The sequence below is a fragment of the Brevibacillus invocatus genome, assembly GCF_003710915.1.
GTDB lineage: Bacteria > Bacillota > Bacilli > Brevibacillales > Brevibacillaceae > Brevibacillus > Brevibacillus invocatus.
On record NZ_RHHR01000006.1, the window covers coordinates 1 to 57,671 of the forward strand.

The following is a 57,671-nucleotide window of genomic DNA, read 5'->3' on the forward strand; positions in this document are numbered from 1 at the left end:
CGCATGTTGTCGACTGCATGCGGTACTATGGCGTCTGCTGACTTCTCATGATAAATCTTGTTTCAACCGTGATTCGAAGTGCATCTCCTCACGTCCATGAGACCTCCCACGGTAAGACGATTCACTTTCCTTCCATATACCCACATCATTTACATTGGTACGTCCGTGTAGTTAATTGGACTTCGTCTTGTTTGGCAGACTCATCCCGTATCCTATGCCTGATGATGTTCGTGTTCCTTGGGCCGGAAGTTTGCCTCCAGCTTCCTTTGGATTCCACCTCGCGGTGGACACCCTTGCTCTTGGCTAGTGGTTGGTAACTACAAACCCCCACAGTGGACTTTCACCACCTAGTTAATCGCCATGCGTGGCACACCAAAAAAGGCACTGCCCGCTTGCAGTACCTTCTCTCATCTGGCTTACTCTGATTCAGAAACAACGGTAAATCGTTCATTCTTATGTTGCGGGCTCTCGATTTCATCCAGAACGGCAACCGCATAATCCGCATAGCTGACGTAGCTTTGCCCTTTTTCGTTAGTGATCAGATGGTCTTTTCCTTTTTTGTAGGAGCCGGTTTGTTTTCCTTGGGGGTCAAAGAATGCTGCTGGACTGATGAAGGTCCATTGAACATCGGCAGATTGCTGAAGGTCCTGCAGGTTTTGACCCTGATTCGACGCTGTTGCATAGTACTCCTTAGGAAATTCGGCGGTATCCATCAAACGAACAGTCTTTGCTTCATCGACAAACAGGCTGCCAGCACCACCTACGACGATCAACCGTGTTCTGGCTAAACCTTTTAATGCCTGAATCAATACGCGTCCTGCTTCTACATGCAAATGCTCTTGCCCTGGCGCAGCACCGAAAGCATTGACGACCACGTCGTAGGCTTGCAAATCTTCCGCGTTCAGATCGAAAAGGGGTACCGCCAACAAAGTGCGGATTTTGTACGCTAAGCCCCGTTTGATCGAAAAAAGGCCGATATCCTGTACGCTAAGGATTACCGGCTTATTGGGGTAGTACCAGCGTCGCTGACACCACCCACAAACTAGATAAAAACTAGACTGGATATTGATTATTAACCTCGTTATATTCGTATTGAGCATCAGTAATTGTCAGCTTTGAATACACTTTTAGAGATTGAGCCAATGTTTTTTAATGTTTAGCATAAACAGAAGCAGCACTCCCTACTACATATAAGAGTGCTGCTTTTTATTACTGCTCATTATTTTATTTTACAACCATAACAGGGCACTGTACTCTCTTAACGACTTTATGACTGACACTACCCAAAACGAATTCCTGTAAAGAATTTAGCCCACGGCTTCCTATAATGACCAAGTCCACTTTCTCATTGTTTGCATACTCTACAATAGCTGGGCCAGGATCTCCGATAATAATCTTTGTTTTATGATTGATATTTTGGGTGGAAAGTTGCTCTGTTACGGGCATCAACTTTTGTTGACGTTTCAACTCTAATTCTTCATGATCTTGTGAATGCAGCACTTCGTTCTTAATTTTGGACATATCTGCCACGAACAAGATTTCTACTGAGGAATCCGGAACCAAAGATGCAATTTTAGCAGCTTCCTGTGCCGCACGAATTGAGTATTTTGATCCGTCAGCAGCTAGTAAAATACGTTTATACATCATCATATCTCCCTTTCGTTAGTGAGCTTTTAATTGCGCATTTGTGTCGTGATACAGTGCTAGTTTGTCTATAATTTTTTTGCTAGAAGAGTTGAGTCCGACGACTGTTACATGATTATTATTTTCACGAAACTTGATGACAACTTTATCTACCGCGCCTACAGCAGAATCGTCCCAAATATGTGCATTTGTAAAATCAATAACGATATCTTTTTTTGCTATCGTAAAGTCGAACGAGTTAACAAAGCCCTCTACAGAAGCAAAAAACAATTGCCCGGTAACATCATATTTGATCTTGTCGCTAGTCTGTTGCCTCTTAACCTCAAGTTTAGAAATCTTGGCAACAAAAAAGATCGCACTAAGAATAACTCCGGCAATAACCCCTTTTGATAGGTCATGTGTTGCAACAACAATAATCACGGTAGTTAACATGACAACAGCATCTGATTTGGGAGCTTTACGCAAATAGGAGAAAGATGACCAATCAAATGTGCCGATCGATACCATAATCATAATTCCAACTAGTACAGGCATTGGTATTTGTACTACTAATTCACCCAATACAAGAATGAGGAATAATAAGAATAGTCCTGCAATCAAGGTTGATAGTCTACCTCGACCTCCTGATTTGACATTAATCACAGACTGGCCAATCATGGCACATCCAGCCATGCCGCCAAAGAATCCGGTTACGATATTTGCAATACCCTGTCCTCTGGATTCTCGATGTTTATTACTTTCTGTACCTGTCATATCATCAACAATAGAGGCTGTTAGCAATGATTCCAATAATCCAACAATGGCTAAAGCGATTGAATACGGAAAGATAATTTGTAGCGTTTCCAAGGTAAACGGAATGTCAGGAATAAAGAAGGTTGGCAGCGATTGCGTAATTTTACCTAGATCGCCAACCGTTCTTAAATCAAATTGTCCCCAAATGGAAGCAGCTGTTAAGACAATAATAGCGATCAATGGGGCTGGTATCGCTTTGAAAAATCTAGGTACTACATATACAATAAGTAAAGTAATAGCGACAAATAGATAAGTCAAAGTCGATATTCCAACGAAATGAGGAACCTGCGCCATAAATATTAAAATGGCCAGCGCATTTACAAATCCAATCATGACGGCTCTAGGGATAAATTTCATTAGTTTTGCAACCTTACAAACACCAAATATGAGTTGGATAATCCCTGTGAGTATAGTGGCAGCCAATAAATATTGTAAACCATGTTCTTTTACGAGTGGCACCATGAGAAGGGCCATTGCACCTGTTGCAGCAGAAATCATACCTGAACGACCGCCTACAAATGCGATAATGACTGAAATACAAAAAGATGCATACAAACCAACCATAGGATCGACTCCAGCAATAATCGAAAAGGCAATTGCTTCGGGAATGAGGGCTAAAGCGACAACAATTCCTGCAAGCACATCACCCCTAATATTGGAAAACCAATCTCGTTTCATCTTTTCAAGCACGTTTACTCTCACTCCTTATCTTTATTATTTTTAGACTTATATAAGTCTTTTTCCGTGTTGAGCAGATTCATTGTATCATCGAACGACCCAAAAAGGAACCTTTTTGGAACTATTTTTGTGGTATGCTTCTACTAAGGCTTGGGCAGTTAGGAGTGAAAGTCATGTTAATTGGTTACATGAGGCCAAATGCAGATGATATTCAGTGTCACATTCAGTATCAGATTTTGACAAGTTTAAACTGTGATCATCTATTTACTGAGGAACATTCGTCCCCCAAAAAAAGAGTCGTACTAAAAAAAATGATGAGTGAACTGCAACCAGGTGATACGATTATAGTTTCTAAATTATTCTCATTGGCTGATTCTACTCGACATCTTGCAGATTTGTTACATCAGATAAGTGATAAGCAAGCTTATCTTTTATCTGTCGGAGAAGGGATTGACACTCGAAATTCTACTGGCTATTCGTTTCATGATAGCGTAAATCACTTGTTGAGCTTTCAAAGAGATGTTATTAGTGAGAATACCAAAAAAGGATTATATGAGGCGAAGCAAAACGGAATAACGGCTGGCCGTCCACGTAAACCTGACGAGAATGTAAAACGGGCAATTAGTATGTACGAAAGTAAAAAATACAGTCTTGCACAAATCAAAGAAGAAACGGGAATAAGCAAAACTACACTCTATCGCTATTTGGAGAGTTGATCGTGACCGTTCTTGTTCATCACAGACACTAGAAGCAAGACATAAAATAGTAAAAGCCGATAGTTCCTGCTTGAGGAAAAATCGGCTTTTTAACATATCATTTGTGGATAAACACATTCTACTTTGCGGGTGGTGTCAGCGACGATGGTACTACCCCTAATTCTCGCTTGCTGATGGCCAGGAAAACTCTCCTCCGAGAAATGTCCGCTAATTAATATTAGTGGACATGATTGATATTTAAAGCCAACCATTGATGTCCGCTAATGTTCTCGTTAAGATAAGATTATCATGTCCGCTAATGTAAGACAAGAATTTGGGGGTTCTCAAGATGACAGGAAACGGGATTTCAGAACAAGGAGAAAAAGTCATTGCTGACTTTATACATATGCTCGAAACGGAGGAAGATTTGAAACCAAAAACAGTTAAAGAGTATGGTGGGGATCTGAAACATTTCATCGGATGGTTTGAATGCGAACAAGTATCTGAAGAAATTATACCATTTCGTATGGAAGATGTAGCAACACCCACCATCACAAGATACCGCGATGTGATGCAAAAGGAAATGAAGCTAAAACCGGCCACGATTAACCGTAGGTTAATTACGTTGAAACGATTTTTTGAGTGGGCTTCAGTTCAAGGTTTAATTCGCCGCGATCCGTCCAAGCCGGTCAAGTTGGTACCAGAAGAAAAGGCAAGCCCACGGCAGATGACCGAAAGAGAAGAAGCAGCTCTCATTGCTGCGGTGGAGCATAGTGGATCGATTCGAGATCAAACGATCATTACTTTAATGCTGCATACGGGACTACGAACGATGGAAATCTGTGATCTTGCTCCTGGTGATGTAATCATTGGAAAACGAAGTGGTCAGGTTACAGTTCGATCAGGAAAACGAAACAAGCAACGAGAAGTACCGCTAAATGCAACTTGCCGGGCCATCTTGGAAAAACATATGGTGGACTTGTCTCCAGATAGTCCGTATCTATTCCCTTCAGAAAAAACAGGTGATCGTTTAACTGAACGGGCTTTACGACATCTCATTCAAAAATACATGAAATTAGCTCGCTTAGAAGGATTAAGTGCTCACGATTTGCGCCATCGATTCGGCTATGTCATGGCCGACAATACCCCATTACATCGGTTAGCGCAAATTATGGGGCATGACAGCTTAGACACAACAATGATCTACGTCAAAGCAACACGAGCTGATTTGCAATCCGAAGTAGAAAAAATAGCTTGGCAATAATCTGAAAGGATGAGCAGTTTATGCCGGTTAGAGGAAGAGAATTACTAACACTAGACGAAAGAAATGAACTCATGAGGATTCGTCCAGACATGAGTGAATGGGAACTCGCTACTTGCTATACCTTTTCACAACATGACATAGAAATCATCAACAGGCACCGAAGAGATCATAATCGTTTGGGCTTCGCTGTTCAATTATGTACTCTTAGATACCCTGGTTGGTCATTGTCTGATGTGAAAGATATTCCTGAGACTGTCTTACGTTACATAGCCAAGCAAATTGATGTTGATCCGGAAGTCTATCCTTTGTATGCTCAACGGGACCCGACCAGACGTGAACATCTTGAAGAGATCCGTCAGGAATATGGGTATCGTAATTTCTCTTCGCGTGAATACCGTAGTTCATCCCAATTTTTATTACATTATGCAATGGAGAATGGAAATCCGACACATTTGATTCGCACCGTCCTGGACGAACTACGAAAGAGAAAAATTATTCTCCCGGCTATGACGACAATTGAAAGGCTGGTCTGGGAAACCCGCCATCGAGCAGAGGAAAGGATTTTTAAACAGCTAACAAATTCCCTGTCTATTTGGCAAAAGCTGAGATTAGACAAGCTGATCGATCCATTTATAGAAAACGGAAAAACACTTCTAGCATGGCTTCGGGAGGTACCTGGCCAATCCTCGCCAGAGGCATTTCTAAAAGTGATTGAGCGTCTGGAGTATATTCGGGGAATTGAATTATCGATAAACACGGGTGAGATCCACCCTAACCGATTCATACAATTGGCCCGTTTGGGAGCAAGATACGAGCCACATTCATTCCGACGATTTAACGAGACAAAAAGATACGCCATTCTAGTCGCCTATCTTTTGAATGTAAGTCAAAATTTAATCGACCAAGCGATTGAAATCCATGACCGGCAGATTATGATATTGCAATCAAAGGGACGTAAAGCACAAGAAGAAATACAAAAACAAAATGGAAAGTCCGTCAATGAAAAGGTTATACATTATGCGGATTTAGGTGCAGCTCTGATCCGAGCTAGAAACGAGGGTCTTGATCCATTTGCAACCTTAGAGGCGGTTATGCCGTGGGAAAAGATAGTCGCTTCGGTTGAAGAAGCAAAGAAATTGGCGCGGCCAATGGATTATGATTATTTGGATTTATTGGAGAATCGATTCTTTTATCTCCGAAAATATACACCTACTCTTCTACGAGCACTAGAATTTCGTTCTACTCAGTCAACCGAACCGTTATTACGCGCATTAGATACCATTCGTGAAATGAATAATTCAGGGAAACGTAAGGTTCCAGATGGAGCACCATTAGACTTTATCCCGAATCGTTGGCAAAAACATGTGTATGACGAGGATGGCTTAATCAATCGACATTATTATGAGATGGCTGCTCTTACAGAGCTGCGTAATCATATTCGTTCTGGAGATATTTCCGTTGTAGGAAGTAAGCAGCATAAAGATTTTGATGAATACCTGGTATCTAAACAAGAATGGGATACTGCCCGTACCTCCGGTACCAGACTTGCTGTTAGCTTGTCGTCAGAAGAATATCTTCAGGAGAGATACGAAGCGTTATATAAGCGTCTGCAATGGGTATCGGATCATCTGCATGAGCTTGAAGGCGTAAGTATAGATAAAGAAAAACTTCGTGTTGATCGGTTGGAGAAAGACGTACCGGATGAAGCCAGATCGTTCAGTTTATCTCTTTATGACATGCTGCCCCGTATCAAATTAACTGATTTGCTTATGGATGTGGCCAACTGGACTGGATTTGATGAAATGTTTATTCATGCTTCTACTGGTCGTCCACCTAAAGCCGAAGAAAGAACGATTGTGATGGCCACTCTAATGGCAATGGGAACGAACATAGGGCTGACAAAAATGGCTGAGGCCACTCCAGGTATTTCGTATCATCAAATGGCAAACGTAGCTCAATGGAGAATGTATGAGGATGCCATGAATCGGGCACAGGCCACTCTGGTAAACTTTCATCACAAGCTGGCTTTAGCTTCTTATTGGGGAGACGGCAGCACATCTTCATCAGATGGTATGCGTGTTCAGGTAGGTGTTTCGGCACTACATGCTGATGCGAACCCGCATTATGGCTCAGGAAAAGGAACAACAATTTATCGATTCGTCAGCGATCAATTTTCTTCGTTCTATACGAAAGTCATCAATACGAATGCTCGTGACGCGGTGCATGTCATCGATGGCCTTTTGCATCATGAATCTGAGTTGTCTATTGAAGAACATTATACGGATACGGCCGGCTACACTGATCAAGTCTTTGGTTTAAGTCATTTGCTCGGATTCCGGTTTGCTCCACGGCTTCGGGATTTGTCTGATTCCAGGTTATATTCTTTTGATAAGGTAGGTGAGTTTCCAAAGATAGAAAACCTACTCCGCGGTCGTATCAATACGAAGATCATTCGGGAGAACTATGATGACGTTTTACGTTTAGCCCACTCTATTCGAGAAGGGAAAGTTTCTGGATCTCTTATCATGGGGAAACTTGGATCTTATGCTAGACAAAATAGTCTAGCTACAGCTCTACGGGAAATGGGACGGATCGAAAAGACAATCTTTATTTTGGATTACATCTCTAGCGAATCGATGCGTCGTCGCATCCAACGTGGTCTAAATAAAGGCGAGGCAATGAACGCTCTTGCCAGAGCACTCTTCTTTGGAAAACGCGGAGAATTACGTGAACGTGCCTTACAAGATCAGCTACAACGGGCCAGCGCATTGAATATTCTGATCAACGCAATAAGTGTCTGGAATACAGTTTATCTTACAGAAGCAACGAAACTCTTGAATCAAAAAGGATCGCTTCAGGCAAATCTATTAAGCCACATTTCGCCTTTAGGATGGGAACATATCAACTTTCTTGGCGAGTACACATTCGATCAAAAGCGAAATGCCAGCCTAAACGCATTGTTACCACTTATTCAATGAAGAATCGAAGCCGGTAATCCTTAGCGTACAGGATACCGGCCTTTTTTCGATCAAACGGGGCTTAGCGTACAAAATCCGCACTTTGTTGGCGGTACCCCGAAAACGTCTTTTTCCTGTATCTGTACCTGAGGGTTTTGTACCTTCAAGGCGTTTCTGACGATTGCAGCCACCTCATGACCTCTGGCAACGGCTTCCTCCATGATCAGACGACCGGCTTTACCGCTTGCTCCAATTACGGCTATTTTCATCCTGTTTTCCTCCTTATGTGAACCACTTCTGATTTGTAACTATATAAATTACATGTAATAATATAAGTTACAGGTTGCAGCTTTGTCAACTGAAGCGTTCACTCTTTGTCAAAAGTAGTTTATCCGATATAATGAACAGGAAATCCCGGCAGAAAGAAGGTTAACTCAATGTCCATCAGCAGTCGATTTGCTGTAGGAATCCATATACTTTCTCTACTTGAAATCAACAAAGACCAGGTCAATACCTCCGAGTGGATTGCGAGCAGCGTGAACACCAATCCCGTCGTCATCAGAAAAATTACAGGCTATCTAAAGAACGCTGGGTTGGTCCATGTTCGCCCCGGTATCGCAGGCGCTTGCCTTGCCCGTGACATCAAGGAGATTTCACTGCTTGATGTCTATAAAGCGGTGAATGTGGTACAAGAAAATGAACTGTTTGGCGTACACGAACAGCCCAATCCCGCCTGTCTGGTAGGTAAAAATATTCAGCAAGCCATCGAGCCGCTGTTTGCTTCTGCCCAGCTGGCTCTGGAAAAAGCATTGGAGAATGTGACAATCGCAGATGTGGTGAGCGATATTATTAAAAGAGATCAGTCGGGCATGGTCGAAAACAAAAAACCAGGAGATCTGTAAGGATCATTTCCTGGTTTATTTGTTCTTCCCAGCTATTCTGGATCACACAGTCTTTTTCCGAGTGGTGTCGTGATCCCATCCATGCTCACTACATTTTTCTGCTTCCAGTATTTTTCCAAGCCATCTGTTCCCTTGTCTTGAGCCCATTTGACCAAGGTACTTCTTTCGCCTTCATAGGTGTAATAAGGAATGCTAAATCCGCAGGAAGTCTTGACTGATTCAATATCGGCAGCGATGATTTGTCTCGCTCCAGGAATGAGTTCAAAATGTGGAGCATATTCCTCCCAATCGGGAGAATCAGGCAAAATCACTTTGCCCTTGCCGTATAGTCGCAAAATAAGTGGCTTTTTCTGGAATGACACAAACATGAAGGTAATTCGGCTACTTTTGCAAAGATGTGCACTCGTCTCATTTCCGCTTCCAGTCAAATCCAGGTACGCTACTCGATGTGGAGAGAGGATACGAAACACATCATATCCTTTTGGAGACAGATTTACATGCCCGTCTGGTGCAGCAGTCCCTACAAAAAACATATGCTGTTCATTCATAAAGGCTTCATGCTCCGCTGATATGCTCTCAAATACACTTCCCACCCAGATCTCTCCCTTATCCCTGTTTTCATATCTCAAGCATTATTCCATATGCTCCCATTATAGGTGGAAAACATGCTAACCAAAAGAAAAAACGCCATTCTGCACAAGAATGACGTTCTAGGTATCCATCTCTTACTGGTGTTGGCCTTCCGTGTAGATTTGGAAGGTAACTCCGAATTTGTCTGTTACGTCCCCAAATGCGGGACTAAAAAACGTTTCCTGCAATGGCATGTTCACTTTTCCGCCTTGTTGCAGGGCTTCAAAAATTTGCTTTGATTGTTCTACGTCACTGGAGCCGATACAGATCGTGACCTGATTTCCCTTTTGTACAGGTTGTCCTGGAAATGTATCCGAAAACATGAGATCCGATTCACCGATTCTGATCATCGCATGTCCGATACGATTTTTTGCTTCCTCCGGCATTGGATATTCAGGGTTTTCCGGCATCTCGCCAAAGGTTTGTTTCACTATAGATTTCTTCTCTATTGCTATCTTCATAAAACAGGATTACATGCTCTGCTTTTGAAAATAGCTGCGAAGCTTGGCGATGATAAAAATCACCAGAATACAAGCCAAACCGATCGCGATATACTTCAAATATCGTTCTACCAACATAAATATGTATTGCCATTGTTCACCGAAATAATAACCAATGGTAAAAAAGGCCGCTACCCAGATCGCCAAACCAGTGTACGCGTACAACATCACTCTGCGAAATGGCACCCGAATAATTCCCATGAAGTAGCCAATAAATTGTCGAATTCCAGGTAAGAAAAAGCCGACAAACAGCACCTGTTCTCCATACTTTTCATAGTAACGACGTGTCTTTTCCACATGTGCGGGCTTCAAAAAGATCCACTTACCATACCGTTCAATCAAAGGTTGTCCCAATTGAAATCCGATCAGATACGTGATCGTAAAACCGAGAATTGCACCGAAATAGGCAAGAACAACAGCTATGCCGCCATGAAGCAACCCTTTGTAGGACAGATAACCCGTATAGGTCAATGTACTATTACCGGGCGGGATCGGCAGCGCGATAAAATCCAGCGGCAGACCTAACAAGAGTACCAAGTAACCGTATTGGGCGAATAACTGTTCGACGATTTCAATCAAGCGCATGTTCAAGCTCCTTGTGAGGTCCAAAATGCAATGGGTATCATTTCGAGAATCGTCCCGAATACTCCTCCATCGCCAAAAACAAGCCCCATTCCTTCTACGAATGGCGCTTGCTTTTGTTACAGGTTATACGATTATTTTTCCTCATCTGAATCCACAAGTTTGGGTACAAAAGGTTGGGACTTATCCGAAACCGGATTCTCAACATAATGCGCAAGAGCAGAAAGCTTGTTATCCCAAAAGCGCTCGTAAAAAGAAAGCCACTGCTTTAATTCCTGAAGAGGCTCAGGCTGCAATCGATATCGAGTTTCACGGCCCACCTTCCGCTCATGCACCAACCCTGCCTCTGCTAGAATCCGTAAATGCTTGGATACTGCTGTACGACTCATGGGAAAGTGACCGCTGATGCTCGTGACGGCCATCTCCTGATCTACCAGCAATCTGAGCAAACTGCGGCGAGTTGGATCAGCGATTGCCTGGAAGACATCAACCTTGGGTGAGGGAGCGACCATTTTAGGCCTCCACGTACTTGCCAAGCGTCTGGACAAGCTTTTCCCAGCCTTGATTCATGTTGTCCCGAATCGGAGCATGAGGCGCACCAAATTCGGTAACTTTATCTGCAGACCAGCCATCGTGCGTCAGTGTGAATTCGGTTTGGTCTCCTTGTTCCTTCAACTCAAAAGTAATCGTCCAATCTTTTCCCCAATTGAACGATACGCGATTAGGCGGGTCTACCTCCGTTACTTTACAGGGAGACATGCCAAACTGTCCAGCATTCAGATGAAACTCATGCCCTTCTACAGGCAAAAAATCATTGGGCATGAACCAGGCGGCAATGCCTTCAGAAGTAGCAACAGCTTCCCACACTTTTTGAATAGGAGCTTGGAAAACCATCGTACGTTTAATGGGTGGCAGTGTGCCCTGCATGTCATGTGTCATTAACGAATTATCCTCCATTACGAAACCATTTGGTTGCATAAAAAGAATACGACACCAAAAGGTTGCGTGTCAAGATGCCAGTTTTTACTCGACGATTTGCGCATCTCTCTTAGTATTTCAAAAAACCTCCATTTATATGTTCCGAGTAAATAAGTTTTAGACTCTCCGCTGCTTATTGTGTTATCGAACCGTTAGCGTAATGCTTCCAGCCTTTTTGCTCGTTCAAACGCTTTATGTAAAAACTCTTTAGCCGATAATTTCTCATAATCCCAATTCATGGCTTCTATTGCGGTCGCTCCTGAATAATTCGTTTCCGCAATTTTTTTCATAGTTGTAGACCAATCAATCGTGCCGTCAAAGGGTAACCCGTGTTGGGCATAGCTCCCGTTATTATCATGTAAATGTAGTGCCATCACCCTGGAACCGAACATGGATAATAAATCATCGTTTGGATAGTAGCGGTAGTGATGCCCGCAGTCATAACAGAATCCGATACGCAGGGAATCCACTTGCTCCAGCACATATGCCAAATTAGCAAGGTTTCGTAAATTCTCCAGTGCAACATTGACACCAAGCTGTTCAGCTTTTTCAGTGATTCTTTTGATTCTGTCCAGTCCCCGTGCATTATTGGGTTTGGAATCGTTAGGCAGTTGCACCACCATTGTCGGAATCTCAAACTCGGCGCAATCAGCAACAGATTGCAAGTAACAATCGGTTAAGGCCTCACCGTCCAGATTATCAAGCCAGAGGTGGTTTTGATTTTTGATAGGAGTGTGGATATTTTCAATAAAAAGACCCACTTCTCGCGCAATTTGCGGCCCGTTGCGGTAACCGTCGTTCCGATTAAAGTTTTAATCCGGCTTCTTTTATTAGCTGATAACGTTCCTTAATCGGCAATTCATAGCCAAACCAATCATATATGGTAATCATATGCCGACTCCCTGGTAAACTCATAATAAAGAGCCCTCCTCTTTTCCCAATAATTGGTCCTTGTGAAGCTATGTTATTATACTATTTATTAAGTGGCAACCTTAAAAACTCTTGGTTGCTTTCTGAATAGAAACGTATATTCGCCCTGCGATGCCTGATTATGGGATTTTCTTTATATACTTCATATATTTGAAGTGTGAGTCTCCTTAACGGAATTTACAACATTTGCACCAACCTGCCTGCTCGGCAAGTACTAGAAGAAGCGTCGATAAAGTTCACGCCGCCACTCTCCACGTCCTGTATTTCTTTTCAATGCCCATCTGATCGTTGGAATCACCATCCGGCGAGTAGGAATAGCATCTGTTACCAACTTGGCTTTACAGGAGAACACTATACACAGGTAAAAACACGAAAAACCATCACTCCCTCAGTAATATGCTTCTGAAGGAAGATGGTTTGATCCAATCTTTTTAAGAATCGGACATGGTTACGGGTTTTACATACCTCGCCAATAGGCCATGCTTGGGAGAGCACAGGAAGCTGATCAAAAAGACGATACCCGTTGCAAACGCCATCGATCCAGATATGGACGTATCTAGCCAAACCGCAATGTAATAGCCGACCACTGCGGAAACTACACCAAAAGAGCTGCTTAGCACCAGCATGACAGACAGCCGATCTGTCCATAGGTAGGCGGATGCAGCCGGCGTAATCAGCATGGCGACTACCATAATAGCCCCCACAGCATCAAATGCGGCAACGGTGGTAACCGAAACCAGCGACATGAAGAGATAATGCATGAATACAACCGGGATCCCGATACTTGCGGCCAATCCGGGATCAAAGGATGTAATTTTCCACTCCTTGTAAAACGCCAGGATCACAATCAACACGACACTCAGCACCAAAAGTAGAATGAATGTGGCCTCTGGTATTTCCCCGATCCCAGGTAGTTCAATCACATTCCACGGGACAAAGGTGATCTCTCCCATCAGCGCATGCTTGACATCGAGGTGTGCATTACCTACCTGCGTAGCGATCAGAATGACCCCGATGGCAAACAGAGTGGTAAATACAACTCCGATGGCAGCCTCTTGCTGGACACCACGTGCATGGAACCACTGTACTAAGACTGCTGTTAGTGAGCCTGCTATAATGGCCCCGATCAGCATATGCCCTCCACTCAGCTCTCTCGTGATGAGAAAAGCCGTCACAATTCCCAAGAGTACAGTATGACTAATCGCGTCAGCCATCATGGCCATGCGGCGCAAGATCAGAAAAACTCCCACAAGTCCGCAGGACAGTCCAACCAGGGAAGCGGTTAATAGTATCCAGCCTGTATAGCTCACCCCATCCCCCCTCCTCTTTCTGCACTGCTGCGCTCCATAACTGCATAGACATGCTGTCTTTTTTGCGCCCTTAACTGCAGAGCCTTGATCAAAAGCCCTTTTTCTGAGCCAAACACGATCGAAATCACGAACAAAGCAGATGAGGCTACGACAATAAAGGGACCTGTTGGCCAGCCTACCCCCATCGTACTGATCAGAGTACCTGTCATTCCTGCTCCTCCTCCAAAGATCGCGGATAGAATGACCATCCATTTGAATGAATGGGTCCAATACCGAGCGCTAACGGAAGGAATAATCAACAGGGCAGCCATCAGAATCACACCCACAGCCTGAATTCCTATTACGATGACAAGAACGAGGACTGCCAGGTACACGCTGTTCATCAAACGGTTGTTTAATCCCAATCCTCGGGCAAATTCGGGATCAAACAAGAATAGCTTCCATTCTTTAAACGCTATACATACTACCAAAATGACCACCGCAGCCAAGAAAAGCATGATTGTCACGTCTTTACGGACCATCGAAGCAGCCTGACCGAAAATAAAGCTGTCCAGACCACTTTGATTTCCTCCTGCTGTCCGGTTCACAATCGTCAGCAGCATGATGCCGAGTCCAAAGAATACGGAGAGAATCATGCCCATTGCCGTGTCTTCCTTGATGCGGCTCGAGGTTCGAATCCATTGGATCAGCAAGGCTCCGAGCAGCGCGCTCACTGCTGCACCTGCAATCATCACTGGCAGGTTTTTCGAGCCGATCAGGGCAAAACCAATGACAACGCCAGGCAGCGCTGCATGTGACAATGCATCACTCATCAGGCTCTGCCGCTTCCAATAGGCAAGACATCCGATCATACCGGATGCCATCCCCAGAATCAGTGTGCTAAGCAGTACCCACTGTGCATTTGCGGAAAACAGCATGCTCATCATTATGCCTCCCTCATCCAGCGAAGCGTCCCACCATAAGCTCGATACACATTGTCCTTCGTAAACACATCTTGTGTCTTGCCATGTGCCACTACCGTGCGATTCAGCAGCAGGACATGATCAAAGTAATCTTCAACGGTTTGCAAATCATGATGAACAACCATGACCGTCTTGCCTTTCTCTTTCAATTCCTTCAATGTCGTCATGATTGCACGTTCTGTAGCGGCATCCACACCTGCGAGCGGTTCATCCATGAAATACAGGTCGGCATCCTGCACCAAGGCACGAGCCAGGAATACTCGCTGCTGCTGACCTCCAGATAGCTGACTGATTTGTCGCTCTGCAAAATCGGCCATTCCCATCTGTTCCAGTGATGCAAGAGCCTTTTCTTTGTGGCTTCGGTTCGGCCATTTGAGCCAGCCCACCTGACCGTATAACCCCATCATCACGACATCCAGAGCATTTGTTGGAAAATCCCAATCGACAGAGCCGCGTTGTGGAACATAGCCGATTCGCTTCTTCATCTTGCTGTGTGTGGATCCGAAGAAGGAAACGGTTCCTGACAGCTTTGGATGCAGCTCGAGCATGACTTTTAGCAAGGTTGATTTTCCGGCGCCATTCGGCCCTACGATGCTGGTCAGTGAACCGGGCTCTACGTTGAAGGTCACATCATGCAATACTTTATTTTTACGATAAGAGGCAGATAATCCATGTACCGCTAGAACTGTCATGATCCTCGTCCTTTCCTGCTCGCCTTTTGCTCCAATACGCGGGTATTTGTATTGCGAACACTCATTCTGAATCCATGTTATGGCTTCAATGCTTGGTAGATCGTCTCGACGTTGTGGCGGTACATACCCAGGTAGGTTCCCTCTGGGGTTCCTGCATCTCCCATGGCGTCTGAGAATAGCTCTCCTCCAAGTTTTATGTCTAAACCAGCGCTTGCCGCTCCCTCGATTACGGCCTTGATGGAATTTTGATTGATACTGCTTTCCACAAAGACTGCCGGAATCTGGTGTTCGAGAAGCAGATTGATCGTCGTCTGAATGTCGGAAATCCCTATCTCATCCTCCGTACTCAATCCTTGCAGCCCAACCACCTTCATTTCCTGAATTCTTCCGAAGTAACCAAAAGCATCGTGCGCAGTGACAAGTACACGTTTTTCTTGCGGAATCTGTCTCAACTTTTCCAGCGACTCTTGCTTGAGTGTATCCAGCTCCGCGAAATACTTCGTTTTATTTGCCTCAAATAGATCGGCATGCTGCGGGGCAGCTTTTTTCAATTCCTCTGTCGCTGAACCCAACGCGATTTTCCAAAGATCGATATCAAACCACACATGCGGATCTAGTTGGCCCGTTTCATCCTTCAACAATTTATCCTGGGGAATGGATTCAGCAATAGCTGTGACCGGTTTCTTCTTTCCGATTTGCTTGAAGATTTCTACCATATTCCCTTCGAGGTGGATGCCGTTATAGAAGATGATATCTCCGCTCTCCAGTTTTTTTATGTCGCCCTGCGTGGCATTGTACAAGTGCGGGTCAACGCCTGGTCCCATCAAGCTTTCCACTTGCACCTTGTCTCCACCGATGACTGAGATCGGCTCCGCTATTTGCGCGATGGTGGTAACAACCCGTATCGTATCTTTTCGTTCATTTGAGTCTGATGTTGCATTTTCTGACGCCGCACCACATCCCGCTAAAAACAAGGACAACGCCAAAACACCTGCCCCCCAATTTTTCCACAACCCTGTCACTCGTCGGTTACTCACACTACTCTCCTCCTGTTCCCAATCTCTTTTGCATATCTTTAACAAATATGCTCGTTTACAAAAATGTTTCCTTAAAGCAACTTTTATTGTTATATACAAAATTAATGACCACCACGTCATTTGTCAAGGTTTTTCCCAAAAAAAGTGTAAAGCGATCATGTTAAAAAAGCCGTAAATCTAATAATAAAGGCTATTTATCCACGTTTTTACCATAGGCAACATATTTTCTGCTAGCCAAGAATTTTTTCTTTCATAACGTCACGCGTACGATATGTAAAAAAAGAAGCGCCATTTCCTCGTTGGAAATGACGCTTCATCATGCACTCGAACCTGCACGTTTTGTTGGTTGATTGTTTTGTTGGACTCAGCCGTTGCTGCGATCCGCTTCTGCTTTTTTCGATTTTTTACGTTTGTAATAAATGAACGCAGCGATTAGAGGGATTGCACACAAGCCCACATAAAGCGATACGTCTTTGGCCATTCCTTCAGCTGCCCGACCATACAAATAAAACAGTACACCCACTACGTAAAACTTAACCGCTCTACCAATTGCTGCGTAGGCGATAAGGCGCCACAGTGGAAAATGTAAGAAACCGGACAAGATCGTAAATACCTTAAACGGAATCGGTGTAAATGAACCAATGAGAATGGCCATTTCTCCATTTTTCTGAAACATGTGGGTAGCGGAGTCGATCCACGACTTCTTAAGGATTTTATTTAATATCTTGTCTCCTGCCAATTTTCCGATCAGATAGCCAAACGGCGTTCCCAAAATACACGCAATGTATCCAATGGTAGCCAACCACAGTGCTGAGGATGGATCCAAAATACTTAAGGATACTTGCAGTACAAATGCAGGAACGGGAAAAATAATCGCATCTGCGAACGAATGGATAAACATCCCTAGAGGACCCATATCGTGCAGCCAATCAAGTATGTTTTGAAGCATTGCACAACTCCTATCCACAGCAAACCCTGGGTCCACAATGCCTGCTTATCTTGATTTTGTTAGGGTCAATTCGACTCGATAACCCCCATCTACTCCAGTGCAATCTTGCAAACAATTGGCCCAGTGAGACAAGCAATACAGTTGGAGAGATGAACCCATCTTTGCTGACATTCACAATAGGATTTTCTACTCATTTTTCTATTGAGTGGCGAGATCATCAAGTACGAAATACCCCGATATCAATATTATAGAAAAGTTAAAGCGAGAAATCTATCCTACAATAAATTTAATTCAAATTTTTAGTTAAGATCTCCCGATAGATCTATGTTCAAGCTTTGTTTAAAGCCACTTCAATTTCTTGATTTTCCCAGATTCATTCATTATTTGATGCGTTGTGGAATGAAAAAGCTTTCCTCCACCTGCAGTGCTGGTAGCGGTTTGCTAAAATAATAGCCTTGAATTTCCTGGCAGGCATTTTGGGTCAAAAACTCTAATTGATCCTTTGTTTCGATACCCTCGGCAATCACATCCATGTTCAAATGCTTAGCCATTGAGATAATGGTCGCCACAATCGCCTGATCACTTGTATTATCCGTAATATCTGTGATGAAAGATCGATCAATTTTAAGCCTGTGAATCGGAAACTGTTTGAGGTAGCTAAGCGAGCTATAACCAGTTCCGAAATCGTCCAAGCTGATTTTCACGCCGAACTCATTTAATTGCTGCAGGATTTCTGTTGATACGGTAGCGTCCATCATCATGCTCTCGGTGATCTCCAGCTCCAGATACTCCGGCTCAAGTCCCGTCTCTTCTAAAATACCGCGAATATACTCAATCAAATTCGGTTGATGGAACTGATGTGAAGAAAGATTGACCGAAACAGGTATCAGAGGTCCTCCAGCCAGATGCCATTTACGCATTTGACTGCACGCTTCCCGCAGCGTCCAAGTGCCGATCTCATGGATCAGCCCGGTCTCTTCCGCGATCGGTATAAAAATGCCTGGAGACAAGGTGCCCTTTGTTGGATGATTCCATCTGACCAGCGCTTCGACGCCAACCATATCATTGTTTCCTGTACGAATCTGAGGTTGGTAGTACAATTCTAATTCATGGCGCTGGACGGCCTTTCGCAAATCTCTTTCAAGCTCGATTTTCACCAGCAAATTTTCATCCAGCTCATTTGAAAAATAGCAGAAACCGTTTTTGCCATTCTTTTTTACCTCGTACATGGCTTTGTCTGCATTTTTCAGCAGCTGTTCCTCATTCTCGCCGTGTTCCGGATACAGCGCAATGCCGATACTTGCAGAGACGTAGTAATCATTGTGTTGAAGGTGATAAGGGACCTCAATCGCCTTAACCAAACTCTCCGCGAGCTGGGTGATCGATCCACTGTCTGGGCATTCCTCGCATATCAGTGTAAATTCATCTCCGCCCATCCGAGCTACCATGACCTGGTAGCCATCTGTGCATTCCAATATTCTCCTGCTCATTTCCTGCAAGAATTGGTCTCCATAAGTATGGCCCAAAGAATCGTTTATCATTTTGAATCGATCAATATCCAGCATCATGACAGCGAATCGCGCTTTTTCATGACCACGGCGCGCAATCGTTTCCTGAAGCACTTTGTGAAACATACGGCGGTTTGGCAACCCGGTCAATTCATCATGCATCGCCTGATGCTCGATAATTGCTTTGGCCTCCAACTCAACCATACGATTTTTTTCATCATAAGCTTCCAGAACAAGCTGTTGCTCAAAGCTCAGCAGCTTGGTGATCGCCTGAATGATTTCTTCATGCTCCGGAAGCTCATTTCTCATCTCGTTTGCAATGCGCAACAACGTATTCTGCAAATTTTGAAAAGAACCCATATACCATTTCGGAGGCAGGCCAATTTTTTGATGGACGAGGGCGATTTTCATCCGTTTTTGGATAAAGGCATCGTCAATTTGACCAGAAAACATCTCTACCAGATGGTTGGACAACGTCTGGCGCAGACGATCCACTGTCGTGTGCTTAGTAATAATCTCATTAAGCTTGCCAACCTGTAAGATAGACTCATAGAAGGAAGCTGTAATCTGTTCAATGCGCGATGCAACTACCGGCCTGAACAAGGAGATTAAACGCATGTCTTCGTCGGTTAAATTAATCATACGCATCTGCAATTGGAGCTCGGAATTTTCCCATGCAGATTGCCTTTCTATTCCTGCTGATTTGTTGTTATGGATAGCATCTGTTGTATGATTAAAGTGTTCCATTCCTTCCATTCCCTTCTACACTAGCCGTCTCTATAAAGTGGTGCTCGCCCAATGAGGTCAAATTTAGCATGAAGGTAGCATCTCTTTTGTCGATATAATTCAACGTAGTTCGACATAATCCTTCATAATTTTGGCATAATTCTTCTATATCCTCTGGTTTGCGTCAAAATGATGTCAAAAGAAAACCCGGCACATGGATCAACGACGTGTTGAACATGACCAGGCTTTCTGAAAATTTCCCTCTATTTTCACTCGAACTTAACCTTACCAGGATGATTGGATTGCTTGCCGAACGGATTGTATCCGATGAGCGCAATCCTGTCGTCCTCGGTTACAAGCACGTGATAGTGGGATCCGGGACCTTCAATCCAGTAGTGATAGGTCGAGGATAGCAAGCGAACAGATTGGGGAATTGTTTTGGGTTCTGCACTCCAGTCCTTTTCAAAAATGTGACCCTCTTTGGTGATGCGAAGCCGGCCACTGACTGAGGCCATGTTCTCCTCCTGTGACAATAGGAGTTTTGACTGTATGACTCTGTCGTTTGATCCTTCTCCATCCAGTGATTCCATCAGGATTTCGTGAACGACCCCCTGCCGATCCAATGCAAAGACGGAAGCAGGATCTAAAGTGGCCCCAACGTAATACGCTGCAGATAGCTCCTGAATAGCGGGCAATCCTTTGACTTCTGTGAAGGCTGTCGGCAGTTTATTCTGCAAGGGAAGGTAAAACACTCGACCGTCATGTGTCAACGCGAGAAAGGCATAATGATTCACATGAAAGCTCTTGAGCTGTGATACCCGGTCACTCTCCTCTTCCAGAACGTGTATGTTGCTGATTCCCATCTCACGGATCCATTCGGGCTTTTCGGGATGATCATAGATCGGCTCCAACTGTACCACTGCCAATTGGTCCTCGGTGGTTTGGACAAACAGGCGTCCCTCTCCGCCAAGTATTTTCTTCACGTGAAATGGCAATTCCAGGCCCCGGCAGCTGGTAAAGCCGTCTGTCCAGATGCAGATCTTTCCTTCTTCACTCAGGGTAATCGGCACTCGATACACGGAAGTAAGGGTTCGTATGGCGGACATGCCCTTCTTTTCTACCATAGAGTAATCGTCTCCAAACTCCCATAGAGATCCGTCACTTTTGAGAAAGTACGGGCGATCCAGCTCCGTTATCACCTGTTCTATTCCGTCCAACTGCCCGATCTCTTTCCATTCCTTGAACATGACAGGGATGCGCCCAAGCTGTCCTGTCATATTTTTTCCCCAGGAAAACACTTGGCCGTTCTTGTCGAGTGCGAGTGCGTGATGATTACCCAGCTGCAGATCCACTATATCCATTAGTCCCGGAACCTGAACAGGGGACTCCACTTGCTCGGGATGATTGGCCCCTAACAAGCCACTCCCATTCGAGCCCCATCCCCAGATGGTACCGTCTGGTCGGACGAAGAGAAAAAGACCCTTATCCCCAACAGCCAGTCGCTTGGCTCCATCAGCAGATGGCGTACGAACGACACGGTGATCATCAGGGAAAAAGGTAAACACCTCATCGTTTACCGTTTGTATTAATGCCAGGTCATCCACATTCGCACTTACCCGTGCTACTTTCCCAGGAATGGAGATGTTCTCGGCAACCGTGTTATCCCATATGCCCCCTTTGCCATTCAGATAGGAAAGACGCCCCTCCTCGTCAACAAGGTAGAGTGAAAAGCTCGTTCCATGAATCACATTGATCTTACTAAATTGTGACATCTGTGTTGGAACTGGCCCCTCTCTTTCCACCTTCCATACCGTGCCGTCCCGCTTCAAGGCAAATAGAGTCCCGTGCATTTCAATTTGTTGGATAGCGATCACATCGCTTAAAGCCTTCTCCTTGTGCCAATTCTTCTCCTGATCGGATCGCCATACGTGCCCGTCATCTGAAAGAACGAAATCTCCTGAAATTTGACGGATTGTAAAAGAAGTCTCGATTCTTTTTGGATGGTCTAACAATGGGTTATCATATCCCCATTTCCAGACGCCACCATCCGCGCTAAACGCATAGGAAATACCGGGCTTCCACCCGTACCCTGCTGCATCCGTGATTCGATCTGTCGAGATTGCTGTGATTCTAGTGCTGCTCAGATCAGAACCGGATTCCTGCTCCTGCACGACCTCCTGAACCTTTGCCGGATCGATCAGTCTGATCCCCAACACGATCACTGCGAGAGTCAGCAACCCCAAAAAGATCATCCAGAACCTTCCTCTGTTCATGAATCATGCTCCTTTAATCTGGTTTTATTTCCCAATGAGTAAGACGCTTCGTTTTCCAAATTGTTTCCTGCTATTCAAGACGATAACACCCTCTTAGATCAAACAAAAAAAGAGTGGAAAGGTTTCCCTTCCGCTCTTGGATGCACGCTAATGCCATTAGTACGGTTCAGCCTCATGCCCTTTTTGCTCCGCTTCCCGCACGGCTTCCCCAGCATGTGCAGCACCCATCGGACCGCCGATCTCATTCGCGTGGGACGTCCCAGCTTTCTCTACGCCCTCTCTAACACGTCGTCCGTAATCTTCATCGCTTTGCGTGAAATAATCGAACATCTTCTCTTGAATCCGAGGATCACATTTACTGAGTGCATTGACGAGATTGGATATCAGATCGTCTTTCTCCCAATCCTCCATCTGTCTGTAACGCTCTCCGGCCTGTTTGAAATCGTTGGTGCGATCTATTTTTTGCCGGACGATGTTTCCTTCCACATAAGGTTGATGATCCTGTGCCTCTTGGTGAGCCTCATGCAGTCCCCCAAGTGTAGAAGGCTCGTAGTTGATGTGCGGCTGATTGCGGTCAACCCGATACAGCATTTGACCCCCTTCCTGATTCGTGGCTACATGCTTTTTCGGAGCATTGATGGGCAATTGGAGATAATTTGCTCCGACGCGATAACGCTGTGTATCTGAATAGGAGAAGGTTCTGCCCTGCAGCATTTTGTCGTCCGAAAAATCGAGCCCGTCTACGAGAACGCCAGTACCAAAAGCAGCCTGCTCAACCTCGGCAAAATAGTTTTCTGGATTTTTGTTCAATACCATTTTTCCGACCGGCAAAAAGGGAAACTGATCCTCCGGCCAGATCTTCGTATCGTCGAGAGGGTCAAAATCCAGCTCAGGGTGTTCGTCATCACTCATGATCTGTACACATAACTCCCATTCCGGATAATCTCCCCGTTCGATGGCTTCATACAGATCCTGTGTAGCATGGTTGAAGTTCTTCCCCTGGATTTCTTCAGCTTCTTTTTGGGTCAGATTCTTTATGCCTTGTGCCAAAGGCTGCCAGTGATATTTGACCAACACCGATTTGCCTGCATGATTTACCCATTTATACGTGTTGACGCCGGAGCCTTGCATTTGTCTGTAGTTGGCCGGAATGCCCCAAGGAGAAAAAAGAAACGTGATCATGTGGGTGGCTTCAGGTGTATTGGAGATGAAGTCAAAAATCCGCTCCACATCCTGAATATTGGTCACGGGGTCAGGCTTGAAAGCATGGATCAGATCGGGGAATTTCATCGCATCCCGTATGAAAAAAACCTTCAGGTTGTTCCCTACTAGATCCCAGTTCCCGTCTTCCGTGTAAAATTTGGTTGCGAAGCCCCTGGGATCCCGCAAGGTTTCAGGAGAGTGTGTTCCATGAATAACAGTAGAAAAACGCACAAAAACAGGCGTTCGTTTTCCAGGCTCCTGAAACAGCTTCGCTCTCGTATACTTGGATACCGGCTCATCTCCAGCTTTCCCGTATGCTTCAAAATACCCGTGCGCACCCGCTCCTCTTCCGTGAACGACTCGCTCAGGTACTCTTTCTCGATCGAAATGCGTGATCTTTTCAAGAAAATCATAATTTTCCAAGACTGTCGGACCACGTCTGCCAACCGTCCGGACATTCTGATTATCCGTGATGGGATGACCCTGCCGATTGGTTAGCGTATCGTTGCCCTCTCCTCCACTGTTCCTTTCATCTGACCCGTTGGATGTCACGTCCTTCATCTGCTTCCCCTGCCTTTTCCTGAATAATGGTGTCTAGAGAATTTTTACCAGAAGCAGGAGACTTTATGCAGTTTGCCGGTGGACCTATCATCCGTAAGCAATCGCGTTTTCAAAAGCATATGGTGATTGAGAAGGGGGAGGTTCTGGCTAACGTTCAGCATTGCAGCTAGATGTACATCATCCGGGTAACCCCTCACGATTAACTCTTGCCCTGAAACAGAATGTTCCAATAAGCTCTCCAGCTTGTATTGACTAGCTGAAAAGGTCGCTACAGCAGCTTCAGCTTCTGGCGAAAGATCATAATTCGACAATTCACTCAATATGGCACCTGCAGCTACCAAATCCTCCAGCGCAGGCCGCAGGCTGCCGTCGGGCCACCGCTCCCCGCAAGCGATCACGGAGACGCTCCCTTTATGCTGCTGAATAAATCGGGCTATAGCCTTCGCGTTGCGTAAACAGCCTGCTAGCACAATAGCGCCGCAATCTTTCGCCAGCACAGAGCAGGTAGATCCATTCGGAGATGGTAAAACAATTCGGCTCCCCCATTTGATCGAGTGGAGGGATGCTGGTGACAAGGAGATGGGCTCTCCTCTTTTTCCTGCCAGTATGGCATCTTGCTTACGGGCAAATGCTAGGGCACTGTCGCCCTTTGTTCGATAAGGATAGACGATTCCCCCCTGACCAAGAACCACATCCACGCATGTAGTGAAGGAAAGAACATCAATAATGACTAGAATATCCGATACTTGTCCGTGTGTCTTTATCCCGTCGTACCCCCATTCAAAACGCGCCCTATATGACATTTGCTTATAAAATTCGGCATAATTCATCAATTTCCACTCCAATCTCGCAGAAATGGTTTTTCGTTCCCATATGTTAGCCGTTACCGAAGAAGACAAGACGCAATACAGTATATTGTCCCACTAGTCATAACAAGAATGGAGTGAGCATGAATGTCAGATTTTGAACAAGATGGTTTTGAAGAACGCAGAGAAAATCGTGAAGGCAGAAGACGCAGAAGAAGTTTGGTAAGAACCACAGGTATTCTCCAAAACAACCAAGCAGTCGCACTGAATGTCCACGTCGAGCTTGTCAACCTCAACCTGGATGAAGTAGAGGTCCGCGTACAAGTTTTGAACTGGGGTACAGCTGTAACCCAAACAAACCCAGTATCCACTGCTTTGGACGTTACACAATTCCTCCTGGGTAATACCCGCACAGCCTTCAATGCCACTATCCCCGCTTCCAACCACTATGAAGTTCGCTTGACCGTAGCTGGCAACGATGAAAACGTCCTGATCAACACTTATGGCCGTACAGCTGTTGGCGGAGGTATCCCGAATGGATATGTTGTTCTCAACAGTGAATTCACTACCGTCGAGATCGAGAACTGCATCTTCTAAAAACACCATAACAAGAAAAAAAGAATTATGGTTTTAGACCATAATTCTTTTTTCTGTTTTCATGAAAAAAAACTGCCCGCGAACGGACAGTTTTTCGGTAGGAGACTTACAGTTTTATTACGTTCTCAGCTTGAGGACCACGGTTGCCTTGAACGATGTTGAATTGAACGCGTTGGCCTTCGTCCAAAGTTTTGAAGCCATCACCTTGGATTGCGCTGAAGTGAACGAATACATCGTCTCCGCCTTCTACTTGAATGAATCCGAAACCTTTTTCTGCATTAAACCATTTTACTGTTCCGTTCGTTTGCATGAAGAAAACCTCCAAAAGTCAATTTGAATATGCTAGTCATATTTACCGAAGCAAATAAAGCTCACATATCATGTAAAAATACTAATTTCTTCTAAAGTAGTATCCTTGCATGATATGTGAATTCATACCTACTTCAAAAATATGTGGTTACCGTGAGAATAAACCGAACTTGCATGTTACACTTTTGAAACCAAAAACAACGAAAGCCCTACCTCTCTTCCATCCTTGCGGCTCCGATGACCGCGCCAGTGTGAATCAGATATCAAAAACGTAATCCACTGTAGAGATCCCTTCATGGTATTACGTATCGGATTTCAAGTAGCATGATTATTCTACCATGTCTGTCCAACAAAATCAACATCTGCCTCTCTTCGACCAGGTGAGTCACGTTTTGGTACAATGGTGGACAGGAGGGATATAGATGAACAAACAGACTGTGAATTGCCTAACCTTACAAGAAATGATGGACAACAAAATGAATCTCGTACTCCTGGATGTTCGTGACGTGGAAAAATTTCAATCAGGAAGTCTCCAATCCGATCTGTATGAGACGCACAATATCCCATATATGATGATGAAAGAATCTGACGAGCCACTGGACCCTAAGACAGCCCATCTATGGAAAGACAAGCAGATTGTTACCCTTTGCACATCGGGGAATAAAGCACAAAAGGCTGCGGCACTGCTCCGTGAAAAAGGATTTCAAGCGGTTGCCCTGTTGGGTGGACTGACAGCTTGGAGAGAAAAACAAAACGATTAATGAGAGTAACCAAGTTGCCTTGCTTCTAGTGAGCTTCCAAATATTACAGCTATCATTTTCACTCGTATCTTTGTTAAAGTTGTTCATGCCAAACAAAACAACAAGCCGAGACTTCCAGATGGCTGGAGGTGCGGGGGACGATCTTGCGAAGCTCATTCGCTTGGGGTGAATCGCTTTTTGCGATGGGTTGTATCCTCAACCCAAATCCGACAACTAACCTCGTAGGCAAAAAAAAGGAGACGATGTGAATAATGAAGAACTTCGGTACTATTACCATCGCACTGGCACTTGGATTCGGAATCAGCCTTACTGGCTTTGTAGATACAGCTTCTGCAGCTGCAAAATCCCCAACACCAACAAATAACCAAGCACCTTGTCTGCTTCAATCCAACTTCAAGCAATGGATCCCGCAGATGACACAATGGTATGGATCCAATCAACCATATGCTGGTTTTCAACAACAGCAGCCCGCTGCACCACAACCCAAAGCTCCCGTACAGCAGCCTGTCCAGCAAGCACCTGTTCAACCACAAGTGCCAGCAAATAATCAAGCTCAACAGCCTGTAGCTGCACCTGCGCAACAAGGACAACAAAATGATCAAGCTGCTGCATTTACCAAAGAAGTTGCCGATCTGGTCAACCAAGAACGTGCAAAAGCTGGTCTTGCTCCACTGCAATTCGATGCTGCTCTCTCGAAAGTAGCGACTGCAAAAGCAGCGGATATGGCACAAAACAACTATTTCGATCACAATAGCCCTACCTACGGTTCTCCATTTGACATGATGAAGCAATTCGGAATCTCCTACATGACAGCAGGAGAAAACATTGCAATGGGTCAACAATCTCCACAAGAAGTCATGACCCAATGGATGAACAGTGAAGGTCATCGCCAAAATATTATGAATGGTTCTTTCACTAAAATTGGTGTTGGCTATGTAAATGGATACTGGGTTCAATCCTTTATTGGATAATTAAACAGGCAGCCGTGCTTCTCGTGAGAAGAAGCACGGCTTTTCCATTGTATCGGAAGAAATAAACGCTGTTTCATCAACCTTGTTGATGCTGCCCCTGCTCACTTGTATTCGAAGTGCTGCAGCAACAGCCGTCGCTTCCCTGCTCCAACAGCTCAACCTCTTTTTGGTTCATTTTTTGTTTTGTTGGGTAAGCGGATACTTCTTTCAACTCGGTGTTGATGTCTGACTGTTTACTCATCCGGTACAACCTCCCCGTTTTTACTCGTCTTACGGCTTTAGTATGTGTGCACTTTGTGTACGCATCCTTTTTAAATGATGGAATCGGATCTGTTCAAGACACATGTATCGAGAAAAGTACTTTGTGCAAAAAGTAAGGTGAAATCATCCCCTTCTAGATGACAAATGCATGTAGATACGCTATCTTTATTGGTAAACCAACTGTCGTACATGAAGAGGGAGGCTACCATGCATTCACTGGCATCACATCTGAACCAAACCATTCAGCGTGAAAATCCGCATGTATTCCACATGCTTTCTCATGTTGGGAAGCTCATTTACTTCCCAAAAGAAGGAATCCTCAGTCAATCAGCTGAAGCAAAGGCGAAAGCCAAAAAATACAATGCAACGATCGGGATCGCTCTGGAAGACGGTCAACCGATGCATCTCAAAGTCATTCAGGATACATTGTCCGCGTATAACCCCAAGGACATCTATGAGTATGCTCCTCCTGCAGGCAAGCCAGAGCTTCGTGCAGCTTGGCGCAAAAAAATACTCGAGGAGCAGCCTAGTCTCGCGAATAAGACGTATGGAACTCCGATTGTGACCAATGCACTTACGCATGGACTGAGCGTCGTTGCTGACCTGTTCGCGGATGTAGGGGACAGTGTGATCATCCCAGACAAGAACTGGGAAAACTACGAGCTCACCTTCTCCATCCGGCGCGGTGCGCAAATGGTTTACTACCCTCTGTATAATGAAAACATGAAGTTCAATGCTGAAGGATTGCGCGAAGCCATTTTGGCCCAAAAAGGAAAAGGCAAAGCCATCGTCGTCCTGAACTTCCCGAACAACCCGACAGGATATACACCGGGAGTAGAGGAAGGCAAGCAAATTCTCGAAGCCCTTAAAGCTGGTGCAGACGCAGGCATCAACATCGTTGCCGTTACGGATGACGCCTATTTTGGCTTGTTCTTTGAGGATTCCATGCATGAGTCCCTGTTCGCCAGTCTGTGTGATCTGCATCCACGTATCCTCCCTGTCAAAGTGGACGGCGCTACCAAAGAAGAATATGTGTGGGGTTTCCGCGTCGGCTTTATCACGTACGGCGGTGCATCAAACGATCTGCTCAGTGCATTGGAGCAAAAAACAGTGGGAATTATCCGTGCGACGATTTCTAGCGGACCACATCCTTCTCAAACCTTTGTGCTGAAGGCCCTTACTTCTCCTGAGTTCCATCAGCAAAAGATGGAGAAGTTCGAAATTATGAAAGGCCGTGCAAACCGCGTAAAAGCAATCCTCGATAGCGGGAAATACAACGATGCATGGAGCTATTATCCGTTCAACTCCGGCTACTTCATGTGCCTGAAGCTGTCTACCGTAGATGCGGAAAGCTTGCGCACGCATCTGCTGGAAGAATACGGTGTGGGATCGATTGCTCTTGGTCAGACTGACCTGCGCATCGCCTTTTCCTGCATTGAAGAAGCGGATCTCGACGATTTGTTCGAGTTGGTCTATAAGGGCGTTAAGGACTTGGAGCAGAAAAAATAGTCTTCGGCACCTTTCCGTTCTATAAACACCTAAAAAGCGTTCTGGCTACGAGCATGCTTGCTTCGTTGCCAAAACGCTTTTTTCTTGGTTTACATCGCCTTTTGTTGGAGCTTGGTCTCTTCAGAAGGGACTGTTTTTGGTTTTTTCTTTTTAGCAGAACCGACCAGGATCCAGCCGAATGGCAGCTTGCTCAATGCAAATGCGATTCCAAAGGAGAACACAGCGCATAGTCCAAAAGCGACCAGGCTGCCAAGAAGTCCCTCATGAAACATCGAGATGGAGCGCAGAAATTGCATCACATAAGTCAAGACTAAGGCGTGAATCAGAAAGGCACCGTACGAATACTGCCCGATTTTTGTCAACCAGGAACAGATCCGCGGATACTTCATCAGTGAAAGCGCGATGCCGTATATCGCGAGCAATTGCGCCACTGTATACAAAAACATGGATGGTTTTAGCGAAGTTGCGACATTCAAGTTGATCAGGCCGTTGCCTGAATCACGGAACAACTCATAGCCGATATACGCGTACATGATCAAAAACGACGTACATATCCAAATCCAGTACTGCTTGATTTTCGCTCGAAATACAGGTAAAGCGACAGCAGCAAGACCTCCGAACAAGAAGTAGTAAAAATAGTAGAAGGCATTGCGGTCCCTGTATTTGATCAAATAGGTGTCCAGCCATACTTGGTTAAACCAGAACGAGTTCGCTGGAATATAGCGGGCTGAAAACCACATCAACAAACCGTATACCATCCCCAAAAGTCCGATTACCCAAGCCAGCTTCTGCATGCTGTCGGCATGGCGGCGCAAGAAGCGAAAGACTTGCTGCCAGAACGGATACAGGAGATAGAACTGGAAGATCATGACGACAAACCAGAGATGGTAAGACGCTGTTCCCGTACCCAGATTTTTTGCCAGACTCCATAGTACGCTGCTGCTCTCTGGTGGAAATCCAGGCTGCAAGGATAGGTAGATGCCTGACCATAGGAGATACGGAACGAGGATCTCCATCATTCTTTTGCGCATGAATCCGAGGTAAGAGATATTCTCGTAATAGTTGTAAAACAGGACAAGTCCCGTAATAAAAACAAAAGCGGGTACAGCAAATTTCAACAAATGAAACAGCATCCCGTACACTACAGCCGTCTGCTCGTCGATTCCCGGAACGCGGATGTAAATACCAATGACGTGCTGATACACCACGGCCAGAAAAGCAAAGGACCGAACCAGCTCCAGCTCTGCGATTCGTTCTTTTCTCATCTATTCCGCACCTTCCAAATAATCTCAACCTTTACAATCGAATTGAAACTGCATCTTTTCATACTACCCTTAATGCGTTGTCACATGCAAGTTTTTACCAAAAACAACCAGGTCCATGAAAGAAATCACAGACCTGGAATATCAGAATTGCCCTAGTTCTTCACTTTCGTTTCTGCGATACCAGCTGGAGAAGTGGCCAATCGAGACAACAAGAGTAAATTTGACGCAGCATTTCCTCGTTTTTTGCCAGACTGGTTTCCAGCGGTGTCTGGGGGCGAGGAGCACTTTTTTCTGATAAGGAAATCTTGCCCATCTGCTAGCCGTTTTATCTGAAGGTAATAACCTCTCAGCCGAGGGTCCGCTCATTAGAAAACTTGGCTACGCCAAGCTTTTGGCGGAGCCTTAGTTGCACCTATACTATCTTCCGCTAATCTTTTTAGCGCTTTAGCGCACTTAAACTTTCCGATAGTACAAAAAAAAGCGACCGATAGGCTCGGACGCATCATGACAATGGTTGAAGCTTCTTGTCTTTTCGGAGTGGTACTCGATTCGCATACGTGAGACAACGCCATACCCACTCAAGTGGACCATAGTAATAGCGGGAAAGCCACCAGCTGCTGAACGCAACCTGCCCTGCAAAAAGAATCAGGCAAATGAACGTCCCCGTCACCAGACTGACGGTTCCATACACAGCAAAGACACGTGAGATGAAGACAAACACCACGGTTTGAAGCAGATAGTTGGTAAAAGCCATTCTTCCTACGATAGCCAAGGATGAAAAACGTTTTCGCCATTGCTCACGGGAACACAATAGCAGGAGCGAGCTGATGTAAAAAGCGCAAAGCGTAAGTCCACTCCACCCTACAAAGACAGTAATGGATGTACTTTTCGCTGCTGGCAGGACGATCCACCCGGCCTGCAAGAGTGGAATCATCCCCACAAGTGGAATACTCATGACCAGAGACGTCCACCAAACCCGTTTGATGGCTGAAAGATGATCCATCGTTCGCTGAATGATTCCCTGTCTAGCCGCAGTGAAGCCAAATAGAAAAAGGGGAAGCACCGTGATGACTGCAAAAGGTTCATTCGCCAAAACGATGGGAAATTCATGTGTTATGCGAAATTGCATCCACTCAGACCACGTTCCATCCTGATACACTTGTATCGCCTGCATGACCAATGCTGCTTTCCCGGCCTGATTCTCCAAACTGGGGTCTGCGGGAACGAGTAGAATCAAGAGCATCATCAACTGATAGATGATCAGAAGAAACCATGCCCATCTAAGTACCGTGCGCTGCTGCTTGCGGTAGAACAACAAGAGAATGAAACCCGCCAATGCATATGTATGCAAGATATCACCATACCATAGGAAGACAAAATGCAGTATCCCCACTGTGAAGAGAACGAGAATACGCCTGCCGTACATTCTTTTCATCGGTAATTGCTTTTGCTCTGCCCGATGCATGAATAAATAGAATCCCGCTCCAAACAGAAAGGAAAAGATCGTATAAAACTTTGTCTGGACAAACATGTTGAAGAAAAGCCTGACACATTCGTCCAAGACTGTGTGCTGTACAGGCAGTCCTTCAGCGGGAAGGAACAATACCGGGTGGAGAAATGTCGGCATATTCACCAGCACGATGCCGAAAAGGGCAAAACCACGGATCACGTCCAGCTGATGGATGCGCTCTCCCTCTGTTACAGGAGATGTGTTCACGACTGTCATCCTTTCTTGTCCATCTTGCCTTCATCGCAAGAACCACCTGTCAAAGGGGCTGCCCAGGTGGTTCTGTCCTCAACGCGTCGGCTGCGAACGCAAGGCTTTTATTCTGCGGTAAAAGCTTTTATCGGGCAATTTTTGAAATAAAGAGATCGCAGGCCGAAAGTTGGCTTCAATAAACCAAATTTTCCCTTGTTGATCGAGTCCCAAATCCAATCCTACTTCCCTGAGATTCGGATACGCCCTGCCTAAACGTCTGGCTATTGCAAATGATACCTGTCTTAGCTCTTGAAGTAAATGCGGTGAACAGGCAATCTTTGACTCTGCGATGGCTTTGCGCAGCGGCAGTACTTTTCCCCGACTGCGCGCCACGTTGGTAACCACATAGCCAGGTCCCGCCAGCTTCGCCAACCATCCTGTAATGATCCAGGGCTCTGTGCTTTTTTGACGCTGCACCATCACTCTGATGTCAAACGGCCTGCCGCTGATCCTCCCAAGTGAAAGATGAGGTTGGAGCAGATAAGTTTTTGGTCGAAAAAGGGAACGGATATAGGCGACGGTTTCCTCTTTTCCATGCACGACTCGCTTTGATGGACCAGCGTGAACCAAATATTGTTCATCGCCAATACTCGTGAGCTTCATAATTCCTGCTCCTCCACCACCCCCAGATGGCTTCAGGATGACACTCTTGTAGTTTTCGGCATACTCCCACAAGCTGTCTGGGGAAAAAGGAGTTGTCGGAGGTAAGTAGCTTTGCAGAAACTCATCTTTACTCAATTTCTGATGTTTACTCCATTTACCAACGTTTGGCGCTTTTATGGGGACATCTCTCCATTCGTAATCAAATGGTGCTCCTCCACTTTCGTAATCCGGTTCTGTCCATCTACGAACACGACACGAGGCACCAACTTCTTGGCATCCTCATCCTCATACATGCCCATGCTGAGGATAATCACCAAATCACCTGGCGCAAAGAGATGAGCAGGAGGACCATTCAAGCAAATTCTTCCCGTTCCTTCATCTGCTGGCAGGGCATAGGTCTTCCAACGTGTTGCATTACGCAAACTGGTTACCTGTACGATTTCGTACGGAAGAATGTCAGCTGCTTTCATCAGCAGGGCATCAATCGTAATACTGCCTACGTAGTCCAATTCCGCCTGCGTGACGGTTGCTCGGTGTATTTTGCCTTTGCACATCTGTCTTTGCATAGGCGATGCACCCCTTTCCCAATCCAGATGTTCCTAGTCTATGAGCCTTTGGATGTCCATGAACCAGAAAGTCAATGAGTCGTTCGCGATCTGATTATCAACAAAACGGTCATGACCGCATGTAGTAACGTCCATTTTAATGAAAAACGTCGAGACGTTTTTCATTAAAAAAACGAGGCCACCCAGGGCCTCCTCCAATCAGACATGCTCTATTCTTTACGTTGTTTATTCGTGAGCGGCGAGAATCGATACGATCTGCTCCTCAAGCTCATTCAAATCCATGCCGGGTGGCGTATAGCCATTGATGATGAGGGAGAATGCGAGCTTCTCCCCGTTTTGCGTGCGAACGTACCCGGACAAACTGCTCACATCGGTAAGCGCGCCGGTTACACCACGCAGATTTCCTTCTGCATCTGTATCCAGGAAACGATGTTCCAGGGTGCCCTCTTCCCCTGCAAGCGACATGGACTCTTCTATAACAGGTCCAAATGGTTGTTTGTTCAAGCCCTCCAGCACAGAGACGAAGTGCCGAGGTGAAATCAGATTGTATCTCGTCAATCCAGATCCGTCTACCATATCAAAGTTAGTCTTGCTGCCCAGTGTTTGAACCGTCTCCAGCACAGCTTGAATCCCCGAATCCGCACTTCCTGTACCTTTCTTGGCTGCCCCTATGCTCTTTAAGACCATTTCTGCATAGTTGTTATCACTGTTTTTACTCATGTAATCCACGATTTCTTGTAGCGGCAAGGAAGTAAATTCGGTCCATTTTACCGCCGTTACCGGGACAGTCCCTATCATGATCTGACTGCTTGCTGAAAAACGAATGCCCTCGCTCTCCATTTTTTCCTTCAGCACCGTACCGAAATAAAGCGCCGGGTCTTCCACAGGAACCTGCTTGGCTCCTCCTTCGTGCTCGAGCGGAAGTGTGCCGGTAATTGTAAATTGATTGGTGGCACGATCTCGTTCAATGGCGATTGCGGCCGTCGAACCTGCCTCTACCGTCTTCGCTTCGTTCTTTATTTCTATAAAGGAGGTATTAGGATAAATCGCTACGCTCACCTGATCCCCAATCTGTTCACCTGGCTTGTAAGCAAGTGTCACCAAACCACGGTTCAAGGACAATGCTCCAATCCTTGGATTGAATGCTTCATTCTCATCGTCCCAAGTCCACCCCAAGCCGAGACGCTGTTGATCAAACACACTTTCATCAAGAATCAGGTTGCCTGTAATCTGCTGAATCTGTTGTTCTTTCAGATATTCCACGATCTGTTCGATGGATACCCCTTCCTGGACCTTTAACGCATCCTCCGTATGAATGGTCGGGTCACCGTACCCTTTGACGAAAAGATTGCCGTTGATCGTGCCATCGCCCGACTGTGCAACATCTGTGTAAAGCTCCGTCTTGAATACATGCTCCGTACCCAGCTGTTGAAGCGCAGCAGCACCGGTCAACAGCTTGACGTTTGCTGCTGGTGTCAAAAGAGTATCAGCATCCCTTTCGTACCATACGGCGGACTCGCTCGGCTCATCCAAGGCTTTTACGACCAAGCCTATCGTGAGGTTTTCCCATTCTTTCTGATCTAGAATCGGGTCGAGCTGGTTAGAAAGCAAGTACGTTTTCGGAGCTTCCGGAATGTACCCCTCCGGTGCACCAAGCTCGGGATACGTAGTGGCGAGAACGACCACAAAATCTTGCAAATCTCTGGCATACTTGGATTTGTAAACACCGTTCGTCATGATGGAATACGCGAGCTTATGTCCATTTTGGGCCGTGACGTAGCCGGATAATGCATTGACACCGCCCATCGAACCGGTTTTTGCGATCGCCTTTTTCTCTGCAATGGTCCCTTTCATCCGACTAGCCAAGGTACCATCTACTCCCGCAATTGGGAGTGATGCTTCCAATACGTCTCGATACGATTGCTTCTGGACAAAGTCAAGCAGCGTCACCATCTGCTCTGCGGTAATCCAGTTGAAACGGGAAAGGCCTGAACCATCCACTACTCTGTAGCCTTCAGGTACACCTGCTCGTTGAAGCATATCGCTCACGACTTCACTGCCTGCCGAAAAGCTGCCCTGCCCTTTCTGAGTAGCTCCCAGTGTTTTCAGCAGCATGTCCGCGTAAAAATTGTCGCTATCCTTGTTCAATTCCACGATCATCTCGGAAAGTGGCTTTGATAAATGAGTATGAAGAAGAGAGCTTTTGCTGACGACAGTCTTCTTCACGGACGATTGTGCTTGTACCGCGATTCCTTGCGCAGTCAGCTCTTTTTTCCACAGCTCCCCGACAAAAAGGGCTGGATCTTCCATCGTGACATCTTGTAGGTACGGCTTTGCCTGTGCTCCGATCGTTCCTGTCAATATCATTTCGTTCTTGCCCCTAGGACGATCAATTGTAATGTTACGTTCAGTACTGTTTGCAACGGTCGTGATTTGATTGTTGATTTTGAGCATGGTGGTAGCAGGTTGCATGTTCACCACAGCTGCACCTGCCGGACCTGGTGCGATGGTAAGCTCCACGCTATTTTTTTCTACTGCTAATCCGCTTAACTGCGCGCTGTAGCCATAAGGCTCATCATCCCACATCCAACCCATTCCAAGGCGCTGACTGTCGAAATAGCTCTCGTCGACGAATAAATTGCCATTCACCTTTTTAATGCCTTTTTGTTTCAAGGCTACTGCAATACCCTTTAAGTCATCGACGGTTAGAGTGGGATCACCATAGCCTTTTAGCACCAGATTGCCGTTGACGGCGCCATCAGCCGACATCGAGCCAAGGACATGGACTTCTGTCTTCCACTGGTAGGATGGTCCCAATCGATCCAATGCTGTAATGGTGGTGAACAGCTTCAGTGTAGAGGCAGGAATAAAGCTTCGATTGGCTTGATGCTGATAGAGGTATGTCTGATCCGTCATATCATAGATGGCAATTCCTGCATGCAGCCCCATACTGTTCTCATCTAATTTCAAACCAGACAAGTACTTTTCCATATTTGCCTGCAAAGATGAATGCGCTGCTATTGTTCCTGATTGTGCGTGGGCAGGAACAGTCCAAACAGATAACACCATAACCAGCATCAGCAGCCATGTACAGACACGTTTGAAGCTCAAATTCATACTCCTCCTCTACCTATTGTCGTACGTGTCGGTTTCTTTTATCAGATCATACGAACCTTTGTACGAGCTTTATTTTTCTAAATAGTACCACAATACAAACAATTTGACTTGCGACTAACGAACCCCTTCTTGATCATACTAAATGGGAAAATGCCATTCATTGGAGGGAATCTTCGTGTATCTTCGCCTGTTTCTAATCCTTGCCATGCTCTGTACGTTTTCAAGCCCTGCTTCAGCCGAGCCGGATCTATCCACCTTGCAAGTAGACCGATCTCCAGCTAAAAACGTATCGGATCTGATCAAGCGTTGCGATCTGATCGCGTATGGTTGGATCGACAGCGCCTACCAGTCAGTCCCCACCCGGAAAGTAGTGAGGCAAGGGAAGGTCGTCAACTACGTGCAAAAGTTTCAAATCAAAAGATCATTCAAGGGAACATCAGCTCGATCCGTCAAGCTCTTAAGCACTGGCGTGGAGCCATTGCCTGACGCAGAGGATCCGATCAATATGACCTATCCCGGCCCGCTTGGAGAAGGAAACTATTTGTTGTTTTTACGAGCGGTGAAAGGGACTGACATGTATAGTATTACCGGAATCTGGCAAGGCGTCTATCCCTTGCATGGTGGACGAACGATCGCGCTTCAGGGGATCGGCTTCGCAGAGTTGAATGGATTGACGCTGGATCAAATCGCGCAGAAAATAGGCAGTTTGCACTCCCGCCCATGAGTGATGTTGGAGTGGCGAAGCTGAGTGTACGGAAGACAACTTGTTATCCTCAAGACCACGAGCTTTCATATATTTCAAGCCTATCTCTCCGCGCTTTTATTCGGTAGATGGTAAAGGAACCCCCGACTCTCCACTAAAATGGAAAAACTGTTTCGTTGAATCAGTCTTCTGGGGTATAATCGCAACTGATTCTTTGACCGTTGTTTACGCCTGGAGCTTGGCACTGCGAATAACGGCAACGATGGAGAGGAGATCAGATCATCGATGGAAAACTTGCTTGAGTGAGAAAGACTTTGGCTTTGCACGGGTCTATGCCGTTGAGCTGAAATACAGAGATGAACCTAAACTAGACCGAGCTTTGCTGTATCAGAAAATGGAGCAATACACTGGGAAGGTTGGGCAACCGGATCAAGACGAGGCAAATTCAGCAAAGCATGCTGTCTGGGAAGCAAATGAACCCGCTCAAGATCAGATGCTGCATTTCTTCCATTTAAACTATATGGTTCGCTAAGCTGGTCGAGCCTCAGCCGTTCCTGTCTGCATTGAATGACGGTGAGATTTTGTATGGTGCTATGAATATACGTTTCTATCGCGTCGAAGGAGCCGGAAGTGACCGGCAAGAAGCCCTGATGGACACTAGAGGGCTCGCTGCTCTCGGCATTCCGGACGTTCAATGCCATTTTTATGACCTCGACCCGGGCGAATCTTATTATGCAGGTAGACAGGGATACGAAGAAGCGGAACATTAATTTTATTTGTATGAATCGAAATAGCTTGATCCCATAGAATAACAAACAGCGGCGAGCTAAGACCTGAAATAAGTCTTAGAATTGCCGCTGTTTCAATTACTAGGCGTAATCAATCATTACAATATTTCGATATACCCTTCTGTTCCATGTACGCGAATTCGTTGCCCGTCTCTGATCCTTTTGGTGGCATTTTCCACCCCAACAACTGCTGGCAGGCCATATTCACGTGCGATAACTGCTCCATGGGTCATCAGTCCACCCACTTCGGTAACTAGGCCTTTAATGGATACAAACAACGGCGTCCAGCTAGGGTCAGTAAAGGGAGTGACTAATATATCTCCCTCTTCTAGAGCAGCATCTTCCATGTTTAAGATGACACGTGCACGTCCCTCTATGACTCCGGAGGAAACAGGTAGACCGACAATAGCTTCCGCTGGGAGACTTTCTCGTTTGTACTTACCAACAGTGATTTCACCATCAGACGTGATCACACGTGGAGGAGTTAGCTTTTCAAATAATTTGTATTCGTCTTTTCGTTTGCTGACGATTTGGTCATCTAGTTTATTGGCGCGTACGAGATCGTGAAGTTCTTCAAAGGTGTTCTTTCTCTTGTATCACACCCAGTTGTACGAGTTTTTCAGCTTCTTTCAGTAAAGCCTGCTTATAAATGAAGTAGCGACTGATCATGCCGTATTTTGGATATTCCCTAAACCCGCTGAAATTCCGGATAAGGTCAATCATTCGTTTTGTTTCTTCGGCTTTTTGTTCACCATCCGGCAATTGCTTCAATCGATCTAATAACGCTTGTTCTTTTTTCAAAGCCTCCTGTCGCCCATGCTCAAATTTCCGAATGCTAGCTTGAGGCTCGAGGTTTTTAATATTGCTCAGAATCATTGGAACCAGTGTAATAGGTTTTTCGCTCCAACGAGTTCTCGTCAGATCAATTTCTCCGGTACAACGCATTCCGAATTTGCTGAGATAATCCTGGAAAGCAGCTCGCGTTTCCTGTCCACCATCAAACGTAACCAGTTCATCCAAAAAGTTATCATCTTTTACATGTTGTAAATAATCCATGACTTCTGGATAAGGACGGATCACATCAGCGACATCCAAGAGGGCCAGACCCATTTCCGACGTAATATTGTTAGGGACAGATTGTGAGAGCGTATCTGCTGCGTTTTTTTCACCTAACCACTTGTTCATGTTTTCATTGATCCATGATGAAGCATTCATAGCAGCCATAATTATGCGCAAACTTTTGGGGTCAAATAAAATTTTCTTTAATTGCTGGATGTCTTCTCGTATAAAATCAAATAAATCTGATCCTGATTTCGATTGGATGTTTTGTTTCAACTCTTCTATCGATATTTGAGTACTCTTAATCAAATCAGAAACGATAGTCGGATCGTTTTCGATTTGATCTTGAAAACCCGCTGACGACTTATCTTTATTGCTTTTACCGGGACTCTGTTCACTTTTGTCGTTTGGCAACGATTTTATAAAATCGCCTCGCCTAATTATGGTCTCAAGTGCGTCTTTTATGAGCGGATCGGATTGTCCGAGGGTATTTAATAAGGTTTCCCTGCTGACAGATGAGGCAAGCATTTGTGTAACATCAACATACAGCCTTCCCCCAGCTTTGCGCATGGGAGCTGGAGTCGTTATCAGGTAAAAAGACAATCCCAGTGGTTTCATGGGATCTGTCATCATTTGTTGATGTCCGACAGAAACGTATACGTGATTTTCTTGATCATCCGCTTCAGGGATCGGGTACAAAGTCGTGATTGGCCGACTCTGAAGTATATAACATGTATCATCAACCAAACACCATTCGATATCTTGTGGGCAACCAAAATGAGCTTCGATCTGTCTTCCGATGCCTGCCAGTTGTAAAATTTGTTGGTCAGTAAGTGTTTGAGTCTTTTGCTGATCGGCATCGATCGTCTCGGTCCTCGTTCCGCCTTCTTTTCGACCGTAGATCGCCAATTTTTTGGTCGCTATCCTCTTTTCGACGATTTTCCCGTCCTTTACTTGATAACAATCGGCAGAGACCAAACCAGAGACCAATGCTTCTCCAAGTCCAAATCCGGCATCGATTGACAACAGCTTTCGGTTTGAAGTAATCGGATCGGCAGTAAATAAAATCCCTGAAGCCTGTGGGAAAACCATCCTTTGAATGATGACGGAAATAGTCACTTGACTGTGGTCAAATCCATTATGCATCCGGTAGATGACCGCGCGATCCGTAAATAGGGAAGCCCAACATTTGCTGATATGCTGCATAATTGCTTCTTTCCCGATGATATTTAAATAGGTGTCTTGTTGACCTGCAAAAGAGGCATGTGATAAATCTTCAGCAGTCGCACTGGAACGAACTGCGTAAGCATGTTCCTTACCAAACTGCAAGTGATAGTGAGTTACTGCTTTCTTCACCTCGTGTGGAATTTCTATTTCCATAAGGGTCTGCCGAATCTTCCTGCTGATTTCAGCAATTTGATCTCGATCTTGTACTTTTAGCATGGTGAGTTGATCCAACAAAGCGTGATAGGTCTCGTTTTGTTCGATGGCTCTTTGATATCCCTCTGTTGTAACACAAAATCCTTCTGGTACTTGTATCCCTTCCAATTTTGATAATTCCCCTAAATGTAACCCTTTTCCGCCAACGAGTAAAAGCTGCGTTTTTTCCATTTCCTGAAAACTGAGCACGAAGGAACTCATTCGATATCGCTCCAGAATATCCAGGTTCTTTTTCTATTTTCCTAAGCTTCAAGGCGATGGCGCCAAAACCACAGGTCAGAAAGCGAAAATCCACGGTCTACTAATAAAAGCCTTTTGCTGAGTCATCGAACAAGCCCCTCACTCATTTTTAAAAAGTGAAGGGCTTTCTGCTATTTCCGTACACTATTCCTTTTTTCCGATCAACCATTCCACAGCTTCGATTTCCTTCGGGATCTGCGATGAGAGCACCTCGTAGCCTTCTGCTGTAACTAACACATTATCTTCAATCCGAATGCCAATCGCTTCTTCCTCTATGTACAGACCAGGTTCAATCGTGATCACCATACCGGGTTGAATGGCAGCTGTGTAATCCGAGATATCGTGCGTATCCAGTCCAAGATGATGAGACACGGAATGATAGTAGTATTTGGACAGCTCACTGCTCTCTTGGATGAGACCGAGACGGAGCAGGCCGTCTGTGAAAACTTGTTTCGTGACCTCATTTAAATCTTGCAGTGTGACACCAGGCTTCACTGCTTCGATGGTCTTGATTTCTGCTTCGAGTACCAGTTGATAAATCTCTTTCTGACGTTCTGTAAAGCGACCATTCACCGGAAACGTTCGCGAAATATCAGCCGAATAGTAATTTGATGCTGCACCAAGGTCAAGCAGGACCAAGTCACCATCTTCCGCACGTTGATTATTCGCTTCATAGTGCAAGACAGTAGCATTGATTCCGCTAGCAATAATGGGTAAATAAGGAAGCTCGCGTACACCGTGCGATTTCAATGTGAAATCATAGTGCGCCTCTAGCTCATATTCCATGATGCCAGGACGTGCGTGTGACCACATGCGCCGGATCGCTTCATCCGTGATCGCAATCGCACGTCTGATTTCTTCGATCTCTGCTGCACTCTTCACCATACGCAGTTCTTTTAGCCATGGGCCAGCATCGTGAATTTGCAGAGTTCGGTATTTCATCTGAGCATCTTCGGCAAAAGTCTCCGCAGGCGTCCGCTCATCGTTCCACAGGTAACGATACAAGTCAAGATAGAGCAATCCCTTGCCTTCGCAGCGCCTCATAAAGGTCCCGAATGACTCCAGCCACTCATCGAGATAGTCGAAGTGTTCGATACCAGACTGTTCTTTTGCCTCCTGCTCCGATAAGACGGCTCCAGTCCATTTCGCTTCAAATTCATTTGGACGCTGAAGAAATAACGTTTCGGTCACGGTCCCAGCGCTTTTCGTAATCATGAGAATGAGGTTGCTGCGCGCAATGCCGGTAAGATAATAAAAGTTGCGGTTCGGTGAAAATGGATATTTATCGTCATGACTGCGTGTCTTGACAACTCCTGAAAATAGTACAAGTGCGCTGTGATCAGGCATTTTTTCCGCGAGACTTTGACGACGATTGATGAACTCTTTTGGGTTCATGGTTATGGTCATTTGTTTTCTACCCCTTCGTTCGTGAATTTCTTCAAGGCAGCTACCTTTTGATAATCGGGCAAAATCTCGAACAGTCTCGCAACGTCCTGATGAATTTATATAACCTTCTTCATTCTATATTTCAGGAAATTTCCATTATTTTAGAAATAGTTTTCTACAATATGCCTTTTATAAAGTTCTAAAAAAAGCAGACGCTTTAGGTAAACTGCTCCTTGTTATTCATCATTGCTCTCATGGAATCTCGATCTCTCCCTTATTTAGTATCATCACATACTCCACGTCAACTTTACCCTCTGAATACCCGGATCCGTTTACAGAACGCTCAGGAAAAATTTGTTGATTCGTCAGATCATATGGAATCCAACCAAAAAACAAATTACGTCCGGGAGATTGTTTTGCTGATTCCACTTCTAGATATGCATTCATGAATGTTATCCAATCGTCGGGCAGTTGCATCGATCCATAAGATTTCTCTTGAAAGGAGATCCTCTTCTCCATTTGTACTCTTGGATAGTAGCGCTCTATCCCTTCTGCGATACGATATCCTCTGTCTCGAATGAGATAAAAATGAATAGAACTTAATTGATCCTTTGGGTTTATATTCCAAACAAAATAAAACGATGAAGGATCGTTCCCGTTAAGCTTCCAAAGTATAGGTTCCCCCTTTGTATCAATCGAGGCAACCTGCCATTTACGATTTTTCCATACCCAATAGCTAAGACCGTAGTCATCTTTTTTCGATATAAAAGGAACTAGTACGTGGCGCTCGTCAATAGAAATTGTATCTTGAATGATACTTGCGGTCGCCTTTGGAAAGATTCTATTCAGCTCTTCAACCAATTGTTCATTTGTTGGAAAAGAAGTAGGCGTCGAAAAATAGAACCAGTATACGATGATGGATAGCATTATGATCAAAAGTCCAAGAAACCATATCTTTTTCTTCGTCATTTTTATTCTCCCCCCTCCATTATCGAATCTTGGGAGCGAAAATAAAGTTCCCTTTTCGGTGTCGATAATAATATGCCTTTTCCATCGTCTTCAATATAGACCAATGTATGAAGACCACTACCCCATTTTGATGAAGTTCCAATGAGTAGATATGGAAACCGTTCATTTCTTTTATTCGATTCAGTATTCATAAGAGTTTCGTTGTACCATTGATCGCTATAAATTGCTTCCTGTCTCATCGTATCGAGTTGCTTGATAAGGCTAACTTTACTGAGTGATCGGTCTTTAGCTGATGGGTGAATATTTATAATGGAAGCATTCTCAACATTTGAGATATAGACGGATAATTTGTCTTTAGGATATATCACATGATGAAGTGGTATTGTTAGTAAAGTTGAAGCAAAGAAAATAAAATTCGCCACAAAACCTAACCATGCATAAGATCGATAAGTCTGCCATTTTTCATTTTTGCCTTTAAAAACAAAATACAAGATCCATACACCAAGAGGTAAAATTGGCACCTTAACAATCGTTTCAAGCATTTTCAAATTCATTGAAAGGGAAAAAAGACCGACAATTAACATGAGTGGAATCGTCCATACTTTCGGTTTTACAATTTGTTTTCGATACATTCTATAGGCTAAAAAAACAATAATAAGCCATCCTAAAATGATCATTACCATTTCTATGACATTAGTATTTGAAACATTTGATATTATTTCCATCTTACTCCTCCTCTCTCGTTCTGTAATCTTCTTAAAAAGGACTGCCAAATAAAACCCAGCTTAGCGAACCGCGAATTCCGTTAGAGAGCATTGAACATACCAAACCTTCTTTATTTTACCATTAATTACATCTTTTATGTATGGTTTGAACGAGTGAACCCGTCCGTATGTAGGTGCAAATAATAGCATGCTTCTAACTCGTTTCCGAATTTTCTTTGGTTTTGAGACACTTCTCAATCTACAACATGATCCGTCTACGAGCGCACTTACCAGCCCCCATCAGATAATTCCCATTCTCTCTCCCAACCGCAGCAGTTCTTCATGAGGGTCACCTTTTAACTGAAGGATCTGGGCAAAAGCAGGCAAAGCTGTTGCATCATGCACCTCCATAATGATGTCCAGGTCGGATTCTTCGATATCCACTTCGATCGGGATTGTCCCGCACAACACAGGCGTAAAAGATGCAAGTTCGCTGAAAATACGTGATTCGAGTATAGCCTCATGTGCACGACTTTGCCGTTCATTGCCTGTTTTTAAATAATCGATGCTCAAAAACAAACCTTTTCCCCCTCTCGTGCTTGTTATGCCTGAGCTAGAAAATGAGAAAAAACCACTGTTTTCACAGCGGTTTTTCTCCGTAATTTCAACCATACTAGCTTCTCATGACGTAGATAAAGATAAACATCGCTATCGCACAAACGAGTACACTTCCGACAAATCCCCACATGACCCATTTGTTGTCGCTACCTTTTTGATTGTCGTTCATGGACATTTTCTCCTCGTACAAGCATTCATCTTCTATTATAAACCGTTTTCATGGAAAAGGAACCCGATTTTGTGACAAGAAGTTGCCTGGCGAGAATTTAAACGATCGTTTAATTTTAATTCGATAGATTTCGCATCACTTGATCTGCCTTGACTTCCCCGGTGATCAAGCTCTTCTCTTTCATCCAGTCAATCAGCGTTTGCCAGGACTCCTCTGTTTGATAGCCAAAAGGCTTGTCCTCCGCATCCATCAAAGGCAAGAGCGTCTCCAGACTCTTGGTCTCGATGTCTTCTTCGAGAGGAAACTCTTGCGCTTGCTTCGCCAACAAGAGATCAAGAGCCGCCTTCGGATTGTCTTTTACATACTGCTGACCTTTTGCAGCGGCACGCATGAAGGCTTCAATAACAGCTTTCTTTTGCTCATATTGGTCATCACTGGTCGTCAATACCAGCTCGTAGTAGTCCGGAACGCCAAATTCTGTAGGAGGAAACACATGGAGCTCGATCCCGTTCTTCTCCAGAATCAATTGCTCATGATTGATGTAACCGCCGACGACTGCATCCACTTTTTTACCCGTTAACGCTGGGACAATATCAAAGCCGATATCGACAAAGGAGAGTCCTGAATCATCTCCTCCTGCATGCTTGACTGCCGTACGAACGATGGACTCATTGAACGGAATCGATGGATAGCCAATCGCCTTACCTGCCAGTTTCTCTGGAGAATCCAGTCCGCTATCCTTTCTCGTCATGATGGCGTTCAGCGGATGTCTGACTAGTGCTGCTACCGACAGAACGGGGATACCCTCCGCACGTGCTGCAACAAGCTGTGTTTGATAGCTGATTGCCAAGTCTACTTGACCTGCCGCCACCATTTTCAGTGGATCGTTGCTGTCCGAAGGCATTTGCAAATGGACGTTCAGATTTTCATCCTTGAAGTATCCTTGCTCTTGTGCCGCATACAGAAAGGAATGGACTGCATTCGGATACCAGTCCAATGCTACCGTCAATTCGGTCGCTTGTGTGTTCCCTTCGGCAGATCCGTTTGTCTCTGGTTTTGATATAGTACTCGTGCTGCATGCAGCCAGTCCAGTAACCATGCTGAATGCCAGAAAAATGGTCATCCAAGTTTTTTTCGTACGCATGATGGTTTCCCCCACTCATTTATTTTCTTCTTTCTCTCTTTCGCAATATTCGCGACTGTGGTGCAAAATGATGCTCCATTCTCCCAACCAGCCAAAAAAGCAGCATCCCGAGCAAAGAAAGCAACAGAACGGAAGCGAACAAGGCGGGAGCTTGAAAATTCCCTGATGCCCGGCGTCCAAAATAGCCGAGTCCTTCACTTGCTCCTAACCACTCCCCGATGGTTGCACCGGATACACTGTACGTCGCTGCTACCTTTAAGCCACTGAAAAATGCGGGAAGACTTGCGGGCAATTGCAGCTTGGTGAAGATCTGCCAGGAGTTCGCCCCCATCGTCTGCAAAAGACTGATCATCTCCTTGTCGGTAGCACGCAGTCCATCATAGGTCGTGACGACAATCGGAAAAAAGGTGAACAGGACTGTGACGGCAATTTTTCCCGACAAATCATAGCCAAACCACAGAATGAACACGGGCGACAAAGCAATGATCGGGATCGTCTGTGAGATGACAATGTACGGATAGACGATTCGCTCGACCACCTGACTCCGATTCATCGCAAAGGCGAGCAAACTGCCGAAAAAGATGGAGATGGAAAGCCCGATCAGCACCTCCTGCAACGTCGCCCACAAGTGAAGCCCCAGTAAAGCCTCTCGCAAATCCCATAATGACAGGATGACCGCACTGGGTGGAGGCAGAATGAAGGGAGGGATAGCAAGCAATCGGCAGCCCGCTTCCCACACGAGCAGAAACAAGCCTAGCGAGACGCCAAACCATAGGCCGCGACTCCCTTTATCCATACGCTTTCCCTCCATTCCCCTGAAGCTGACCCTGATCCCGCACCGCCTGACGAAGCAGCTGCCAGATCTGTTCGCGCACAGTCAAGAATTCCGCGAGATTGCGAGAGGCAGTGGTCCGGGGATATTCGATCGGTACGGAAAGCTCAAAAGGCTGAGTGATCGGTACACCAGACAGGAGAATGACACGATTGGCCATCAAGATCGCTTCATCGATATCATGGGTGATCATAATCATGGTGCTTCCGGTTTCCTGCCACATCTGAAGCAGCCACTCCTGCATCTCCAGTCGTGTAATCCCGTCCAAGGCGCTAAACGGTTCATCCAGGAGCATGATCTTAGACCCGAAAAGAAGCGCTCGCAAGAAGGAAACACGTTGTCTCATCCCCCCTGACAGCTCACCTGGATACGCGTCCGCCCAGTCCTGCAAACCGTAGCGAGGAAGTTCATCACGAACCTTTTGCTGAGCATCCCGCTTTGCCATTCCCTGGATTTCCAGGGGCAATGCCGCATTCTCTACGACCGTTCTCCACGGCATCAGCAAATCTCGTTGTGGCATATAGCCGATCTTACCAAGGCGCTTTTCTACAGCTTCTTTGCCTATGCGAATATCTCCCGACCCGGGCTGAAGGAGTCCTGCTGCCAGCTGAAACAAGGTACTTTTGCCAATTCCGCTGGGCCCGATCAGACTGACAAACTCCCCTTTTTCCACGAAAAAGTCAAACGAGTCGAGTATAGGCTTTGTTCCGTAAGAAAAGCTCACTTGAGAAAAAGCGATTTGCTCGCTCACGGCCACATTTCCTGCCGGTACGCCATATCCCAGAACAGAAGCTCCATTTTGGAGGTGATCAGAAAATGCTCTTCCAAACGTGCGAGCTCCTGCTCGTTTTTCCCCTCTGCCAATTGATCGATTACTTCGATCAGCCAGATAGCCAGCTGACCGAATTCGTCAGAGCTGTACATGCGTACCCAGTCACCGTACAAAGGATGATCCATCGCGCCGTCTACCTTGGCCAAAAGCTTTCCGATTTCCCAATAGCTCCAGGTGCAAGGCAACAGTGCACTCACCAGCTCTGCCAATGAGCCTTGATGCGCGACTTTGAGCATGTAGCTGGTATAGGCAAGCATCACAAAGGAAGGCTCGGTTGCCTCCAATTCTTCCCTGGAGATGCCAAAGCGTTCTGCGTATTGACGATGCAAGGCCATTTCACCATTCAGTGTCGCTTCCTGCAATCCCGCGAATCGGGCACTCGTCTCCAGGTCGTAAGCTTTTGTGCTGCCTAGTGCGAACATTTTGGCGTATTCAATCAAGTACACGTAATCTTGTTTCATGTAGAACTTAAACGATTCAACGGGCAAGGTCCCGTCGCCCAATCCTGTTACAAAAGGATGTTGATGTGTGCGCTCCCAGATCGGCGCCACGCTTTCCCAAAGTCTTTGTGAAAAAGGCTTCACGACGCAGTCACTCCTCCACTTGTTTTGCCTGGTTGCACCAGGTTGCGATAAAGGTTGCCAGTATCTGTGCAAATTGTACGAGCTGTTCCGGATCGATCGATTCATCTACGGCATGTGCGTGAGCCAGCTCCCCAGGTCCGAACAGCACAGCCGGAATCCCCGCATGGGCAAACCATCCGGCATCTGTCACGGAAGGCGACATGTCCACGACAGGAGTTTGTTGCAGCTGCTGCTCATAGGCGGACTTCAGGACGCTCAGAGCCGGGTGATTCACATCTAATTCCAGGGAAGGAAAGATCTCTCCGCGCTCCTCGATCATCGAACGACCTCCCCAGCGAAACACAGGTGGGTTTTCTCGCAGCCACAAATCGGCTGCTGCCGCTCGATTCACATGGTCTTCGATTTCTTTTACGACCTCTTCATACGATTCATTCGGATAGAAGTGCACCGTGATCCAAAGGGCACAACGATCTGCAATAAATGCTGCGTGACGTCCGCCTTCGATCACGGCCGGATTGATTGTGGTGCTGCCGGCAGGAAAGCCCGGATACGATTTCATCACAGCCCAATGCCGTTCCAAATCTTGCAGGGAGGCGATAATCTTTGTCATCTTTTCAATCGCTGATGCACCGTGCACGCGACCTCCGGCATGAATGGTTCTCGCCCTCATCCCATCGTGTAGGGTGACAGGGCTTTCCACCGTGATCCAGCCTGTGATCACGCCGCCTTGTCCTTGCATGTGCAGATTGCTGGTATCGACGACGACTGCATAATCGGCGGTGTAGCCACGCTCGATAGCAGACAGCGTCCCGGCTTCTCCTGCCTCTTCTCCAATCACGGATTGAAAAATCAAATCGCCTTTCAAAGGAACACCATGCTCGCGCAGCATTTTGACCGCGAACAGACTGGCAGCCATACCGCCTTTCATATCCGCGACACCACGTCCATACAGCCGCCCGTCACTGCCTTTTGTCAAAGAAAATGGCGGGTAGGTCCAGCCTGCATCATCGCCTACCTCAGCGACGTCAATATGTCCATTGATGATCAGACTGTTCGCCTGCTTCGAGTCCGTACCCGTAAGTCTCCCCACGATGTTGTCATCACCAGGAAAAACGGTCCATCTGTCGACTTCAAAGCCCAGCTGCGTCAATTCGTCAGCCAATATTCCCTGAACTTCATCGCTGTTGCGTGCCGGGGGACTTACTGTCGGTTGAGAGACCAAAATTTCCAGCAAGTCAAACATTTCCTGTTGTCGACTGGCTATGGCTGCGACCGCTTCACGTACACGATCCACGCTACTCAATCATCCCTTCTGTCGGACTGCTCGCAGAAGCATATCTCTTTTTCGGGATGCGCCCTGCTATAAATCCTTTGCGACCTGCTTCTACGCCAAGCTTCATCGCTTCTGCCATCAGTACCGGATCGTCTGCCAACGCTACTGCCGTGTTGAGCAGCACGCCGTCCGCGCCCAGCTCCATCGCTTTTGCACAATCAGCTGGCGAACCGATCCCTGCATCCACGATGATCGGTACTTTTGCATCTTCGATAATAAAACGCAGGTTGTTTTCGTTCACGATTCCTTGGCCAGATCCAATCGGTGATGCTCCAGGCATCACAGCGTGCACGCCGACCTCCTGCAGCCTTCTCGCGAGAATCGGATCGTCATTCGTATAGGTCAGCACGGTAAAGCCTTCCTCCACGAGGATGCGTGAAGCCTCCAGGGTTCCGATCGGATCAGGTAGCAAGGTTTTGGGGTCGCCGATCACTTCAACCTTGATCATGTCGCACAGTCCGGAGGCTTTTGCGAGTCGAGCGATTCTGACCGCTTCCTCTGCGGTATAAGCTCCCGCTGTGTTTGGCAGCAAGGTAAAACGCTTCAAGTCCAGCTTTTCCAAAAAATGAGGCTCGTGCGGATTCTCCAGATTCAGTCTGCGTACGGCAAAAGTCAAAATCTCTGCCCCCGAAACCTCTACTGCCTTACCTTGTATATCCAAATCTGCAAATTTACCGGTTCCCAAGAGCAAACGGGAACGAAATTCGTATGTGCCAATTTTCCATGTATCCATGATGTGTCATCCTCCCCCAACAAAGTGAACAATCTCAATCCGATCACCATCTGCGATCGTTTTTTCTTCATACTTCGTGCGATCGAGTATTTCGCCATTCTGTTCGACCACCACGATTTTTTCCAGGAGCTGATAGGAAGCAAGCAAGCCGCGAATGGTTTGCACCTCTTCCGTCAATTCAACCTGCTTGCCATTTAAGGTAATCCGCATGAATCTCTCCCCCCTTTTGTCCCTTTTTTTCTCAAACAAAAAAACTTCTCCCGTCTACTGGACTATCCTCCAGCCAAACAGAAGAAGCTGTATACCAAAACATCCGGACGAATGGCAATAAAAAAACCATCCGCCACTCGGATGGTTGGGTTCGATTCCATGTGCGATGCGTGACGAACAAGCTACCTAAAGCTTGCGCAACACGTACCGCAACAACGATTTCGTCTACCTCTTCCTCCGCTGGCATGACCCAGGTCAGGTTCAACGGTCAGTAACACACTCGTTACAATCTCAGCCAACGATGCTCGGCCCCCGCTTGGTAAAGAACTATGTGATTGTGTACTTTCACTTTCGCCTATACAGTATCACGCTATTTTGAATTTGTAAAGGTTTCCTTGTGTATGACTTCCAGTTCGACCAGACAGCGCTCTGCCCACGCGGACATTTTTTTCAGCTTTTCCATCTCTCTCTCCAGTGCAATACGCACCGATTCCTTGTAATCCGGGATTGCAGCATTATAGCGAATGACGGATGGGCCAGCCACATAGAACTTCTCCAGATGAGAAAGCGCTGGACGTTGATGAAATAAAGGCACATCCACTTCATAGGATGTGTGCAAATCGCCCTGTGTTGGGAACTTCGTCACGGCCAAGACCTTCACCAACAGCTTGTTGTCTTGATTTTCCAGAACTTCCGCAATATACTCTCCTGTTTTGTAAGGAACGCGAACAATATCGCCAGGATTCCAATTCATCGTTTAACCTCCTATTTTTGCTTATTCACCGCTCAATATGCTCTCCAGCTTCTGCCTCGCATGAGCAAGCACTTCTTCGGCGGGAAGGTTCGACTGGCCGCCACCCTGTGCGATCGCCGGACTGCCTCCGCCTTTTCCTGTTATGAGAGGCAATGTTTCCTTCATCAACTCGTTCATGGCAACGGGCACATCCTGGCCCCGAGCAAAAACAAGCTGCTGTTTTTCACCAGTAGCCGCCAGGAGCGTTAGAACATCAGCTGCCTGAGCATTTACTTGATGAGCAAACTGTTGGAGCTGCTGGATCGTACGATCGGCAAATACTTTTTGAATCAAGCGATAGTGACCCAATGGAACAGCATGCACAATCGCTTGACGAACTTCCTCTTCAAGCAGCAGTCGTTCTTTTTCCAACAGGGTTTGTTTCAACGAATCGCGTTCGGACAGCAGACGGTCTACCTGTGTCACCAAATCAGCTTCGTTGGTGCCTAGCAAACGAGCAGCTTCGTTCAATCTTCGCTGCTTCTGGGTGTAATCCCGCATAGCGCGCCAGCCACACAAAAATTCCAATCGAATGTTGCCGCGATGCCGTTCCCAACCCAGGATTTTGATCAGCCCTACTTCGCCCGTACGTGAAGGATGGGTCCCGCCGCAAGGATTGTAATCGAACTCGGGTATGATCACCAAGCGTATATTCTCCGTAACGGTTGGCTGTTTGTGCAGGGGCAATTTCGCCAATTCTTCCTCATCGACAAAACGGGCGATAATCGGGCGATTTTCCAGGATGATCTCATTGGCACGTCGTTCGACCTGCTGCCACAACTCTTCGTGCAGCGCGTCCAGTCGCACATCGATCGTGACGCGCTCGGTTCCCATATGAAAAGCCAGTGTCTCTGCCTGAGCTACTTCGATAAAGGCTGCGGATAAAATATGTTGGCCCGCATGCTGCTGCATATGGTCAAAGCGTCTATTCCAATCGATTTGCCCTTGGACTTGATCCCATTCTTCAGGCAACTGTTCGGAGAGTCGATGGTGGATTTCACCCTCTGTCTCCTCTACATCCAGTACTTGGATATGCCCAAGTGTTCCATGATCCCCCGGCTGTCCGCCACCTGTAGGATAGAACGCCGTTTGGCTAAGCACCACGTAAGGTGTGCCATCCGCTTCTGAGCCTCTTTGGGTGATGGATGCGGTGAACGATTGCTGATAGACGTCTTGGTAATACAACCTATCTTTCATCTTGACTCCTTGCCGCTGGTCGCAAAAAAACAATATGTGCTCCAGCCATTTTCTCCCTCCAACGATTATGCTTATAATACAAGGGAGGGGGGCGGATATGTTGACAAAAAAGTATTTTACACTTGAAGAGGCGAATCAATGTTTGCCGTATGTAAAGGATGAAATCTCCTTTTTGAAAGATCTGAAGCGTCAGTTCTATAAAACCTATCAAGAACGTGAAACAGCCAAAAAGATACATGCATCGCAAGAAAGTGATGAACTCTTTACGCTGGAATGCCGATTGGAGTTCATGGAGATAGAAGCGCAAATGCGCATCAAGCAGCTAGCTACCCAGGGGATTCAGGTAAAGGATATCGATGTTGGTCTCGTGGATTTCCCCGCCATTATGAACGGTGAAGAAGTCCTGCTGTGCTGGCGTGAGGGTGAAACCACTGTCCATCACTATCATGGGCTGCATGATGGCTTTAGCGGTCGTAAAAAAATCGACTGAACCATTGTCATCTCAGCTTTACCCCAGAAAAGAGGCCATTTGCTCATCACGGTTTAAGCGCTCTTCCGCTGATGCGAGGTCGTATTTTTTCAACAAATGAAACAGTTCGTTCAGCTGTTCCTGGGACAAGTCAGTCTCCAGCAATGCGGAAAGCTGTGCTGCACGATCCCCAGGTAAGAAAGGGGCTTGCTCCGCCAATTTGTTCTGTACATCCTCAACACTGTGATTCAATCTGCATTCTCCCATGCCTGCGTTCCTCCTATTTCGCTGCCATGAAAGGCAGTCATTGGACGGCCAAAATGGCTGTCTTTTGGACGGCCAAAATGGCTGTCTTTTGGACGGCCAAAATGGCTGTCTTTTTAGCATCATACCACGATTACTTCCATGAAAAAAAGGCGTACAAACCTTTGGGATTGTACGCCCTGTAGTCACGCTCTCTTTCGAACGCGAAAGTTGGATTCAATCAACAGCCAATTTTGCGGAAATGGCAAGCCAAGCTTCCAGTAGCTGACTCCACGCAGTCCTAATTGTTTAACTAGGTTAAACTTCGCCTGAATGGAGCGTGCATCCTCAAACCAGACCTGATGACGTCGCCCTTGATCGTCTGTGTACTCGAAAAATGGAGCCTGAGACTGATAATCGTATTGAATCGCAACTTTTTGCTCGGCTGCGAGTGCGACGGCCGCTTGTGCGCTTAATGCTTTTGCTGTCGTACCGGGTTCATACGGCAGAGTCCAGTCATAGCCGTACAAATTTTGTCCCATCATAATTTTATCTGCAGGCATTTCAGTGATCGCATACTCCAATACTCTACGAACAGGTCCAATCGGCGATACAGCCATTGGAGGACCGCCACTATACCCCCACTCATAGGTCATGATCACGACGAAGTCAGCGATGGCTCCAATTTGGCGATAGTCATGCGCGGAATACCACTTCCCAGGTTGATCAGCCCGTGTTTTGGGCGCGACAGCAACCGAAATCATTAGTCCGATTTCATTTGCCCGTGCCTTCGCACGCCTTAGGAACTGCGCATAGGCATTCCGGTCTTCAGCAGGAAGTGCCTCCATATCAAAATGAATGTCCCTAAATCCTAATTCTTGTGCGGTGGCAATGATATTGTCCAGCAGCTTATTTTGAATCTCCATATCATTCAAGACGAGGCTACCCAATTCCGTACTGAATTGACCGCCCTCCAAATTGGTCACAACCAGCATCATGACAACCTGGTTTTCTTTGCTGATTGCGGCAAAATTGTTGAGCGCCGGCCGCGTCAAGGTGCCATCCCGATTAATGCGAAAACTAAAGGGAGCCAAGTACGTCAAATGAGGGGCAGCCTTGCGGACATCCTCTTCCAGGGCAGGGCTGACGGTACGCCTGGGCTCTGCGTAAGCAACAAAATCCGCTGCTCGTCTGGGCCGAGGGGGAATATACAGGCGCTGACCTACGTTAAGTGGCCGATACTGTGAAATTCCGTTCACACGAGCTAGCTCGGCAGCACTGATCTGATAGCGTTGACCGATGGTGTACAGGGTATCCCCGGGTTTAACCCAGTAAAAACTGCCGACAATGGGTATCACCAGCGCCTGTCCGACGACAAGGTTGTTCGGGTCAGGCAGTTCATTCGCTTTCACGATTTCATCTGCCGTCGACCCGTATGTCTCAGCGATGCTCCGCACTGTCTGGCCTTGCTCGACTACATGAATCTGCATACGCCTCCTCCTTCGCTTTCTTTCTCTCTTTCTTGTATTCATCACGAAGGAAATAGGTGTTTGTCTAGATCAAAGGTTGCAGCACTTCAAAGAGAAAGCCAACCGATTGCATCGCGTAATGCGTTTCCTGGATTTCACCTCTGTTGAAAATAATGAGGGCAGGCACGCTGGTAATTTGCCATTTCTCTGCCAAAGGTGCCGCGGTATTCAAATTAATCTTGTAGAGCGGAGCTGTTGGTAGGGCCTCATGGGTCACCTCCAGCATCCTTTCTGCCAGCTTGCACGTCCCGCACATCGGGGTATAGACAAAGAGGGCGAAGGTTTGCTTTCCAGCACATCGTCGCTCCACTTCTGTCATGTTCAGCTCTTCCAAGCAAATCGCTCCTGTCCCTTTACCCGACGAATTTTTACCCGAGTCGCAGGATTTGGATTTGCTGGTCTTCAACCATCGCATCGTATTCATGCGTCCAAACCCGTTGCATCGCATTGTTTGTCGTCAGCTTGCTTTCCACATTTGCTGTAAAATCAACACAAGAACGTCCTGTCACTCCTTCTACCTGTTCCTCGACTTGACCATCCTGATCTACTGCTATGCGCAGGGTTTTGTTTGCAGCATTCATGGTGAGTACAAACGAGGTTTGAGAAAGGTGACTCTATTCGGTGACGGTCACATCGTTACCATTTGCTCGAATTTGTTCCGCCATCGCATGAACCGCACAGCGCACATATTCGGAGCGCAACGAAGCAAGAGATTGCTCACCTCTTTGTTGCAGCTCTTCTGGTGATAGAAAATCGGATTCGAAATAGGGAACGAGGCCCTTTTCTGTCTCGATAAAGAACATATTCAGATTTTCTACCATTCCCGTCAACAGCTTTCCAATCACATTTTCACCGACTTGCAGCTTTTTTGCAAATTGATTCCGGTATTCAAACCATACTCGATTCTCGGCTTTCCTGCTTCATCCAAGGCAATCGACTCTTTAGAAATCAAAACGAAAATCGTCGTCTGTCAGCGGCTCGACATGAATCGTACGGACGTAGCCGTTGCCTTTTTTAGAGAAGAAATCATGCTGCTTGGTATGCGTTCTGATCCCATTCAGTACGATTGGGTTTACTTCTTCCTCAGGAAAAAGCGGATCGAGCCCCAGATTCATCAAGGCTTTGTTTGCATTGTAGCGCACGTAAGCGAGAACGTCCTCACTCAGACCGATTGCCGTATATAAGGATTCCGTATACGCCACTTCGTTTTGATGCAGCTTGTCCAGCAAGGAAAACAGTTCTTCCCTGACCGCCACCTGCTCCGAGTCGCTTAGCTGCTGATACACTTCTTGAGCGAGTACGCCTACATAAAGGCCGTGGATGCTCTCGTCACGGACGATCAGATCGATAATTTCGCCACTGCTCGTCATTTTTCCCTGACCAGCGAGGAACAAAGGATAGAAAAAGCCGCTGTAAAACAGGTAGCTTTCCAGGAAAACAGAAGCGACCATCGCCAAATACAGGTCTTTTGGCGTCTCGATGTTTTGATAGTAGTGAGAAATAATCGAAGCCTTGGTCTGCAGATGAGAGTTGCTTTCCACCCATTTAAAAATGTTATCGATTTCTTCTGTGGCAGCGAGTGTCGTGAAAATACTGCTATAGGATTTGGCGTGAATCTGCTCCATCATCCCCATGAAGCCCAATACGGCTTTTCGCTGCAAGCCGTCCACATGCTCCATAATTTTGGGCATGCCAATTCCGCCCTGGACGGTATCGAGCAAAGTGAGTCCACCCAGCACTTTTTTATAGGTTTCCCGCTCTGCTTGAGAAAGCTCAATCCAGGACATTTTATCGTCAGACAGCGGGATTTCATCATCGGTCCAGAACTGCATGATGTTCTGGTTCCAAAAGGTCATTGTAAAATCGTCATCGGGCCTGTTCCAATTGACAGCTTTCATCCGGCTTCCCTCTTTTTTGCTTGATTTAGACCGCGCAACTGATGCACTCTTCTACAGTCAAGTGCTTGGTTCGCGTGTAATAGAGTGATTTCAATCCTTTTTTCGCTGCGTAGATATAGTAGCGAACCAGCTCTCTGGTCGAAATGTTACTGTTTACGTGCAGGATGGTCGAAATGCCTTGATCCACGTGCTCCTGAATTTCCGCGATCAGGTCAATGACCTTGAATGGATCAATCATATACGCCGACTTGTAATAGAAATAATTCTCCTGCGAAAGATACGGCATCGGGTAGTAGGTCGTCGAATTAGCATACGTACGCGTCTCGATATGCTCCACGATCGGCATCACGCTGGAAGTGGCGTTTTGGATATACGAGATGCTTTGCGTAGGTGCGATTGCGAGTCGGTAGGCATGGTACAAGCCATATGTCTGCACGTTCGTTTTGAGCTTTGCCCAATCTTCCGTCGACGGCAAGTACATATCGGCAAAGAGCTGCTTACCTTTCTCTGTACGCGGATGGTAGTCGATATTGAGGTACTTTTCAAAATACGTACCCTTTGCATACTCAGAATGCTCAAATCCGAGAAAGGTCGTTCCCTTTTTCCTGGCAATCTCCATGCTCTTTTCCAGAGAATAATAGTTCATCATCATAAAAAAGGTGCGGACAAAATCCTTGGCTTCTTCGCTTTCATATGCGATCTTGTTTTTGGCCAAAAAACCGTTCAGATTCATGGCTCCCAGCCCGACAGAATGAAGCTCCCGATTGGCTTTTTGTACACCCGGAGCGTTTTCCACTCGGGTCATGTCGCTTACGGATGTGATCGCTTCGATCCCTTCGTGCACTGACTCCCGGATCATCTTGCGTTCCATGACATTGCCAATGTTCAGAGAGGCCAAATTGCAGCTGATGTCCCGTCGGATGATGTCTGTCTCTCCATAGTTTGCAATGGTCGAGGTCTCCTGCAATTGAAAGATTTCCGTACAAAGGTTGGACATTTTCACGGAGCCCAGGTCTTTTAATGCGTGATCCTTGTTCGCATTGGTCTTGTTCATGATGTAGGGATAGCCCGACTCCAACTGGATCATGGCAATCTTGGTCAGCATCTCCCGTGCGCTCATCAAGGTTTGCTTTTGCACGCGCTCGTTGGCTAACAGCTCTTCATACATCTCATCCAGATCGAGATCGTCCAGATGTTGTCCGTATTCCTTGTAGACGGAGTACGGAGCAAAGACGGTCAATGGTTTGTTTTCCTCTGCCAGCTTGTAAAAGATGTTCGGTACGATCAGCCCGATTGCCAGCGTCTTGATTCGTGATTTTTCATCGGCGTTAATTTTTTTGCAATCCAGAAACTCGTTGATATCCCAGCCAAATATGTTGTAATACGCTGCTCCAGAGCCCTTGCGCTGCCCCATCTGGTCTGCGTAAGAAAAAGCATCCTCCAACAGCTTTAGCACAGGCATAATGCCTTTAGCTGCGCCCTCTACTCCTTTGATCGGTTC

At 46.1% G+C, this 57,671-nt stretch carries 57 protein-coding genes, 3 pseudogenes and 2 riboswitches (1 of these 62 running past the window's edge); of the genes and pseudogenes, 13 read left to right on the top strand and 47 right to left on the bottom strand.

Annotated features, from left to right (window positions below):
* Positions 1–416: 416 nt before the first annotated feature.
* From EDM52_RS02360 to EDM52_RS02370, 3 genes and pseudogenes are all read right to left on the bottom strand, one after another.
* Positions 417–911, bottom strand: a pseudogene (locus EDM52_RS02360) (NAD(P)-dependent oxidoreductase); the annotation flags it as partial.
* 313 nt (positions 912–1,224) lie between these two features.
* A complete protein-coding gene (locus tag EDM52_RS02365) occupies positions 1,225–1,644 on the bottom strand; it encodes a universal stress protein (protein ID WP_122907411.1) in 420 nt (139 codons plus the stop codon).
* A gap of 18 nt (positions 1,645–1,662) precedes the next feature.
* Positions 1,663–3,126: a SulP family inorganic anion transporter gene (locus EDM52_RS02370; RefSeq protein WP_090728268.1), complete on the bottom strand. Its 1,464-nt coding sequence runs from the start codon at positions 3,124–3,126 to the stop codon at positions 1,663–1,665.
* 161 nt (positions 3,127–3,287) lie between these two features.
* Here EDM52_RS02370 and EDM52_RS02375 point away from each other — a divergent pair, with 161 nt between their 5' ends.
* The 3 genes from EDM52_RS02375 to EDM52_RS02385 all read left to right on the top strand — a co-directional run bounded on the left by EDM52_RS02375 (position 3,288) and on the right by EDM52_RS02385 (position 8,051).
* Positions 3,288–3,830, top strand: a complete 543-nt coding sequence (locus EDM52_RS02375) for a recombinase family protein (RefSeq protein ID WP_090728266.1) — start codon at positions 3,288–3,290, stop codon at positions 3,828–3,830.
* 328 nt (positions 3,831–4,158) lie between these two features.
* Positions 4,159–5,073: a tyrosine-type recombinase/integrase gene (locus tag EDM52_RS02380; protein WP_090728265.1), complete on the top strand. Its 915-nt coding sequence runs from the start codon at positions 4,159–4,161 to the stop codon at positions 5,071–5,073.
* A gap of 20 nt (positions 5,074–5,093) precedes the next feature.
* Entirely contained in the window at positions 5,094–8,051 is a 2,958-nt protein-coding gene (locus tag EDM52_RS02385; RefSeq protein WP_090728262.1) for a Tn3 family transposase, read from the top strand.
* A gap of 92 nt (positions 8,052–8,143) precedes the next feature.
* On the opposite strand, the pseudogene EDM52_RS02390 reads toward EDM52_RS02385, so the two are convergent.
* Positions 8,144–8,299, bottom strand: a pseudogene (locus EDM52_RS02390) (NAD(P)H-binding protein); the annotation flags it as partial.
* A 168-nt stretch (positions 8,300–8,467) separates the two neighbouring features.
* Between EDM52_RS02390 and EDM52_RS02395 the strand changes: the two are divergent.
* Positions 8,468–8,932: an Rrf2 family transcriptional regulator gene (locus EDM52_RS02395; protein WP_122907413.1), complete on the top strand. Its 465-nt coding sequence runs from the start codon at positions 8,468–8,470 to the stop codon at positions 8,930–8,932.
* Between the two features lie 32 nt (positions 8,933–8,964).
* On the opposite strand, the gene EDM52_RS02400 is transcribed toward EDM52_RS02395, so the two are convergent.
* The 15 genes from EDM52_RS02400 to EDM52_RS02470 all read right to left on the bottom strand — a co-directional run bounded on the left by EDM52_RS02400 (position 8,965) and on the right by EDM52_RS02470 (position 24,576).
* Entirely contained in the window at positions 8,965–9,525 is a 561-nt protein-coding gene (locus EDM52_RS02400; protein ID WP_122907414.1) for a pyridoxamine 5'-phosphate oxidase family protein, read from the bottom strand.
* Between the two features lie 132 nt (positions 9,526–9,657).
* Positions 9,658–10,023: a VOC family protein gene (locus EDM52_RS24455; protein ID WP_183184782.1), complete on the bottom strand. Its 366-nt coding sequence runs from the start codon at positions 10,021–10,023 to the stop codon at positions 9,658–9,660.
* A 9-nt stretch (positions 10,024–10,032) separates the two neighbouring features.
* The gene (locus tag EDM52_RS24460) at positions 10,033–10,647 is read right to left on the bottom strand and encodes a DedA family protein (RefSeq protein ID WP_183184784.1); all 615 of its coding nucleotides are present in this window, start codon (positions 10,645–10,647) and stop codon (positions 10,033–10,035) included.
* Positions 10,648–10,778: 131 nt separating this feature from the next.
* Positions 10,779–11,156, bottom strand: a complete 378-nt coding sequence (locus EDM52_RS02410; protein ID WP_122907415.1) for an ArsR/SmtB family transcription factor — start codon at positions 11,154–11,156, stop codon at positions 10,779–10,781.
* A 1-nt stretch (position 11,157) separates the two neighbouring features.
* Positions 11,158–11,583 carry an SRPBCC family protein gene (locus EDM52_RS02415; protein WP_122907416.1) on the bottom strand — a complete coding sequence of 142 codons (426 nt, stop codon included), beginning with the start codon at positions 11,581–11,583 and terminating at the stop codon, positions 11,158–11,160.
* Positions 11,584–11,774: 191 nt separating this feature from the next.
* A complete protein-coding gene (locus tag EDM52_RS02420; RefSeq protein WP_221175535.1) occupies positions 11,775–12,383 on the bottom strand; it encodes a sugar phosphate isomerase/epimerase family protein in 609 nt (202 codons plus the stop codon).
* A gap of 600 nt (positions 12,384–12,983) precedes the next feature.
* Positions 12,984–13,862 carry a metal ABC transporter permease gene (locus EDM52_RS02430; RefSeq protein WP_122907417.1) on the bottom strand — a complete coding sequence of 293 codons (879 nt, stop codon included), beginning with the start codon at positions 13,860–13,862 and terminating at the stop codon, positions 12,984–12,986.
* Positions 13,859–14,785 (bottom strand): metal ABC transporter permease, encoded by a 927-nt coding sequence (locus tag EDM52_RS02435; RefSeq protein ID WP_415783095.1) that lies wholly within the window; start codon positions 14,783–14,785, stop codon positions 13,859–13,861. The genes EDM52_RS02430 and EDM52_RS02435 overlap by 4 nt, the downstream gene beginning before the upstream one ends.
* Positions 14,786–14,787: 2 nt before the next feature.
* Complete coding sequence (locus tag EDM52_RS02440; RefSeq protein ID WP_122907419.1) at positions 14,788–15,516, bottom strand: metal ABC transporter ATP-binding protein; 729 nt, start codon at positions 15,514–15,516, stop codon at positions 14,788–14,790.
* A gap of 77 nt (positions 15,517–15,593) precedes the next feature.
* Positions 15,594–16,553 carry a metal ABC transporter solute-binding protein, Zn/Mn family gene (locus EDM52_RS02445; protein WP_245996458.1) on the bottom strand — a complete coding sequence of 320 codons (960 nt, stop codon included), beginning with the start codon at positions 16,551–16,553 and terminating at the stop codon, positions 15,594–15,596.
* A 364-nt stretch (positions 16,554–16,917) separates the two neighbouring features.
* A complete protein-coding gene (locus tag EDM52_RS02450; RefSeq protein WP_122907421.1) occupies positions 16,918–17,502 on the bottom strand; it encodes a YqaA family protein in 585 nt (194 codons plus the stop codon).
* Positions 17,503–17,882: 380 nt separating this feature from the next.
* Positions 17,883–19,652 (bottom strand): EAL domain-containing protein, encoded by a 1,770-nt coding sequence (locus EDM52_RS02455; protein WP_245996461.1) that lies wholly within the window; start codon positions 19,650–19,652, stop codon positions 17,883–17,885.
* Between the two features lie 353 nt (positions 19,653–20,005).
* Entirely contained in the window at positions 20,006–22,009 is a 2,004-nt protein-coding gene (locus EDM52_RS02460) for an RCC1 domain-containing protein (RefSeq protein WP_122907423.1), read from the bottom strand.
* A 156-nt stretch (positions 22,010–22,165) separates the two neighbouring features.
* A complete protein-coding gene (locus EDM52_RS02465) occupies positions 22,166–23,773 on the bottom strand; it encodes a catalase (protein WP_122907424.1) in 1,608 nt (535 codons plus the stop codon).
* A gap of 44 nt (positions 23,774–23,817) precedes the next feature.
* Positions 23,818–24,576 (bottom strand): 2-phosphosulfolactate phosphatase, encoded by a 759-nt coding sequence (locus EDM52_RS02470; protein WP_245996468.1) that lies wholly within the window; start codon positions 24,574–24,576, stop codon positions 23,818–23,820.
* A gap of 150 nt (positions 24,577–24,726) precedes the next feature.
* On the opposite strand from EDM52_RS02470, the gene EDM52_RS02475 reads away from it, so the two are divergent.
* Positions 24,727–25,176, top strand: coding sequence for a hypothetical protein (locus EDM52_RS02475; protein WP_122907426.1), 450 nt, complete (start codon positions 24,727–24,729; stop codon positions 25,174–25,176).
* Positions 25,177–25,282: 106 nt separating this feature from the next.
* On the opposite strand, the gene EDM52_RS02480 is transcribed toward EDM52_RS02475, so the two are convergent.
* On the bottom strand, positions 25,283–25,486 hold the full coding sequence (locus tag EDM52_RS02480; RefSeq protein WP_122907427.1) for a cold-shock protein: 204 nt from the start codon (positions 25,484–25,486) through the stop codon (positions 25,283–25,285).
* A 421-nt stretch (positions 25,487–25,907) separates the two neighbouring features.
* Between EDM52_RS02480 and EDM52_RS02485 the strand changes: the two genes are divergently transcribed.
* Together EDM52_RS02485 and EDM52_RS02490 are read left to right on the top strand one after the other, a co-directional pair.
* The gene (locus tag EDM52_RS02485; RefSeq protein ID WP_122907428.1) at positions 25,908–26,246 is read left to right on the top strand and encodes a rhodanese-like domain-containing protein; all 339 of its coding nucleotides are present in this window, start codon (positions 25,908–25,910) and stop codon (positions 26,244–26,246) included.
* 93 nt (positions 26,247–26,339) lie between these two features.
* Positions 26,340–26,489: riboswitch (cyclic di-AMP (ydaO/yuaA leader) on the top strand.
* A gap of 8 nt (positions 26,490–26,497) precedes the next feature.
* The gene (locus EDM52_RS02490; protein ID WP_122907429.1) at positions 26,498–27,217 is read left to right on the top strand and encodes a CAP domain-containing protein; all 720 of its coding nucleotides are present in this window, start codon (positions 26,498–26,500) and stop codon (positions 27,215–27,217) included.
* Between the two features lie 76 nt (positions 27,218–27,293).
* On the opposite strand, the gene EDM52_RS24465 is transcribed toward EDM52_RS02490, so the two are convergent.
* Positions 27,294–27,458 (bottom strand): hypothetical protein, encoded by a 165-nt coding sequence (locus tag EDM52_RS24465; protein WP_183184786.1) that lies wholly within the window; start codon positions 27,456–27,458, stop codon positions 27,294–27,296.
* Positions 27,459–27,685: 227 nt separating this feature from the next.
* Between EDM52_RS24465 and EDM52_RS02495 the strand changes: the two genes are divergently transcribed.
* Positions 27,686–28,987, top strand: a complete 1,302-nt coding sequence (locus EDM52_RS02495) for an aminotransferase class I/II-fold pyridoxal phosphate-dependent enzyme (protein ID WP_122907430.1) — start codon at positions 27,686–27,688, stop codon at positions 28,985–28,987.
* 89 nt (positions 28,988–29,076) lie between these two features.
* On the opposite strand, the gene EDM52_RS02500 is transcribed toward EDM52_RS02495, so the two are convergent.
* The 5 genes from EDM52_RS02500 to dacB all read right to left on the bottom strand — a co-directional run bounded on the left by EDM52_RS02500 (position 29,077) and on the right by dacB (position 36,297).
* Entirely contained in the window at positions 29,077–30,252 is a 1,176-nt protein-coding gene (locus EDM52_RS02500; protein WP_122907431.1) for an acyltransferase, read from the bottom strand.
* A 502-nt stretch (positions 30,253–30,754) separates the two neighbouring features.
* Positions 30,755–31,969: a DUF418 domain-containing protein gene (locus EDM52_RS02505; RefSeq protein ID WP_122907467.1), complete on the bottom strand. Its 1,215-nt coding sequence runs from the start codon at positions 31,967–31,969 to the stop codon at positions 30,755–30,757.
* 78 nt (positions 31,970–32,047) lie between these two features.
* The gene (locus EDM52_RS02510) at positions 32,048–32,791 is read right to left on the bottom strand and encodes a YheC/YheD family protein (protein ID WP_122907432.1); all 744 of its coding nucleotides are present in this window, start codon (positions 32,789–32,791) and stop codon (positions 32,048–32,050) included.
* Positions 32,788–33,180 (bottom strand): aspartate 1-decarboxylase, encoded by a 393-nt coding sequence (gene panD / locus EDM52_RS02515; RefSeq protein ID WP_122907433.1) that lies wholly within the window; start codon positions 33,178–33,180, stop codon positions 32,788–32,790. The genes EDM52_RS02510 and panD overlap by 4 nt, the downstream gene beginning before the upstream one ends.
* A gap of 225 nt (positions 33,181–33,405) precedes the next feature.
* Positions 33,406–36,297 (bottom strand): D-alanyl-D-alanine carboxypeptidase/D-alanyl-D-alanine endopeptidase, encoded by a 2,892-nt coding sequence (gene dacB / locus EDM52_RS02520; RefSeq protein WP_122907434.1) that lies wholly within the window; start codon positions 36,295–36,297, stop codon positions 33,406–33,408.
* Between the two features lie 175 nt (positions 36,298–36,472).
* Between dacB and EDM52_RS02525 the strand changes: the two genes are divergently transcribed.
* The 3 genes from EDM52_RS02525 to EDM52_RS25075 all read left to right on the top strand — a co-directional run bounded on the left by EDM52_RS02525 (position 36,473) and on the right by EDM52_RS25075 (position 37,770).
* On the top strand, positions 36,473–37,021 hold the full coding sequence (locus EDM52_RS02525; protein ID WP_122907435.1) for a hypothetical protein: 549 nt from the start codon (positions 36,473–36,475) through the stop codon (positions 37,019–37,021).
* A 277-nt stretch (positions 37,022–37,298) separates the two neighbouring features.
* The gene (locus EDM52_RS25070; RefSeq protein WP_245996472.1) at positions 37,299–37,532 is read left to right on the top strand and encodes a hypothetical protein; all 234 of its coding nucleotides are present in this window, start codon (positions 37,299–37,301) and stop codon (positions 37,530–37,532) included.
* Positions 37,533–37,593: 61 nt separating this feature from the next.
* Entirely contained in the window at positions 37,594–37,770 is a 177-nt protein-coding gene (locus EDM52_RS25075) for a DUF4261 domain-containing protein (protein ID WP_245996475.1), read from the top strand.
* A 116-nt stretch (positions 37,771–37,886) separates the two neighbouring features.
* Here the strand turns inward: EDM52_RS25075 and ppsA are convergent.
* From ppsA to EDM52_RS02600, 14 genes and pseudogenes are all read right to left on the bottom strand, one after another.
* Positions 37,887–40,488: pseudogene (gene ppsA / locus EDM52_RS02535) on the bottom strand (phosphoenolpyruvate synthase).
* Between the two features lie 183 nt (positions 40,489–40,671).
* Positions 40,672–41,934: an aminopeptidase P family protein gene (locus tag EDM52_RS02540; protein WP_122907436.1), complete on the bottom strand. Its 1,263-nt coding sequence runs from the start codon at positions 41,932–41,934 to the stop codon at positions 40,672–40,674.
* Positions 41,935–42,165: 231 nt separating this feature from the next.
* Positions 42,166–42,882, bottom strand: coding sequence for a hypothetical protein (locus EDM52_RS02545; protein WP_122907437.1), 717 nt, complete (start codon positions 42,880–42,882; stop codon positions 42,166–42,168).
* Between the two features lie 2 nt (positions 42,883–42,884).
* Entirely contained in the window at positions 42,885–43,607 is a 723-nt protein-coding gene (locus EDM52_RS02550) for a hypothetical protein (protein WP_122907438.1), read from the bottom strand.
* Between the two features lie 279 nt (positions 43,608–43,886).
* Positions 43,887–44,165 carry a DUF4269 domain-containing protein gene (locus EDM52_RS02555; protein WP_122907468.1) on the bottom strand — a complete coding sequence of 93 codons (279 nt, stop codon included), beginning with the start codon at positions 44,163–44,165 and terminating at the stop codon, positions 43,887–43,889.
* A gap of 323 nt (positions 44,166–44,488) precedes the next feature.
* Positions 44,489–45,517 carry an ABC transporter substrate-binding protein gene (locus EDM52_RS02560; protein WP_122907439.1) on the bottom strand — a complete coding sequence of 343 codons (1,029 nt, stop codon included), beginning with the start codon at positions 45,515–45,517 and terminating at the stop codon, positions 44,489–44,491.
* 19 nt (positions 45,518–45,536) lie between these two features.
* On the bottom strand, positions 45,537–46,313 hold the full coding sequence (locus EDM52_RS02565) for an ABC transporter permease (RefSeq protein ID WP_122907440.1): 777 nt from the start codon (positions 46,311–46,313) through the stop codon (positions 45,537–45,539).
* Complete coding sequence (locus EDM52_RS02570) at positions 46,306–47,100, bottom strand: ABC transporter ATP-binding protein (RefSeq protein WP_122907441.1); 795 nt, start codon at positions 47,098–47,100, stop codon at positions 46,306–46,308. The genes EDM52_RS02565 and EDM52_RS02570 overlap by 8 nt, the downstream gene beginning before the upstream one ends.
* A complete protein-coding gene (gene tenA / locus EDM52_RS02575) occupies positions 47,097–47,765 on the bottom strand; it encodes a thiaminase II (RefSeq protein ID WP_122907442.1) in 669 nt (222 codons plus the stop codon). Before tenA ends, EDM52_RS02570 begins: the two co-directional genes overlap by 4 nt.
* 7 nt (positions 47,766–47,772) lie before the next feature.
* Positions 47,773–49,068: an acetylornithine deacetylase gene (locus EDM52_RS02580; protein WP_122907443.1), complete on the bottom strand. Its 1,296-nt coding sequence runs from the start codon at positions 49,066–49,068 to the stop codon at positions 47,773–47,775.
* Positions 49,061–49,831 carry a thiazole synthase gene (locus EDM52_RS02585; protein ID WP_122907444.1) on the bottom strand — a complete coding sequence of 257 codons (771 nt, stop codon included), beginning with the start codon at positions 49,829–49,831 and terminating at the stop codon, positions 49,061–49,063. Before EDM52_RS02585 ends, EDM52_RS02580 begins: the two co-directional genes overlap by 8 nt.
* A gap of 6 nt (positions 49,832–49,837) precedes the next feature.
* Positions 49,838–50,041 carry a sulfur carrier protein ThiS gene (gene thiS / locus EDM52_RS02590; RefSeq protein WP_122907445.1) on the bottom strand — a complete coding sequence of 68 codons (204 nt, stop codon included), beginning with the start codon at positions 50,039–50,041 and terminating at the stop codon, positions 49,838–49,840.
* 215 nt (positions 50,042–50,256) lie between these two features.
* Positions 50,257–50,367, bottom strand: a riboswitch (TPP riboswitch).
* A gap of 44 nt (positions 50,368–50,411) precedes the next feature.
* The gene (gene kapB / locus EDM52_RS02595) at positions 50,412–50,795 is read right to left on the bottom strand and encodes a kinase-associated lipoprotein KapB (protein ID WP_122907446.1); all 384 of its coding nucleotides are present in this window, start codon (positions 50,793–50,795) and stop codon (positions 50,412–50,414) included.
* Between the two features lie 21 nt (positions 50,796–50,816).
* Positions 50,817–52,031, bottom strand: a complete 1,215-nt coding sequence (locus EDM52_RS02600) for an alanyl-tRNA editing protein (RefSeq protein ID WP_122907447.1) — start codon at positions 52,029–52,031, stop codon at positions 50,817–50,819.
* Between the two features lie 97 nt (positions 52,032–52,128).
* Here EDM52_RS02600 and EDM52_RS02605 point away from each other — a divergent pair, with 97 nt between their 5' ends.
* The gene (locus EDM52_RS02605; protein WP_245996476.1) at positions 52,129–52,521 is read left to right on the top strand and encodes a DUF2203 domain-containing protein; all 393 of its coding nucleotides are present in this window, start codon (positions 52,129–52,131) and stop codon (positions 52,519–52,521) included.
* An 18-nt stretch (positions 52,522–52,539) separates the two neighbouring features.
* Here the strand turns inward: EDM52_RS02605 and EDM52_RS02610 are convergent, their stop codons facing one another.
* On the bottom strand, positions 52,540–52,767 hold the full coding sequence (locus tag EDM52_RS02610) for a 50S ribosomal protein L7ae (protein ID WP_122907448.1): 228 nt from the start codon (positions 52,765–52,767) through the stop codon (positions 52,540–52,542).
* Positions 52,768–52,793: 26 nt separating this feature from the next.
* Here EDM52_RS02610 and EDM52_RS24470 point away from each other — a divergent pair, with 26 nt between their 5' ends.
* On the top strand, positions 52,794–52,949 hold the full coding sequence (locus EDM52_RS24470) for a hypothetical protein (RefSeq protein ID WP_183184788.1): 156 nt from the start codon (positions 52,794–52,796) through the stop codon (positions 52,947–52,949).
* Here EDM52_RS24470 and EDM52_RS02615 read toward each other — a convergent pair whose 3' ends face one another.
* The 6 genes from EDM52_RS02615 to nrdE all read right to left on the bottom strand — a co-directional run.
* Positions 52,950–54,233 (bottom strand): glycoside hydrolase family 18 protein, encoded by a 1,284-nt coding sequence (locus EDM52_RS02615; protein ID WP_122907449.1) that lies wholly within the window; start codon positions 54,231–54,233, stop codon positions 52,950–52,952.
* A 64-nt stretch (positions 54,234–54,297) separates the two neighbouring features.
* On the bottom strand, positions 54,298–54,606 hold the full coding sequence (locus EDM52_RS02620; RefSeq protein ID WP_122907450.1) for a thioredoxin family protein: 309 nt from the start codon (positions 54,604–54,606) through the stop codon (positions 54,298–54,300).
* Positions 54,607–54,640: 34 nt separating this feature from the next.
* On the bottom strand, positions 54,641–54,853 hold the full coding sequence (locus tag EDM52_RS02625) for a DUF2997 domain-containing protein (RefSeq protein ID WP_122907451.1): 213 nt from the start codon (positions 54,851–54,853) through the stop codon (positions 54,641–54,643).
* A gap of 33 nt (positions 54,854–54,886) precedes the next feature.
* Positions 54,887–55,117 carry a hypothetical protein gene (locus tag EDM52_RS02630; protein ID WP_057134127.1) on the bottom strand — a complete coding sequence of 77 codons (231 nt, stop codon included), beginning with the start codon at positions 55,115–55,117 and terminating at the stop codon, positions 54,887–54,889.
* A gap of 96 nt (positions 55,118–55,213) precedes the next feature.
* A complete protein-coding gene (gene nrdF / locus EDM52_RS02635) occupies positions 55,214–56,170 on the bottom strand; it encodes a class 1b ribonucleoside-diphosphate reductase subunit beta (RefSeq protein ID WP_122907452.1) in 957 nt (318 codons plus the stop codon).
* 25 nt (positions 56,171–56,195) lie between these two features.
* Positions 56,196–57,671: the 3' portion of a class 1b ribonucleoside-diphosphate reductase subunit alpha gene (gene nrdE / locus EDM52_RS02640; protein ID WP_122907453.1), read on the bottom strand. 609 nt of this gene lie beyond the right edge of the window; the window shows 1,476 of its 2,085 coding nt (coding positions 610–2,085); its start codon lies off the right edge, out of view; its stop codon occupies positions 56,196–56,198.

Excerpts from the sequence above, each read along its gene's own strand:
- EDM52_RS02365 (WP_122907411.1), bottom strand. The coding sequence starts at position 1,644 with ATGTATAAACGTATTTTACTAGCTGCTGACGGATCAAAATACTCAATT.
- EDM52_RS02375 (WP_090728266.1), top strand. The coding sequence starts at position 3,288 with ATGTTAATTGGTTACATGAGGCCAAATGCAGATGATATTCAGTGTCAC.
- EDM52_RS02380 (WP_090728265.1), top strand. The coding sequence starts at position 4,159 with ATGACAGGAAACGGGATTTCAGAACAAGGAGAAAAAGTCATTGCTGAC.
- EDM52_RS02385 (WP_090728262.1), top strand. The coding sequence starts at position 5,094 with ATGCCGGTTAGAGGAAGAGAATTACTAACACTAGACGAAAGAAATGAA.
- EDM52_RS02395 (WP_122907413.1), top strand. The coding sequence starts at position 8,468 with ATGTCCATCAGCAGTCGATTTGCTGTAGGAATCCATATACTTTCTCTA.
- EDM52_RS24455 (WP_183184782.1), bottom strand. The coding sequence starts at position 10,023 with ATGAAGATAGCAATAGAGAAGAAATCTATAGTGAAACAAACCTTTGGC.
- EDM52_RS24460 (WP_183184784.1), bottom strand. The coding sequence starts at position 10,647 with ATGCGCTTGATTGAAATCGTCGAACAGTTATTCGCCCAATACGGTTAC.
- EDM52_RS02410 (WP_122907415.1), bottom strand. The coding sequence starts at position 11,156 with ATGGTCGCTCCCTCACCCAAGGTTGATGTCTTCCAGGCAATCGCTGAT.
- EDM52_RS02415 (WP_122907416.1), bottom strand. The coding sequence starts at position 11,583 with ATGACACATGACATGCAGGGCACACTGCCACCCATTAAACGTACGATG.
- EDM52_RS02435 (WP_415783095.1), bottom strand. The coding sequence starts at position 14,785 with ATGAGCATGCTGTTTTCCGCAAATGCACAGTGGGTACTGCTTAGCACA.
- EDM52_RS02440 (WP_122907419.1), bottom strand. The coding sequence starts at position 15,516 with ATGACAGTTCTAGCGGTACATGGATTATCTGCCTCTTATCGTAAAAAT.
- EDM52_RS02450 (WP_122907421.1), bottom strand. The coding sequence starts at position 17,502 with ATGCTTCAAAACATACTTGATTGGCTGCACGATATGGGTCCTCTAGGG.
- EDM52_RS02455 (WP_245996461.1), bottom strand. The coding sequence starts at position 19,652 with ATGATTAATTTAACCGACGAAGACATGCGTTTAATCTCCTTGTTCAGG.
- EDM52_RS02460 (WP_122907423.1), bottom strand. The coding sequence starts at position 22,009 with ATGAACAGAGGAAGGTTCTGGATGATCTTTTTGGGGTTGCTGACTCTC.
- EDM52_RS02465 (WP_122907424.1), bottom strand. The coding sequence starts at position 23,773 with ATGAAGGACGTGACATCCAACGGGTCAGATGAAAGGAACAGTGGAGGA.
- EDM52_RS02470 (WP_245996468.1), bottom strand. The coding sequence starts at position 24,576 with ATGTCATATAGGGCGCGTTTTGAATGGGGGTACGACGGGATAAAGACA.
- EDM52_RS02475 (WP_122907426.1), top strand. The coding sequence starts at position 24,727 with ATGTCAGATTTTGAACAAGATGGTTTTGAAGAACGCAGAGAAAATCGT.
- EDM52_RS02480 (WP_122907427.1), bottom strand. The coding sequence starts at position 25,486 with ATGCAAACGAACGGAACAGTAAAATGGTTTAATGCAGAAAAAGGTTTC.
- EDM52_RS02485 (WP_122907428.1), top strand. The coding sequence starts at position 25,908 with ATGAACAAACAGACTGTGAATTGCCTAACCTTACAAGAAATGATGGAC.
- EDM52_RS02490 (WP_122907429.1), top strand. The coding sequence starts at position 26,498 with ATGAAGAACTTCGGTACTATTACCATCGCACTGGCACTTGGATTCGGA.
- EDM52_RS24465 (WP_183184786.1), bottom strand. The coding sequence starts at position 27,458 with ATGAGTAAACAGTCAGACATCAACACCGAGTTGAAAGAAGTATCCGCT.
- EDM52_RS02495 (WP_122907430.1), top strand. The coding sequence starts at position 27,686 with ATGCATTCACTGGCATCACATCTGAACCAAACCATTCAGCGTGAAAAT.
- EDM52_RS02500 (WP_122907431.1), bottom strand. The coding sequence starts at position 30,252 with ATGAGAAAAGAACGAATCGCAGAGCTGGAGCTGGTTCGGTCCTTTGCT.
- panD (WP_122907433.1), bottom strand. The coding sequence starts at position 33,180 with ATGCAAAGACAGATGTGCAAAGGCAAAATACACCGAGCAACCGTCACG.
- dacB (WP_122907434.1), bottom strand. The coding sequence starts at position 36,297 with ATGAATTTGAGCTTCAAACGTGTCTGTACATGGCTGCTGATGCTGGTT.
- EDM52_RS25075 (WP_245996475.1), top strand. The coding sequence starts at position 37,594 with ATGAATATACGTTTCTATCGCGTCGAAGGAGCCGGAAGTGACCGGCAA.
- EDM52_RS02540 (WP_122907436.1), bottom strand. The coding sequence starts at position 41,934 with ATGACCATAACCATGAACCCAAAAGAGTTCATCAATCGTCGTCAAAGT.
- EDM52_RS02545 (WP_122907437.1), bottom strand. The coding sequence starts at position 42,882 with ATGACGAAGAAAAAGATATGGTTTCTTGGACTTTTGATCATAATGCTA.
- EDM52_RS02550 (WP_122907438.1), bottom strand. The coding sequence starts at position 43,607 with ATGGAAATAATATCAAATGTTTCAAATACTAATGTCATAGAAATGGTA.
- EDM52_RS02560 (WP_122907439.1), bottom strand. The coding sequence starts at position 45,517 with ATGCGTACGAAAAAAACTTGGATGACCATTTTTCTGGCATTCAGCATG.
- EDM52_RS02565 (WP_122907440.1), bottom strand. The coding sequence starts at position 46,313 with ATGGATAAAGGGAGTCGCGGCCTATGGTTTGGCGTCTCGCTAGGCTTG.
- EDM52_RS02585 (WP_122907444.1), bottom strand. The coding sequence starts at position 49,831 with ATGGATACATGGAAAATTGGCACATACGAATTTCGTTCCCGTTTGCTC.
- thiS (WP_122907445.1), bottom strand. The coding sequence starts at position 50,041 with ATGCGGATTACCTTAAATGGCAAGCAGGTTGAATTGACGGAAGAGGTG.
- kapB (WP_122907446.1), bottom strand. The coding sequence starts at position 50,795 with ATGAATTGGAATCCTGGCGATATTGTTCGCGTTCCTTACAAAACAGGA.
- EDM52_RS02600 (WP_122907447.1), bottom strand. The coding sequence starts at position 52,031 with ATGAAAGATAGGTTGTATTACCAAGACGTCTATCAGCAATCGTTCACC.
- EDM52_RS02605 (WP_245996476.1), top strand. The coding sequence starts at position 52,129 with ATGTTGACAAAAAAGTATTTTACACTTGAAGAGGCGAATCAATGTTTG.
- EDM52_RS02610 (WP_122907448.1), bottom strand. The coding sequence starts at position 52,767 with ATGGGAGAATGCAGATTGAATCACAGTGTTGAGGATGTACAGAACAAA.
- EDM52_RS24470 (WP_183184788.1), top strand. The coding sequence starts at position 52,794 with ATGAAAGGCAGTCATTGGACGGCCAAAATGGCTGTCTTTTGGACGGCC.
- EDM52_RS02615 (WP_122907449.1), bottom strand. The coding sequence starts at position 54,233 with ATGCAGATTCATGTAGTCGAGCAAGGCCAGACAGTGCGGAGCATCGCT.
- EDM52_RS02625 (WP_122907451.1), bottom strand. The coding sequence starts at position 54,853 with ATGAATGCTGCAAACAAAACCCTGCGCATAGCAGTAGATCAGGATGGT.
- nrdF (WP_122907452.1), bottom strand. The coding sequence starts at position 56,170 with ATGAAAGCTGTCAATTGGAACAGGCCCGATGACGATTTTACAATGACC.